Origin of the sequence: Aeromonas sp. MR16, from assembly GCF_022549315.1 — a bacterium.
Lineage (GTDB): Bacteria > Pseudomonadota > Gammaproteobacteria > Enterobacterales > Aeromonadaceae > Aeromonas > Aeromonas aquatica.
Genome location: NZ_JAKZFK010000026.1, coordinates 1 through 55792, shown reverse-complemented (window position 1 = coordinate 55792; position 55792 = coordinate 1). Strand labels below are relative to the sequence as shown.

The 55792-nt window shown below is 60.9% G+C and carries 59 protein-coding genes, 7 tRNA genes and 1 pseudogene (1 of these 67 cut by a window edge); 46 read left to right on the top strand and 21 right to left on the bottom strand.

From position 1 onward, the window contains the following. The 10 genes from MM194_RS16935 to MM194_RS16890 form a co-directional block, all read left to right on the top strand. Nucleotides 1-30, top strand: the 3' end of a protein-coding gene (locus tag MM194_RS16935; RefSeq protein WP_200886030.1) for a hypothetical protein. 144 nt of this gene lie to the left of the window's left edge; only the last 30 of its 174 coding nucleotides appear in the window; its start codon lies off the left edge, out of view; it ends in the stop codon at nucleotides 28-30. Beyond that, a complete protein-coding gene (locus MM194_RS16930) occupies nucleotides 27-218 on the top strand; it encodes a hypothetical protein (RefSeq protein WP_241344210.1) in 192 nt (63 codons plus the stop codon). The genes MM194_RS16935 and MM194_RS16930 overlap by 4 nt, the downstream gene beginning before the upstream one ends. Continuing rightward, nucleotides 215-424, top strand: coding sequence for a hypothetical protein (locus tag MM194_RS16925; RefSeq protein ID WP_161647997.1), 210 nt, complete (start codon nucleotides 215-217; stop codon nucleotides 422-424). The genes MM194_RS16930 and MM194_RS16925 overlap by 4 nt, the downstream gene beginning before the upstream one ends. Continuing rightward, the gene (locus MM194_RS16920; RefSeq protein ID WP_241344209.1) at nucleotides 421-951 is read left to right on the top strand and encodes a hypothetical protein; all 531 of its coding nucleotides are present in this window, start codon (nucleotides 421-423) and stop codon (nucleotides 949-951) included. The genes MM194_RS16925 and MM194_RS16920 overlap by 4 nt, the downstream gene beginning before the upstream one ends. Continuing rightward, nucleotides 948-1262, top strand: a complete 315-nt coding sequence (locus tag MM194_RS16915) for a hypothetical protein (protein ID WP_241344208.1) — start codon at nucleotides 948-950, stop codon at nucleotides 1260-1262. The genes MM194_RS16920 and MM194_RS16915 overlap by 4 nt, the downstream gene beginning before the upstream one ends. Next, on the top strand, nucleotides 1259-1516 hold the full coding sequence (locus tag MM194_RS16910) for a hypothetical protein (RefSeq protein WP_241344207.1): 258 nt from the start codon (nucleotides 1259-1261) through the stop codon (nucleotides 1514-1516). Before MM194_RS16915 ends, MM194_RS16910 begins: the two co-directional genes overlap by 4 nt. 140 nt (nucleotides 1517-1656) lie before the next feature. Next, nucleotides 1657-3855 (top strand): replication endonuclease, encoded by a 2199-nt coding sequence (locus MM194_RS16905; protein WP_241344220.1) that lies wholly within the window; start codon nucleotides 1657-1659, stop codon nucleotides 3853-3855. A 2-nt stretch (nucleotides 3856-3857) separates the two neighbouring features. After that, a complete protein-coding gene (locus MM194_RS16900) occupies nucleotides 3858-4355 on the top strand; it encodes a hypothetical protein (RefSeq protein WP_241344219.1) in 498 nt (165 codons plus the stop codon). Then, nucleotides 4352-4570, top strand: coding sequence for a hypothetical protein (locus MM194_RS16895; RefSeq protein WP_241344206.1), 219 nt, complete (start codon nucleotides 4352-4354; stop codon nucleotides 4568-4570). Before MM194_RS16900 ends, MM194_RS16895 begins: the two co-directional genes overlap by 4 nt. 271 nt (nucleotides 4571-4841) lie before the next feature. Further along, nucleotides 4842-5096 (top strand): hypothetical protein, encoded by a 255-nt coding sequence (locus tag MM194_RS16890; protein ID WP_241344205.1) that lies wholly within the window; start codon nucleotides 4842-4844, stop codon nucleotides 5094-5096. Nucleotides 5097-5699: 603 nt separating this feature from the next. Here MM194_RS16890 and MM194_RS16885 read toward each other — a convergent pair. Then, a complete protein-coding gene (locus MM194_RS16885) occupies nucleotides 5700-6065 on the bottom strand; it encodes a helix-turn-helix transcriptional regulator (RefSeq protein ID WP_102949126.1) in 366 nt (121 codons plus the stop codon). A 397-nt stretch (nucleotides 6066-6462) separates the two neighbouring features. Between MM194_RS16885 and MM194_RS16880 the strand changes: the two genes are divergently transcribed. Continuing rightward, complete coding sequence (locus MM194_RS16880; RefSeq protein WP_102949125.1) at nucleotides 6463-6897, top strand: hypothetical protein; 435 nt, start codon at nucleotides 6463-6465, stop codon at nucleotides 6895-6897. 20 nt (nucleotides 6898-6917) lie between these two features. Here the strand turns inward: MM194_RS16880 and MM194_RS16875 are convergent, their stop codons facing one another. The 3 genes from MM194_RS16875 to MM194_RS16865 all read right to left on the bottom strand — a co-directional run bounded on the left by MM194_RS16875 (nucleotide 6918) and on the right by MM194_RS16865 (nucleotide 10062). Further along, complete coding sequence (locus MM194_RS16875; protein WP_161648005.1) at nucleotides 6918-7169, bottom strand: ogr/Delta-like zinc finger family protein; 252 nt, start codon at nucleotides 7167-7169, stop codon at nucleotides 6918-6920. 65 nt (nucleotides 7170-7234) lie between these two features. Then, nucleotides 7235-8251: a phage portal protein gene (locus tag MM194_RS16870; protein WP_241344204.1), complete on the bottom strand. Its 1017-nt coding sequence runs from the start codon at nucleotides 8249-8251 to the stop codon at nucleotides 7235-7237. Then, nucleotides 8248-10062, bottom strand: a complete 1815-nt coding sequence (locus MM194_RS16865) for a terminase family protein (RefSeq protein WP_241344203.1) — start codon at nucleotides 10060-10062, stop codon at nucleotides 8248-8250. Before MM194_RS16865 ends, MM194_RS16870 begins: the two co-directional genes overlap by 4 nt. A gap of 175 nt (nucleotides 10063-10237) precedes the next feature. On the opposite strand from MM194_RS16865, the gene MM194_RS16860 reads away from it, so the two are divergent. The 24 genes from MM194_RS16860 to MM194_RS16745 all read left to right on the top strand — a co-directional run bounded on the left by MM194_RS16860 (nucleotide 10238) and on the right by MM194_RS16745 (nucleotide 28473). Continuing rightward, nucleotides 10238-11101, top strand: coding sequence for a GPO family capsid scaffolding protein (locus tag MM194_RS16860; protein WP_241344202.1), 864 nt, complete (start codon nucleotides 10238-10240; stop codon nucleotides 11099-11101). Between the two features lie 10 nt (nucleotides 11102-11111). Next, a complete protein-coding gene (locus MM194_RS16855; protein WP_241344201.1) occupies nucleotides 11112-12188 on the top strand; it encodes a phage major capsid protein, P2 family in 1077 nt (358 codons plus the stop codon). Nucleotides 12189-12191: 3 nt separating this feature from the next. Beyond that, nucleotides 12192-12917: a terminase endonuclease subunit gene (locus MM194_RS16850; RefSeq protein ID WP_241344200.1), complete on the top strand. Its 726-nt coding sequence runs from the start codon at nucleotides 12192-12194 to the stop codon at nucleotides 12915-12917. 172 nt (nucleotides 12918-13089) lie between these two features. Beyond that, nucleotides 13090-13551 carry a head completion/stabilization protein gene (locus tag MM194_RS16845; protein ID WP_241344199.1) on the top strand — a complete coding sequence of 154 codons (462 nt, stop codon included), beginning with the start codon at nucleotides 13090-13092 and terminating at the stop codon, nucleotides 13549-13551. Further along, nucleotides 13548-14072, top strand: coding sequence for a phage tail protein (locus MM194_RS16840; protein WP_241344198.1), 525 nt, complete (start codon nucleotides 13548-13550; stop codon nucleotides 14070-14072). The genes MM194_RS16845 and MM194_RS16840 overlap by 4 nt, the downstream gene beginning before the upstream one ends. Beyond that, nucleotides 14069-14755, top strand: coding sequence for a phage virion morphogenesis protein (locus MM194_RS16835; protein WP_241344197.1), 687 nt, complete (start codon nucleotides 14069-14071; stop codon nucleotides 14753-14755). The genes MM194_RS16840 and MM194_RS16835 overlap by 4 nt, the downstream gene beginning before the upstream one ends. A gap of 4 nt (nucleotides 14756-14759) precedes the next feature. After that, entirely contained in the window at nucleotides 14760-15884 is a 1125-nt protein-coding gene (locus MM194_RS16830) for a DUF2586 domain-containing protein (protein WP_241344196.1), read from the top strand. Between the two features lie 3 nt (nucleotides 15885-15887). Further along, complete coding sequence (locus MM194_RS16825) at nucleotides 15888-16343, top strand: phage protein (protein WP_039040909.1); 456 nt, start codon at nucleotides 15888-15890, stop codon at nucleotides 16341-16343. Between the two features lie 9 nt (nucleotides 16344-16352). After that, nucleotides 16353-16562 carry a TraR/DksA family transcriptional regulator gene (locus MM194_RS16820; RefSeq protein WP_102949114.1) on the top strand — a complete coding sequence of 70 codons (210 nt, stop codon included), beginning with the start codon at nucleotides 16353-16355 and terminating at the stop codon, nucleotides 16560-16562. A 23-nt stretch (nucleotides 16563-16585) separates the two neighbouring features. Next, nucleotides 16586-16897: a phage holin, lambda family gene (locus tag MM194_RS16815; RefSeq protein WP_095593433.1), complete on the top strand. Its 312-nt coding sequence runs from the start codon at nucleotides 16586-16588 to the stop codon at nucleotides 16895-16897. A gap of 1 nt (nucleotide 16898) precedes the next feature. Beyond that, a complete protein-coding gene (locus tag MM194_RS16810; RefSeq protein ID WP_241344195.1) occupies nucleotides 16899-17378 on the top strand; it encodes a TIGR02594 family protein in 480 nt (159 codons plus the stop codon). Further along, on the top strand, nucleotides 17375-17806 hold the full coding sequence (locus tag MM194_RS16805) for a hypothetical protein (RefSeq protein WP_241344194.1): 432 nt from the start codon (nucleotides 17375-17377) through the stop codon (nucleotides 17804-17806). Before MM194_RS16810 ends, MM194_RS16805 begins: the two co-directional genes overlap by 4 nt. Continuing rightward, entirely contained in the window at nucleotides 17703-17933 is a 231-nt protein-coding gene (locus tag MM194_RS16800; RefSeq protein ID WP_232098106.1) for a hypothetical protein, read from the top strand. The genes MM194_RS16805 and MM194_RS16800 overlap by 104 nt, the downstream gene beginning before the upstream one ends. Beyond that, entirely contained in the window at nucleotides 17930-18193 is a 264-nt protein-coding gene (locus MM194_RS16795) for a putative phage tail assembly chaperone (RefSeq protein WP_163147975.1), read from the top strand. The genes MM194_RS16800 and MM194_RS16795 overlap by 4 nt, the downstream gene beginning before the upstream one ends. A gap of 41 nt (nucleotides 18194-18234) precedes the next feature. Then, nucleotides 18235-18378, top strand: coding sequence for a hypothetical protein (locus MM194_RS16790; protein WP_241344193.1), 144 nt, complete (start codon nucleotides 18235-18237; stop codon nucleotides 18376-18378). Nucleotides 18379-18384: 6 nt separating this feature from the next. Further along, on the top strand, nucleotides 18385-20157 hold the full coding sequence (locus MM194_RS16785; RefSeq protein WP_241344192.1) for a phage tail tape measure protein: 1773 nt from the start codon (nucleotides 18385-18387) through the stop codon (nucleotides 20155-20157). Then, nucleotides 20154-20477 carry a DUF2590 family protein gene (locus tag MM194_RS16780; RefSeq protein WP_241344218.1) on the top strand — a complete coding sequence of 108 codons (324 nt, stop codon included), beginning with the start codon at nucleotides 20154-20156 and terminating at the stop codon, nucleotides 20475-20477. The genes MM194_RS16785 and MM194_RS16780 overlap by 4 nt, the downstream gene beginning before the upstream one ends. Then, on the top strand, nucleotides 20474-21661 hold the full coding sequence (locus MM194_RS16775) for a baseplate J/gp47 family protein (protein WP_241344191.1): 1188 nt from the start codon (nucleotides 20474-20476) through the stop codon (nucleotides 21659-21661). Before MM194_RS16780 ends, MM194_RS16775 begins: the two co-directional genes overlap by 4 nt. Further along, nucleotides 21654-22334, top strand: coding sequence for a phage tail protein (locus MM194_RS16770; RefSeq protein ID WP_241344190.1), 681 nt, complete (start codon nucleotides 21654-21656; stop codon nucleotides 22332-22334). Before MM194_RS16775 ends, MM194_RS16770 begins: the two co-directional genes overlap by 8 nt. Continuing rightward, nucleotides 22334-25300 (top strand): phage tail protein, encoded by a 2967-nt coding sequence (locus MM194_RS16765; protein ID WP_241344189.1) that lies wholly within the window; start codon nucleotides 22334-22336, stop codon nucleotides 25298-25300. Before MM194_RS16770 ends, MM194_RS16765 begins: the two co-directional genes overlap by 1 nt. A gap of 41 nt (nucleotides 25301-25341) precedes the next feature. Beyond that, complete coding sequence (locus MM194_RS16760) at nucleotides 25342-25608, top strand: hypothetical protein (protein WP_241344188.1); 267 nt, start codon at nucleotides 25342-25344, stop codon at nucleotides 25606-25608. 29 nt (nucleotides 25609-25637) lie between these two features. Then, the gene (locus tag MM194_RS16755) at nucleotides 25638-26309 is read left to right on the top strand and encodes a hypothetical protein (protein WP_241344187.1); all 672 of its coding nucleotides are present in this window, start codon (nucleotides 25638-25640) and stop codon (nucleotides 26307-26309) included. Continuing rightward, nucleotides 26306-26866, top strand: a complete 561-nt coding sequence (locus MM194_RS16750; protein WP_241344186.1) for a hypothetical protein — start codon at nucleotides 26306-26308, stop codon at nucleotides 26864-26866. The genes MM194_RS16755 and MM194_RS16750 overlap by 4 nt, the downstream gene beginning before the upstream one ends. After that, a complete protein-coding gene (locus MM194_RS16745) occupies nucleotides 26863-28473 on the top strand; it encodes a hypothetical protein (RefSeq protein ID WP_241344185.1) in 1611 nt (536 codons plus the stop codon). The genes MM194_RS16750 and MM194_RS16745 overlap by 4 nt, the downstream gene beginning before the upstream one ends. 755 nt (nucleotides 28474-29228) lie before the next feature. Here MM194_RS16745 and MM194_RS16740 read toward each other — a convergent pair. Beyond that, a tRNA-Leu gene (locus MM194_RS16740) sits at nucleotides 29229-29313 on the bottom strand. Between the two features lie 143 nt (nucleotides 29314-29456). Here MM194_RS16740 and MM194_RS16735 point away from each other — a divergent pair. Further along, the gene (locus MM194_RS16735) at nucleotides 29457-29978 is read left to right on the top strand and encodes an RDD family protein (protein ID WP_033131694.1); all 522 of its coding nucleotides are present in this window, start codon (nucleotides 29457-29459) and stop codon (nucleotides 29976-29978) included. Between the two features lie 382 nt (nucleotides 29979-30360). On the opposite strand, the gene lptG is transcribed toward MM194_RS16735, so the two are convergent. Further along, entirely contained in the window at nucleotides 30361-31431 is a 1071-nt protein-coding gene (gene lptG, locus MM194_RS16730) for an LPS export ABC transporter permease LptG (protein WP_033131695.1), read from the bottom strand. A gap of 25 nt (nucleotides 31432-31456) precedes the next feature. Next, nucleotides 31457-32572: an LPS export ABC transporter permease LptF gene (gene lptF / locus MM194_RS16725; RefSeq protein WP_033131696.1), complete on the bottom strand. Its 1116-nt coding sequence runs from the start codon at nucleotides 32570-32572 to the stop codon at nucleotides 31457-31459. Between the two features lie 172 nt (nucleotides 32573-32744). On the opposite strand from lptF, the gene pepA reads away from it, so the two are divergent. From pepA to pbpG, 6 genes are all read left to right on the top strand, one after another. Further along, the gene (gene pepA / locus MM194_RS16720) at nucleotides 32745-34256 is read left to right on the top strand and encodes a leucyl aminopeptidase (protein ID WP_033131697.1); all 1512 of its coding nucleotides are present in this window, start codon (nucleotides 32745-32747) and stop codon (nucleotides 34254-34256) included. Between the two features lie 155 nt (nucleotides 34257-34411). After that, nucleotides 34412-34867: a DNA polymerase III subunit chi gene (locus MM194_RS16715; RefSeq protein ID WP_241344184.1), complete on the top strand. Its 456-nt coding sequence runs from the start codon at nucleotides 34412-34414 to the stop codon at nucleotides 34865-34867. A gap of 60 nt (nucleotides 34868-34927) precedes the next feature. Continuing rightward, complete coding sequence (locus MM194_RS16710) at nucleotides 34928-37780, top strand: valine--tRNA ligase (protein WP_241344183.1); 2853 nt, start codon at nucleotides 34928-34930, stop codon at nucleotides 37778-37780. Between the two features lie 251 nt (nucleotides 37781-38031). Then, nucleotides 38032-39327 carry a hemolysin family protein gene (locus MM194_RS16705; protein ID WP_033131700.1) on the top strand — a complete coding sequence of 432 codons (1296 nt, stop codon included), beginning with the start codon at nucleotides 38032-38034 and terminating at the stop codon, nucleotides 39325-39327. 18 nt (nucleotides 39328-39345) lie between these two features. Next, entirely contained in the window at nucleotides 39346-40011 is a 666-nt protein-coding gene (locus MM194_RS16700) for a DedA family protein (protein WP_033131701.1), read from the top strand. Between the two features lie 136 nt (nucleotides 40012-40147). After that, the gene (gene pbpG, locus MM194_RS16695; RefSeq protein ID WP_033131702.1) at nucleotides 40148-40975 is read left to right on the top strand and encodes a D-alanyl-D-alanine endopeptidase; all 828 of its coding nucleotides are present in this window, start codon (nucleotides 40148-40150) and stop codon (nucleotides 40973-40975) included. A 493-nt stretch (nucleotides 40976-41468) separates the two neighbouring features. Here pbpG and MM194_RS16690 read toward each other — a convergent pair. The 12 genes from MM194_RS16690 to pncC form a co-directional block, all read right to left on the bottom strand. Next, nucleotides 41469-41545: transfer RNA gene (locus tag MM194_RS16690), tRNA-Arg, on the bottom strand. A 29-nt stretch (nucleotides 41546-41574) separates the two neighbouring features. Beyond that, nucleotides 41575-41651: transfer RNA gene (locus MM194_RS16685), tRNA-Arg, on the bottom strand. 28 nt (nucleotides 41652-41679) lie between these two features. Next, nucleotides 41680-41756: transfer RNA gene (locus tag MM194_RS16680), tRNA-Arg, on the bottom strand. Nucleotides 41757-41782: 26 nt separating this feature from the next. After that, a tRNA-Arg gene (locus MM194_RS16675) sits at nucleotides 41783-41859 on the bottom strand. Between the two features lie 100 nt (nucleotides 41860-41959). After that, nucleotides 41960-42036, bottom strand: a tRNA-Arg gene (locus MM194_RS16670). A 3-nt stretch (nucleotides 42037-42039) separates the two neighbouring features. Continuing rightward, nucleotides 42040-42132 (bottom strand) — tRNA-Ser (locus MM194_RS16665). A gap of 213 nt (nucleotides 42133-42345) precedes the next feature. Beyond that, the gene (gene csrA, locus MM194_RS16660) at nucleotides 42346-42534 is read right to left on the bottom strand and encodes a carbon storage regulator CsrA (protein ID WP_033131703.1); all 189 of its coding nucleotides are present in this window, start codon (nucleotides 42532-42534) and stop codon (nucleotides 42346-42348) included. A gap of 93 nt (nucleotides 42535-42627) precedes the next feature. Continuing rightward, on the bottom strand, nucleotides 42628-43875 hold the full coding sequence (locus MM194_RS16655; protein ID WP_033131704.1) for an aspartate kinase: 1248 nt from the start codon (nucleotides 43873-43875) through the stop codon (nucleotides 42628-42630). A gap of 16 nt (nucleotides 43876-43891) precedes the next feature. Further along, a complete protein-coding gene (gene alaS / locus MM194_RS16650) occupies nucleotides 43892-46516 on the bottom strand; it encodes an alanine--tRNA ligase (protein WP_241344182.1) in 2625 nt (874 codons plus the stop codon). 279 nt (nucleotides 46517-46795) lie between these two features. After that, on the bottom strand, nucleotides 46796-47317 hold the full coding sequence (locus MM194_RS16645; protein WP_033131706.1) for a regulatory protein RecX: 522 nt from the start codon (nucleotides 47315-47317) through the stop codon (nucleotides 46796-46798). A gap of 35 nt (nucleotides 47318-47352) precedes the next feature. Then, nucleotides 47353-48414, bottom strand: a complete 1062-nt coding sequence (gene recA, locus MM194_RS16640; protein WP_033131707.1) for a recombinase RecA — start codon at nucleotides 48412-48414, stop codon at nucleotides 47353-47355. Nucleotides 48415-48494: 80 nt separating this feature from the next. Continuing rightward, nucleotides 48495-48986 carry a nicotinamide-nucleotide amidase gene (gene pncC, locus MM194_RS16635; protein ID WP_033131708.1) on the bottom strand — a complete coding sequence of 164 codons (492 nt, stop codon included), beginning with the start codon at nucleotides 48984-48986 and terminating at the stop codon, nucleotides 48495-48497. 255 nt (nucleotides 48987-49241) lie between these two features. On the opposite strand from pncC, the gene MM194_RS16630 reads away from it, so the two are divergent. Beyond that, the gene (locus tag MM194_RS16630) at nucleotides 49242-49649 is read left to right on the top strand and encodes a Spy/CpxP family protein refolding chaperone (protein WP_241344181.1); all 408 of its coding nucleotides are present in this window, start codon (nucleotides 49242-49244) and stop codon (nucleotides 49647-49649) included. Nucleotides 49650-49924: 275 nt separating this feature from the next. Next, entirely contained in the window at nucleotides 49925-52498 is a 2574-nt protein-coding gene (gene mutS / locus MM194_RS16625; protein ID WP_241344180.1) for a DNA mismatch repair protein MutS, read from the top strand. 74 nt (nucleotides 52499-52572) lie between these two features. On the opposite strand, the gene MM194_RS16620 is transcribed toward mutS, so the two are convergent. Together MM194_RS16620 and MM194_RS16615 are read right to left on the bottom strand one after the other, a co-directional pair. Next, nucleotides 52573-54171: a BCCT family transporter gene (locus MM194_RS16620; RefSeq protein WP_042643124.1), complete on the bottom strand. Its 1599-nt coding sequence runs from the start codon at nucleotides 54169-54171 to the stop codon at nucleotides 52573-52575. A gap of 9 nt (nucleotides 54172-54180) precedes the next feature. Then, nucleotides 54181-54708 (bottom strand): hypothetical protein, encoded by a 528-nt coding sequence (locus tag MM194_RS16615; protein WP_241344179.1) that lies wholly within the window; start codon nucleotides 54706-54708, stop codon nucleotides 54181-54183. 162 nt (nucleotides 54709-54870) lie between these two features. Here MM194_RS16615 and MM194_RS16610 point away from each other — a divergent pair, with 162 nt between their 5' ends. Next, nucleotides 54871-55350 carry a MarR family transcriptional regulator gene (locus tag MM194_RS16610; protein ID WP_241344178.1) on the top strand — a complete coding sequence of 160 codons (480 nt, stop codon included), beginning with the start codon at nucleotides 54871-54873 and terminating at the stop codon, nucleotides 55348-55350. 105 nt (nucleotides 55351-55455) lie between these two features. Continuing rightward, nucleotides 55456-55792 (top strand): annotated as a pseudogene (locus tag MM194_RS16605) (IS3 family transposase); the annotation flags it as partial.

The window sequence follows — 55792 nt, the reverse complement described above, 5'->3', positions numbered from 1 at the left end:
GCCATCCGCATCATCGAGGGGGTGGCATGAAAAAGCTGTTCCACCCCATCACCCGGCAGGCAGCCATGGCCGATTTGGCCGATCTGCCGCACCGCATCAGGGCGAAGACCTACACCACCAAGCGCGGCCCCGAGGGCCGCAATCTGCGCGAGCAGGCCCGCCTGCAACTGCGCTGGCACCAGCTATTCCACACCATGAACCGGAGGGCCCAGGCATGAGCATCGACGCCATTCACATCGCCAAGCGGGCAGAGCGGGCCGTGCTGCCGCTGCTGACCGAGCTGCTGGCCAGCACTGAGCAGACAAACCGCATCGCCCTGGGCGAGCTCTACTCCGGGGATGAGTACATCCAGGTGCAACTGGTCGTGACCAGCTGCCCTGCGGATCTGCTCGATGACGACTCCGTGATGGGGGATGAGGCATGAGCCAAGACCTGATGTTCCTTCGCTTGTTCAACGAGTTCGCCGCAGCCAACCCACAGGCTGCGGATGAATGGCTGTTCGCCGAGGGAAGAAGCGGTTTTACGTGGGATCTCGAAGAAGAGCGGATGGTATTCCAGCCGCAAGACGATGCCGCTCAGGTGCCGGTTGATGACCTGCTGCCGTTTATGGATAACCCGTTCTTCATTGGCGTTGATATGGCCTCTGGCCCCGATGCCTCCGTGATGCAAACCGTCAAGGTGCCGATCCGACCTAATCGCCTGAGCGTTATCCGCATCAGCTTCTTTGTGATGTGTCAGGACTGCCTGCGCCTCTCGCTCTACTCCAGGGAGAAACACGGCGAGCAAGAGTTCTGCCAGTGCGGAGGCCAGTGGTGTGGCTGCGAAAGCTGCAACGAACAAGCACTCATGCTGCTGAGCGGCGAGCGTGATCAAAACAAGCTGGGCCTGCAAGTGCCCATCTCAAGCTGGTCACCGGTGAACGGATGCGTGGTTGTAGGGGGTGCAGCATGACAGACCTGTTTGAACTGGAGGCACCGCTGGATGACCAAGGCACCATAGAGGCGGGCCCCGCCCACATGCAGCCGCCGGCGCCGGTCAGCCCGCTGACCAAGCACTGGGAGGCGGCACAGGAGGAATTCAACACCTCGGGCTGCGACGCCAAGCGCAACCGCAATATCACCCAGGAGCTGCTGGCCCTTGGCGCCATCCGCGCCGTGTACTGGTTGGCGCTGGGTGGCGGTGAGGTGGCGCTGGCCAGAGAGATCGCCGAGTGGTGGGCAGACTGCGAACCGCTCCACGGACTGGGGGAGACCATCAAATGAGCCACCGCCTGATCGCAGACCTGCAAACCCGTTTGGATAGATGGTTCGTCACAATGATGAGCGACGAGGCCCGCCTGCGCAGCTACCAGCGCGACCTGCTGGAAATGCGTCAGCTATCCCCTCGCCCGCGCTGCACGGTCTCCCTGACCCTACGCCAGTGTGTCGCAGCCAGAAAGATGGCGAGGCATGCCCGCCATGCGCTGGCCTCCTGCCGGAACAACATCAAAGAGCTGTCGGGTAGCAATCACCAATGACCAACCAACAAAAAACAGGGCCAGCCGCCGAGGCTGGCCATCTTGGTTTTGCCATCAGCCGCCTGCCGACGCCAAAACGCAACCAGCTGCCGCTATCCAAGAAGACCCTCAAGGCCCGTATCGATGCCCTCGCCAATGCCATGCCGGGCACCAAGCTGGAGGCCGCCTTTGTCGGTGCCCCTGGTGAATCCGATCTGGTCTGGGCGGTGCAGCTGCTCGATGGCCTCTCCATGCAGTTCACCCAGGTGCTGTTCAAGCAGTACGTGCGCCGCCGCAAAGATGGCACCACCCGCAACTGCCGCAGCGCAAACATCTGGCTGCGGGAACGGGTGAAGTGGGTCCGCTCCCTGGTGATGGCCCTGCCGGTCGATGCCCAGCAGCTACGCGATGATGACGGGCGCAAGCGGGTGGCCCACCAGTTCGCCAACCAGACTGCCGCCATCTGGAAGAACATCGAGCAGAACGCCGCCGCCGGTGAGCTGGATCTGATGGAGACATGGGAGGCCATCAAACAGCCGGCAGACCAGTGGGGATTCGTCGGCAGGATGCCGGACTTCAAAACCAGAGAGGCGCGGGATAACTGGATCCTGGGCGTGATGGTGCGCCTGCTATCTGCCAAGTGGTGGGAAAGGCGTATCAACCGCTGCTGGGACAGGCTGCAAGAGCACATCGCCATTCTGCTGGGCAAGGTGCGCAAGGGGGTCTCAGCCTACGTCTCGAACGCCACCATGAAGGTGGTGCGCGAGCGCAAGCGGGCCATGATGCGCTGGCTGGCCGAGTCGGAGGTGATGAACGAGCAGCACGACTTGGTTGTCTCGATGAAGGACTGCTGGGAAGCGAGCAATGCCAACCCGGTCAACCGCCGCGCCGAGATGATGACCCGCATGCGCGGCTTTGAAGACTACGCCGAGGAGCAGGGCCATGTGGGGGTGTTCTTCACCTGGACAGCCCCGAGCCGCTTCCATGCCTGGAAGACGGGCCGCAACGGCAAGACCATCGAAAATGACAAGTACCAGGGCGCCACCCCGCGCGACACCTGCGCCTATCTGGGCCAGCTCTGGAGCCGGGCCCGTTCATACCTGAAGCGCTGGGGCATGCCTATCTATGGCTTCCGGGTTTGTGAGCCGCACCACGATGGCACGCCGCACTGGCACATGCTGCTGTTTATGCGCAAATGCGACCGGAATGGGGTGATCGACACTCTGCAGCGTTATGCCCTGACAGATGATCGGCAGGAGCTGGAGCGCAACAACCTGGGCATTCCCTTCACCGACTTTACCCCGCGCTTCGACTGGAAGGAGATCGACCCGTCCAAAGGGGACGCCACCGGCTACATCGCCGCCTATATCGCCAAGAACATCGACGGCGAGCATGTGGATGGTGATGAAGAAGCGGGCACCAAGGCAGACCTGGGTGCCCAGCATGCCTGCGCCTGGGCCAGTTGGTGGGGGATCCGCACCTTCCAGCAGATCGGCGGCGCCCCTGTCGGGGTATGGCGCGAGCTGCGCCGCATCAGCAACGCCAAGAAGCACGGCGATCTGGTGGGGCCACCCAAGCCGGTCTTGCAAGACCCGCGCTTTGAGGCCGCCCGCTATGCCGCCGATAACGGCATCTTCCGCTGCTACCTCGAAGCCATGGGCGGGGCCCTCTCTACCCGCGCCGAGCACCCTATCAAGCTGGCCCACCTCATCGAGGAGCAGGCCAACGCTTACGGCGAAGACATCAAGCGCCTGATGGGGCTGCACACCGCTCGCCTGGGTATCAAGACCCGCCTGCAAGGGTGGGAAGTGGTGCCAGCAGGCACCTATGAGGCCGCCAAGGCCGCCGGGGCTACCGGTGTGGGTGTGGGTGTGGGTGTTGCAGTTAAGTCGGGCGACAGCCCGGCACCTTGGAGCTCTGACAATAACTGTACGCAGCCGGATCCTGAGGCGTTCGCGGATCAGTTGATGGCAGAGCAATGGGGTTTATCTCCCTTCTCTATCGGGCGTTTGCGGGCAGGTGCCAGCGTGACTGCGGACGGCTACACCCTCCGGCTTGAGAACGGCCAGGTGCAGTCGGGCCGAGCGCTCCCGAGCGAGCCGGACTGGGTGCCAGAGGGCCCGTCGCCAGCCGAGTCGAACCAGCCGGATGAGTACGCGGTACCGGAAGGCGATGAGGACTGGCCGATGCTGGTTGAGCTCTGCGGCAAGGTCTACCAGGCGCAGGGCCATACCGGTACCCGCAACTGGATAGAGATGCTGCCGGAGCCTTACCGCAGTGAGATGTGGCGGGTGCTGGAACGGCTGGACGTGCCGGAGTGGATGCAGGAACAGGACGACTACAGCGAGGAGTGGGCATGAACATGAACAGCAAGCAGACAGCCAGCAACGAAGAGTACCGCCGCCTGGATAACCGGGTGACCTGCATCCTCCAGCAGCGCTGGCCTGCCAACGAGATCAGCCAGTGGGTGGGGATGCTCAAGGGCAAGCAGCAGAACGTGGCCTGCGCCATCCTGCGCCGTCGCCATCCACGCCCATCGCTGCTGGCCCTGCCGGCCATCGCCGCCGAGGTGCCGAACCCGTTTCAGGCCAAGTCCAGCCGCCCCACCGTGCCAGTGCTGACAGCTGATGGCCGCTCGGTTGGCCGCCGCCATATCGTGGACGGACTGACCCCCGTGGCCATCGACCAGAGCGGAACTATCCGGTGCGCCGTGACCGGCCGCACCCTCTTTATCGCCCCGGGCAGCGCCATCGACCGCGCCAACCCGGGTGCTGCCGCACAGCTCAACCCAACATACCGGCCGGCACTGCACCAGGTAGTGGCTGACCACCGTCAAATCGAAACAGGAGCTCAATCATGAGAGACCCCCGCAAACATCCGGTACAGGGAGATGTGCTCACCCGCTTCGGTACCACCAGGGAAGTTAGGGCCACCAAGCAGAACGACCGCGGCACGGTTACCCATGTGGTGTATGGCCACCCAACCACCGACACTCCTCCGACTGAGGCGACCATCTCCAGCTGGCGGGCGTGGGCCAAGCAGGATGCCATGGTGGTCAGGAAGGGGGCGGCATGATCCAGCTAACAGATACCAGGGGCCGTCAACATGCGGTTAACCCTGATGCCATCGCCAGAGTGAGTGAGCCATCCACATCAGGCCACTGGCATGGAATCCACTCATACGTGCATCTGTTCGGCGGTGAGGTGATAGAGGTGCGCCAGCATGTGAGCGAGATACTGCGGCTGATAGCCGAAGAGAAGGACACTGCATGAACCCAGCCACTAAACGCAAGCGGGAACAACGCGAACGGAATGCAGCCCTAGGAATAACTCGCGTGGAGGTTAGGATGTCAGAACGGGAGCGCCAGCAACTCAACCACCTGCGCATTGCTCGGGCTGGCAGCGGTGAGCCATATTCCGCAGACGAGTATATCAGCACTCTGATCCGGCGGGACTGGGAACGCTGGTTGGAGCAGGAAGCTGAGCTGAAACAGCAGACCTGCCAGAACTGCGACTGCGCATTGCCAGAAGGATGCGGCGGGACCTTCAAGGGAGAGGCTCAGTGCTGGCACACCCAGGGCGACAAGGCGCTGGCGCTGTGACGTGATGAACGGTGCGACACCGACACCAAGAAAAGCATCAAGCCCCTCACCGAGGGGCTTTTTAATATTAATTGCATATGCTTTTTATATTTCTGGCAACCGAACCAACCTTAAAATAACAGTCCCCACTATTGAATAACTGCACCACTATTAAAATTACTGCACCACTTTCAAAATATTCATGGTCGGCGTTAAAAAATTTCAAAGTATTGAATATTTGAATGGTGTTTAAAGGTGGTTTAAATGCCGTTTAAAGATCTAATGAGCGTAAAACGTACAAAGCCAGTTGTAGCGGGGCTTGTGCTCAATCGTCTAGCGCCTAGTGATCAATTCACTAGCTTGTAGAGCGCTGGGGGTGGGCGGCCTAGACATATATGTCTAGTGAGCGGTGCACTTTCGCTTGCTTATATTTTCAAAAAAATAACAGATAAGTGTTATCAGCTTTAAAGATGTTTGACTTGCAATATTCAACATGGCTATGATGCGACCACTTAAACCAATTGTGAAATTATCCAGCCATGCCGGAGGGTATTATATTACCTGGAATTAATGGTCGGCATGAGTCCCCCTTGGTGCGTCAGATCCAAGGCCTTATGATGGGCATCAGCGATAACAGGCCATAGCACCGGCGCGAACCGCCAGCAGCCAATCGATCTCATCCTCGCTCAGGGCCATCAGTTGATCCCTGCGCTGGTGATGGTGGGTTTTGTAGAGGTTCCCGACCAGCCAGTCACTGGGTGGCAGCAGATGAGACAGAGGGATCCCGAGATGGATACAGATGGCGGCGGCGTGTTCCAGGTCAAAAAAGGTGGGAGTCTGGTCATCAAGCCAGCGGCCAATCGTCGCGGGAGCAACATGGATGACCTTGCCTGTGGCAGCGTTGGTCATGCCATGGCGTTTCAGCACGGCGCGAGTTATGCCTTTGGCACGAACCACATAGGCCCGGGCGAGGTTGATTTTCTTTTTCATGGGGCGCCTCCATCAGGTGCCCGTGCTCGGGGCCGTGATGACTGTCAGATCTGACAGGTCAAAATTCACAGATATGAAAAATCTAGTCGGCGAACGTCGAGATATGCAATCAGGTCACAGATAAAATTGTCAGGTCTAACCAGCAGTAGGAGGCAATGTGCAGGCGGGGATTCAAACAGAGATTTACAGTTCAATCAGGGAGATAGCGAAAGTCACCCCGGACCTGAAACTGGAAGACAGGGAGGGCATGTGCCGGGCTATCGCCACGCTATGCGAATTGGGCATGATGCTGGAGGAACAAGAAAAGAGGCCAGTTAACTGAAAAGTGACCGGTCACGAGCCAAGGGGGCGGAGGTTTTGATAGCATGCAGATTCACGCCCAAATGAGAACAACAAGATGAATCGAGTTATCGCGGCCAGCCTGCTGTTGCTGGCCACCTCCGTCATGGCCATCAGTGATACCGAAAAAACAGCGGTCATCGAGCGCTGCAAAGACCAGATGAACCAGTACGGCGCCGCCATGGTCAAGGCCTGTGTGGACCAGGATCTTGAGGCCTTTGAACAGCTGCTGGCCAACTACCGGCCCCACGAGAAGATCGTCAAGTTCTGTGTCAGAACCACCAAGGAATATGGCTGGAGCATGGTCAAAGCCTGCTCAGACCAGAACATAGAAGCGCGGCAGGCCATCTTGAACAATCAAGACAAGTACGCAAAGCACATGAAGAAAGTGGAATCCTGTGCCGACAGGATGGGGAAGATAGGTGGGTGGGTCATGATCAAGGCCTGCGCCGACCAGGACATCGAGGCGGAGCAAGCCCTCTCGCAATACTGAGTTGAAAAAAGCGAGGGGCGCTATTGCGCCCCCAGTCCTTTCAGTACCAACTGCCGCCCCTCTGGCGTCAGTGATCCAAGCAGCCCCAGCACCAACTGGTTCGTCGTCCTGGCCGACGGACTCAGCGTGTGAGTGAACGACAGTGTGGCTACCCAGCTATGACCACACTCAGCATCGGTGCACTGACAATAGAGATCAGAGACCTCATTGCTAAGCCGATTGGTCTTGGTAATACGGCCTCTCTGGCCACACTCTTTGCAAAAAACCCGCATCACCCCTCCCGACAAATCGAAATCTCAATCACCAGATTGCATCTTACATCAATAAGACTGTGTTTTTATACAGCAGCCCCTATCGTTTCTCGAAACGTGACCCACAGCGCCCGGGGCAGGCCAGCGCTGTTGATGGCGTCCTGCACCAATTCACACAGCGGCAGCACCTCGTTTCGGGCATAGGTGGCGTCGTACTTCTCGGGATCCCCGAGCCCGCCCCCGCCATTGGTTGGGATGATGCCGGCCAGCGCTGGCGGGTACCGATGCGCCGTCAGCACATCCTGGGCAGTGATCCCCTTGATGGCCGCGAACTCGTCCTTGGTGGCGATATCCCCCACCGGGATCAGCTTGATGCCATCGGGCTTGCCATCGGGGATGTTCACGAACATCGAGCGGAAGTTCCCCACCCCCTTGGAGTTCGCGATCATCTCCTTCATCTCCTCCTCGGTGTCGTCGTCCATGTTGGGGTCGGTCGCGTAGAAGATGAACCCCATGTGGGCGCCGTTGAGGAAGTAGCGGCGTCGGAACAGGGTGGCGTCCTGGTTGAGCAGTGCCGACTGCAGGCCGCCCAGGTAATCGGGCATGCCATAGACCTGCTGCTCGGGGTCATACTGGGCCAGCCAAATCACATCATCCGGGCGGTAAATCAGGTTCTGCTTGCCCTGCTGCAGGTAGACAAAGCACCCATCCTCGCGCCGGCGCAGATAGACGCTCGAGAGCGGGTGCAGCCCCACCACCTGGCCGAAACTGTTGCGCAGCTTGAGCAACCCCCCATCACCAAACTGCAGGTAGTTGTGTACGAACGCCGTGATGGTGGCACGTTGGTTGGTGAAGCGACCGGCGACCATGTTTCGCCTCGCCATCAGGATGGCCCCGTGGTGGGCATTGGCCCGGGCCACCTTGGCCAGCCCCTTGCGGTCGATAGGTGGCTGGTAGTATTCCCCATAGGGGTTGTAAAACACCCCGGTGTAATCGGTCATCCAGGCCGTGGGGTCGATGGCCTCGGGCATGCTGAACACCACCGAGGGCCGAGGGGTTGATGCGGCCGCCTGGGCCGGTTGTTGTGTCTGTCGCTTGGTCATGCTGCCTTCTTCTCTTGGCTGGTTGCCCAGGTGGATTTGCGTTTGCGGTGGGTATCAAGGGGTTCGTTGGCCACGGCGTGGGCAATGGCAAAAAATACGTCGGCGTGCCCGGTCACGTTGTCACGGGCCGCGCGGAAGGTCATCTGGCCACCGCCGGTGGTGCTGCGCTTGATGGCTAGGAACGCCAGCGGGATGTCCCGATCCGAGCTGTCCCACTCGATGCGGTTCGCCTCCACCACATCGATCATCTTGAGCACCAGCCGCGACTTGCTCTCGATGCTGTAGTTGATGGGGTGGCACACCCCTTTGAACACCGGCTTCAAGAGGTCAAACACCCCGGCGCCGATGCCGGAGACATCGACCCCGAGATAGGTGACCCGGAATTTCTTGGCAATGCGCTCGATCTCCTGCGCCTGGAACTGGAAGTTGAGCCCGCGCCAGTAGTGCTTTTCCAGCACCCGGAAGCGCTCACCGGAGACAGTGGGCGGGGCGACCACCACCAGGGTGGCGTTGTCGCGGGTGCGGCTCGGGTCATAGCCCATCCACACCTCGCGACGTCCGAACGGGTCAGGCCGCCCGGGCTTGTAGTCCTCCCATCGGGTGGGGTCCACCCCTGCCCGCTCCATGTCCTGAAACTTGAACACCGACAGGGCATCGTCGATGAAGCGGCACATGTAGAGGCGGTCGAACACCTCCTCCGGGTACTCGTCCTTGAGCTCCTCGATGTCGATGAGGTGGCAACCAAGGCGAATGGCGTCCTCGATGGTGATGACGTAGCGCCATTGCCTGTCAGGACAGACGCGGCCGCCATCGCGTAGGTCATCTTCGCCTGGGAAGTCGATGGCCACCCGGCTCGGGCGCTGCCCTTTCCAGCGATCCCCGGTCCAGAACCGGTAAGCCTCGTGCACCTTGCTCGACGGGGTCGAGAAGTAGGTCTTGCGCCAGTGGCTCTGGGTCGCCATGGCACTGGCCACATCAGACAGTTTCTCGAAGTTGGGGATCCAGAAGTATTCGTCGATGTAGACGTTGCCGGATCGGGACTGGGCACTGTTGGAGTTGGTGGAGCAGAAGTGCAGCTCGGCCCCATTCGACAGCACGATGGGGTTGCCGGTCAGGGTGACGCCCAGGAAGGTCTGGGCAATCTTGCAGATGTAGGAGCGGAACACCTCGGCCTGGGCCCGGGTGGCAGACAGGAAAATCTGGTTGCCGCCGGTCAGCACCGCATCTTCCAGCGCCTCGCCGGCGAAGTAGTAGGTCATGCCGATCTGACGGGACTTGAGGATGTTGCGGGTGCGCGGCAGCGCCGGGTCGTTCTTGGCCTCCCGCACACGCAACTGATAGCCGAACAGGGTGCCCAGCCACTCGGTAAAGTCATCGGCCGTCAGGTGCCCGATCTCGTTCTTGGCCTTCTTGCCGCCCTTGCGGCCGCCCCCTCCCTGGCTGTTGTGCTCACGCTTGCCACGGCTGGGCCCGGGTTCACTCCCTTCCGCCCGCTGAGTCTTGAGGGCCTGCTCACGCTCGGCCCACTTGAGCGCCTTCTCTTTGAGGCTGACATGGTGGCCGATGAGCCGGTCCAGCTCCTCCTGCTCGCCGGGGGTTTTCTTCTCGCGATCCAGCAACACATTGACGCGGCGGGCAATGGCATCCTCCACCGCCTCTTCGGTCAGCAGGTCACGCCAGCCGAGCTTTTCGGCCCAGTAGTAGATGATGCGACAGGAGTTGAGCCCCAGTTCGTCCTTGATCTCCTGGGGTGTCCATCGTTTAAGGTAGAGTCCCTTCGCCGCATTGCGGATCTCTTCGGGGTACGCCACGGCGCCTCCATCCGGTGAATGATGGCGCCATCATAGCCAGCCCCTTCCCCCCACTTATCCCACTGATGTTCGGAGCAATTCGGATTTCCTGATGGATCCGAATCCAGCAGAACGCCATAGCGTGAAACCCCCTTGCCGACCCGATAGCCTGAGCCCGCATCACTTGGGAGTAGGCATGAACACATCAACCTTGAGAACTGGCTGGGTCTGTATCGCCACCGAAGGTACCACCGTCGATGGCAGGGAGATCACCGCTGCTTGGCTGACTGATATGGCCGAGACCTACGACCCGGAATACTACACAGCACTGATATGGCCCGAGCACGACCGCTGGGCAAACTTCGGCTATGTGCAGGAGCTCAAGACCGACGTCGTAGATGGCAAGCTCAAACTGTTCGCCATCCTGAGTCCGACCCGGGATCTGGTTTATTACAACCAAGTTGGCCAGTACCAGTTCTGTTCCATCGAACCACAAGAGCAGTTTGCCGATCTGGGCCGCACCTATCTGCGCGGCCTGGGCGTCACCGACCAGCCAGCCAGCACCGGCACCACCCACCTCAAGTTCAAGAAGAAGGGCGAGTCTCGCCTGATCGGTACCAGCGAACCGCTGGATCTCTCCACCTTCAAACTGCCCAAGCACGAGAAGGCAGACGGCCTGATATCCAAGTTTTTCAGCTTCCTGGCCAGCCACGGCGAGCCAGCCCTCCAACCTACCCCCAGCCAACCCGAGGATGAGGAAATGACCAAAGAACAGTTCGATCAGATGCTGGGGGCCCTCAATGGCCTTGGCACCAAGATCGATGGCTTCAGCACCAAGCTGGAAGCCAAACCGGAAACCACCGCCCAGGTGACCGACCCGGCGAAAGAAGAGAAGACCGGCATCAGCGCCGAGCAGTTCAGCAAGCTGGAAGAGACCCTGAACGGCCTGGCCAGCACCGTCGGCGAGCTGAAAGGCCAGGTCGACAAGTTCTCCGCCGAAGTGCCGGGCCAGCGCCCGGGCGCCATCGGCGGTGACGACACCACCTACCAAGTTTGCTAAGGAGCATTCAGTGAGCCAAACCCTGACCGTTCAGGCCGAACAGCGCCTGAACAAATACTGCGATGCCCTGGCCAAAGCCTACGGCATCGACATCAGCAAACTGGACAAGCAGTTCAGTGTCACTGGCCCGGTGGAAACCACCCTGCGCTCTGCCCTGCTCGCCTCCGTCGAGTTCCTTGGCCTCATCACCTGCCTGGACGTGGATCAGATCAAGGGCCAGGTCGTGCAGGTTGGCGTGGGTCAGCTCTACACCGGTCGTAAAAAAGGCGGTCGCTTCAAGGGCAAAGTCGGTGTGGATGGCAACACCTACGAACTGACCGAGACCGACTCCTGCGCCTCGCTGGATTGGGCAACCCTCTGCACCTGGGCCAACGCCGGTAGCGAGGGCGAGTTCATCAAGCTGGTCGGCGAGTTCGTCAACACGGCGTTTGCTCTCGACATGCTGCGGGTCGGCTGGAATGGCGTGTCTGCAGCCGATGACACCGATCCGACGGCGAACCCGCTGGGTCAAGACGTCAACAAGGGCTGGCACCAGCTCGCCCGCGAGTGGAAAGGTGGTAGCCAGATCATCAAGGCCGCGGCTGGCGAGAAGATCTACTTCGACCCGGACGGCAAGGGCGAGTACAAGACCCTGGACGAGATGGCCTCCGACCTCATCAACACCACCATCGACCCCCTGTTCCAGCAAGACCCCCGTCTGGTGGTGCTGGTCGGCACCGATCTGGTCGCAGCCGCTCAGGCCAAGCTCTACAGCGAAGCCACCAAGCCGAGCGAGCAGATCGCCGCTCAGCAGTTGGCCAAATCCATCGCCGGTCGCAAGGCCTATATCCCGCCCTTCTTCCCGGGTAAGCGGATGGTGGTCACCACCCTGGACAACCTGCACTGCTACACCCAGCGCGGTACCCGCAAGCGCAAGGCTGACGACAACCAGGACAGCAAGAGCTTCGATAACCAGTACTGGCGCATGGAGGGCTATGCCCTCGGCGAGCACAAGGCCTACGGCGGATTCGAAGAGGCCGACATCGAGATCGGCGCTGATCCGGCTGTTCTCGCCGCCGAAGCAGCCGCTCAAGCGGCCCAGGGCTAACCCATGAGCTCACCCGGTCAACGCCACAAACAGCGCGTACTCGCCATGCAGGGGGCCGAGCAGGCCGCCTGCTCAGGCGTCGCCACCGGCGCGGTGGCCGACAGCCTGCACCTGCAACTGATTGCCCTGGAACAGGACATTGCCCGCTTGCGCAAGCTGGCCCGCATCGGCGACCGGGTGAACATGAAACGCGATGAGCTGATGCCCAAGTACCGCCCCTATGTGGAGCGCTATCTGGCCGCCGTCAGCGAGTCGGGCCAGCCCTATCAGAACGAGCTGTTTCAGCGCCTCATCATCTGGGCTTTCGATGTGGGCGACTTCGACGCCGGCATCGCCTGGGCGGATCTCGCTATCGCCCAGGGCCAACGCACCCCGAATAACATCAAGCGCGACTGGGCCCACTTCGTGGCAGACACCGTGCTCGAGTGGGCCGAGAAGCAGGCGGCCGAGGGGCACGCCGTCGAGCCCTGGTTCTCCCGGGTGTTCGACAAGGTGCGCAACGAGTGGCGCCTCAACGAACGGCTGACCGCCAAGTGGTTCAAGGCTGCGGGTTGCCTGCTGCTGCGCGACCACGACGGCCAGCCACGCCCCAGCGCAGTGGGGGATAGCGCCACCCTGGAGCAGGCCGACCACTGGCTGGCCCAGGCCGACAAACTGCACGGCAAGGTGGGCGTCGGCACCTTGCGCCAGAAGATTGCCATGCGCCTCCGGGCGCTGAATCCGGAGTAACCGACTCTCCGCGCCGTCGCACCCCGGCGGGGAGGATAGGCCAGCCGCAAGGCTCGCGCCGAATCCTGCGATCCGTGGCTACAGGGGTGCACCTTTTCTCGCCGCGCCATCGGCGACCTGAGCAACCGGGGCAGTGGTGTTCACATTGGCAAGTATCAACAGGGGTCCAGACATGTTTGCAGGCAAGGACATCGACTATAGCGCCGCCACCATCCGCAATGACGGGTTCTGGCCTGATGTTGCCGTCGCCGACTTCGAACGCCGCCGCGCCCTGCCTGCCGATCTGGACCAGCAGACCACCGGCGCCGCCCTGCTCGCCGCCGTATCTGAAATCAACCTGCAGCTCGCCAGCCATCAGACCGCGCTGCAGGGCAAGGGCTACACCACCGCCGCCGAGGTACCAGGGCCCAGCCTGGAAGGTGGCAACAATGCCCTGACCGAGCAGTACCTGGCCGCCGTATTCGCCCGCGCCAAGTCCGCGCTGCTACCCGAGTTCGCCAGCGTCACCGAGCGGGCCACCGCCAACAACCAGGTGGAGCGATCCCAGGACCAGCGCGCCCAGTTACTGGCCGAGAGCCAGCAACTGGTGCGCAGCATCAAGGGCAAGCACCGGGCGGGGGTATCGCTGATATGAGCGCAGTCATGAACGAGCAGCAGGCTCAGGGCTACTTCCTGCATGCGCTCCACGCCGAGCTGCTGCGGGTGCTGCCGGGAAAATGCCATAAGCGCCTGGATAGCTGGATGGAGAACGGCACCATCAAGCTCGAACCAAAGAACATGGGGCCCACCGGGGTGGATGTGGCCTGGCTCACCTACCAGGCGGTGTTCACCATCGAGCAACTGCCGTTTCGAGAGCTGGATCCGGCCATTCTGCTGGCGGCCGTCGCCGCCTGGGTGCAGGAACACGACGACTTTCGCGAGCAGTTCGAGCTGTCTGATCCAGAGTACGCCGTCACCCCGAACGACGAGCAGACTGCGGACCTCGAGATCCAGCTCCCCTTCGCTGAACCGCTGCGTCTTATCGAGCACCCGCAAGGGCTAATCAACTGGCTCGGCAAGCGCTGGAACGTGGCCCCATATGACATCTGGGTAGCCGAGCACATCGACCTGAACGTGGGTGATACAGGACAGCATCAGATTGGGGGCCCAGCATGATCACCATCACGCTCGACGCGCACCGAGGCAAAGACCAGCTCAACCTGCTGGCCCTGCCCCCCAAGAAGCGCAAGCGGCTGGTGTGGCGTGCCGCCAACGAGATGAAAAAGCTGGCCACCCGTAACGTGCGCCAGCAGCAAGACCCCAATGGCAATGCCTGGGCACCGCGCAAGCGGGGCAAACGCAAGATGTTGCGTGGCCTGCCCAAGCTGCTGCAGATCCGCGAGCCTCGCCAGGACATGGCAGAGCTGGGGTTCACCAAGGGCACCATGAGCGCCCACGCAGGGGTCATCGCTAACACCCACCAGAAGGGGCACACCTACAAGGTGACGGCCGCCAGCCGGCGCCGCATTGCCCCCAGTGATGTGGGCAAGAACAAGCAGGCCAGCAAGGCACAGGCCCGCAAGCTGCGCGAGCTTGGGTTCAAGCGTCCTGGAAAGCGCAAGCGGGCATACCGCTCGGCATCGCTGGGTTGGATCACCGCCAATCTCAACTACGCCCAGGCGGGGTTGCTTATCAAGAAGCTCAAGGACGAACCAGTGAAAGAGAGCTGGGAGATCCAGCTACCAGCCCGCCCGTTCCTGGGCGCCAACACCAAGCAACGCGAACAGGCCTTTGCCCGAGCGCTGCAAAGCATCAACTACGGCTGGGACGTCAACAAGCAAGGCATGAAGGGGAAATAACGCCATGTGGCCTTATGTACAGATCAACAACTTGAACCAGATGCAGGGGCCAGTGACCGAGGTCGAGCGCCACCTGTTGTTCATCGGCAGTGCCGCCAGCAACACCGGCAAGCTGCTCTCACTCAACACCCAATCGGACTTTGACACCCTGCTGGGTGAGGGTGACAGCGAGCTCAAGACCAACCTGCTGGCCAGCCGTGACAACGCTGGCCAGAACTGGACGGCGGCCGCCTACGTGCTACCGGAAGATGGCGACTGGCTGGCCGCCGTGCGAACCGCCCAGCAGACCCAGTCGTTTGAAGGTGTCGTGGTGCTGGGTCAGGAGTGGGACCAGGCAGGCATCAATGCCGCCCATGCGCTCAACCAGGAGCTGATCGCCAAATGGGGGCGCTGGCAGTTCATGCTGCTGGCGGTACCGGGCATCGTCTCCGCTGGTGAGGGTGGCCAGGACTGGAGCGAATACGAAACCACGCTGGCCGCCCTGCAAGACGGTATCGCCGCGAGCTCGGTTTCTCTGGTGCCGCAACTGTGGCCCAACCTCGCTGGCGTCTATGCAGGTCGCCTGTGCAACCGGGCGGTGAGCATCGCCGACAGCCCCTGCCGGGTGAAGACCGGTGCCCTGGTGGGCCTTGGCAACAAGCCGGTGGACAAGGCCGGGATCACGCTGCCGCTCGCCACCCTGCAAACCCTGGAACAAAACCGCTACTCGGTACCGATGTGGTATCCGGACTATGACGGCACCTATTGGGCCGATGGCCGCACCCTGGATGCCGAGGGCGGCGACTACCAGGTGATCGAAAACCTGCGTGTGGCCTACAAGACTGCTCGCCGGATGCGCCTGCGAGCCATCGCCCGCATCGGGGATCGCTCGTTCAACTCCACTCCGGGCAGTACCGCGGCCGCCATCATGTATTTCGGCAAAGACCTACGCGAGATGGCCAAGGCCACCACCATCAACGGCCAGCCGTTCCCGGGCGACATCGCCTCCCCCAAGGATGGCGACATCAGCATCCAGTGGACCGCCAAGAACCTGGTCTCCGTCTATGTGGTAGTGCGCACCGTGGACTGCCCCAAGGGGATCACCGTCAACATCATGCTCGATTTGAGCCTCAACAACGGGGAGGGCTAACCCATGACCAGACGCATTTCAGGCCAGAGCTTCGACACCACCCTGATGGGCACCATGGTCCATGTCGAGAAAGCCAGTCTCTCCATCACCGACAACAGCGCCGTGGCCCAGACCCGGGGGATACCGGATGGCTTCGTCGATGGGGATGTCGCTGCCGAGGTGGAGTTCGAGCTCGATGCCAAGAACTTCACCCTCCTGAGCGATGCAGCCAAACGGGCCGGTAGCTGGCGCGGCATGGCGCCGGACGACGTGTTGTTCTACGCCGACACCGGCGACGAAACCATGAAGGTGGAGGCCTTCGGCGTGAAGCTGCAGATCTCTGACCTGCTCGACGTCGATCCCAAGGGGGGCAGCAAGGGGGTTCACAAAATCAAGGGGTTCGTCACCTCCCCCGACTTCGTTCACATCAACGGCGTGCCTTACCTCTCCCAGGAAGACACCCGCCACCTGCTGGGTTAAGGGGGGAGATTGGACGACATCGACCGCGCCACCCGTCACGCCGCCAGGATGCTGGCGGCCCAACTGGCCAGCCAGGTGGGCAAAGGCAGTTATCAGGGGGAGAGCCGGCACCTGTGCGAAGAGTGCGACGACCCCATCCCGGAAGAACGCCGCCGCCATGTACCAGGGGTGCGCCTGTGCGTCCCCTGCAAGACCCGCCTTGAGAGGCTGGGCCGCTAATCAGAGCCACGGACATGAACAACATGCCTCATAAAGACCCGACCCTAGCCACCGCCTTGCTGGCCTGGCTGATGGACAACTGGCCCGCCGTCTATGGGGCCCTGCTGGCACTCGCCATCGCCTTCCTGCGCATTACCTACGCCGGCGGACGGGGTCGCCGCCGGCTGATCGAATCCCTGCTGTGCGGCCTTATCACCCTGGCGGCCGCCACCGGGACCCACCTGCTCGGGATCCCCCAGGAGGCCACCCCCTTCCTGGGCGGAGTGGTGGGGCTGCTCGGGATCGACATCATCCGCGACCGGGCTGCCCTGATTTTCAACAAGAAGGAGGGCTGATATGGCTCTGCGCTGGCTTGACGAGGCTCGAAAGCACTTGGGCCTGAAAGAGATTAAGGGGCCAAAACATGCCCAGGCCATTCTCGACATGTGGAAGGCGATCAAGCGGGGAGGCATCCGTGATGATGAAACCCCATGGTGTGCCGCTTTTGTCGGCGCTTGCCTGGAGCGGGTCGGCATCCAGTCTACCCGCTTCGAGAGTGCCAAAAGCTATCTGAGCTGGGGTGAGAAGCTGGACCGCCCCGTACAGGGCTGTGTGGTGGTGTTCACCCGCGACGGTGGCGGTCATGTGGGGTTCGTGGTCGGCAAGTCCACATCCGGCAACCTGCTGGTGCTGGGAGGCAACCAGGGAGATGAAGTGAATATCCGCGAATTCCCGCTGACCCGTGTCACCGGGTACCGCTGGCCCCTCAATGAGCCGCTGCCGGTGGGTGATCTGCTTGTTGGTACTCCGGCCCAGCTGTCGATGGGTGAAGCATGAGCACGCTCAGCAAGGTGCTGGGGATCGTGGGCCTGCTCCTGGTGCTGGCGCTTTATGTCACCCATCGCCGCACGGTGGACATGCAGCGCACCCTGACAGAGCAGCAAACCACGATCACCAATCTGCAGACGGCCAACGACCAGCAGGCCACCGAGCTCCAGGAACAGGAGTTGATCACGAAGGGCCTGCGCCTGCTGCTCAACAACCAGAACGCCGCCTTGGCCAAGCTCGACAACCAGAACAGGAAAACAGCCGATGAACTGCAACAAGCCCTGGCCACTCCGCCGGCGGGCCGCCCGGATTGCGCTCGCGAGCCTTTGCCTGGTGGCGCTCTGCGCCTGCTCCAGCCAACCCACGACAGTGGTGCAGACCCGGGTGGTGAAGCGGCTGCCACCGCCGGGGCTGGTGCCCAACTGTCCGGAGCCTGAATTCACGGGGAGCACCTACGGCGACGCCGTGCAGTTTATCCCCACCTTGCAGACGGCGCTGCGCCGCTGCCAAACCCAGATCACCACCCTGACCAACTGGATTGAACAAGAGGAAACAACCCCATGAGCACACCGATCATCACCCTGGAAGTCGCAGGCAAAGAGCTGAAGTTTGCCCCGACCATGGTGGCCTACAACAGCTTCATCAACGACATGATGCCCAACGACAAGGTGGCACCTGCCCACAACTACCTCAAGAAGATCGTCTGCCAGGAGAGCAAAGAGGCGCTCGATGACCTGCTCAAGCGTCCCAGCGCAGCCCTGCAACTGGCTGGTGCCGTCAACAAGGAATTCGCACCCGATCTGGACATCACCGTAAAAAACTGACGGCGCGTGCCGAGGCCATCGAGCGGAACCAACTGGAGCAGGTGCTGGCGCTGCGCCGTTACTACCTGCCCCATGAGGATGACGACCTCGACAGCCTGGCCCGCGCCATCTGGTTAGACAAAAAGCACCAAGAGTCCAACGCCGCCGCCGTGGCCGAGGGCATTGCCAAAGCATTGAACGGATAACGGCCTATGAACTGGATGGAAAAATTGATGATGCAGGTGACTTTGGTGGATCAGGTCACCAAGCCCCTTGCAGGCATCAATGCCCAGATGGACAAGGTCAGCAAGGCGGGCCGTCAGGGCTGGAGCAACATGGCCATGGGGGCCACCACCGTGGCTGGCGGTGTCATGGCGATCCAAGGCGCCCTTGGCCCGGCCATCGAGATGGACAGGGCCCTCGCTGAGGTGGCCTCCCTCGATGTGCAAAAGGATGTGCTCGGGGCGCTCGGCCGCGAAGCGCTCAAGTTGTCTGTGCAGTATGGCAACTCGGCCACCGAGATCGTGCGCTCCTCCTACGACATCCAGTCCGCGATCGCAGGGCTGGAGGGGAACGAGCTGCCAGCCTTCACTCGCGCCTCCACTACCTTGGCCAAGGCCACCAAAGCCGACACCGCCACCATCACCAACTACATGGGCACCATGTACGGCATCTTCGAGCAGCAGGCCAAGCAGATGGGCAAGGCCAACTGGGTGGAAGATGTCGCCGGCAAAACGGCGCTGGCGGTCCAACTGTTCAAGACCACCGGCCAGGGCATGGCCGATGCGTTCGGCGCGATCGGTGCCAACGCCACGGCGGCCGGGGTGTCGATGGATGAGCAGTTCGCCGTGCTGGGCCAGTTGCAGGCCACCATGAGCGGCGGCGAGGCCGGTACCAAGTTCAAGTCCTTCCTGGCTGGTGTCGGTGGCGCTCAGAAGGCGCTCGGCATGCAGTTCACCGACTCGGCAGGCAACATGCTGCCGGTGCTCACCATCCTGGACAAGCTCAAGATGCGTTACGGCGAGACCATGAGCGTGGCCGAGGGGGATGAGCTCAAGAAGGCGTTCGGCTCGGATGAGGCGGTCGCCATGATCAAGCTGCTCATGACCAACACCAAGGGCCTGGCCACCAACATCAACGCGCTGGCCAACACCCACGGCATGGGCAAGGCCGAACAGATGGCCGCGTCAATGACCGATCAGTGGGAACGGGTGACGCAAGGATGGTTCGCCATCCGTGCCGCCGCCTTTGGCGTGGTGCTACCAGCCATCAATGCGGTGGTCGGTCTCTTTGCCGATGGCGCCAATGATGTGCTGCGGTGGACTCACCTTTTCCCGAACCTGACCAAGGTGATCAGCTATGCCATGCTCGCCATCGTAGGCCTGAGCATGGTCACCGGCGCCTGGATGCTGGTCGCGGGGCTGGCCAAGCTGGCGACCCTGGGGATGGGCATCGCCTGGACCGTCATCATGGCGCCGCTCAACCTGCTCAAAGCGGGGCTGGTTGCCTTTCGTGCCATCCTGCTGGCCGTCAACATCGCCATGTATGCCAACCCCATCGGGCTGATCGTGGCTGGCATCGTGCTGCTGATAGGGGCTGTTGCAGCGGTCATCTACTACTGGGATGACCTGAAAAAAACCTTCTCAGACTGGGGCGTGTTCCAACTACTCGGCAAGTCTATCGACTGGCTCATCGACAAGCTCAACATGATCCCGGGCGTCAACATTGAGGCGGGCGCCATGCCTGACCTCAACTTGCCGAACCCCGAGAACATCAACGCACCGCTGGCCCGCTATCGCCAGGGCGGTCAAAGCAACATCCCCTCCGGTGGCATTGGCCAGCAGCTGATCCAAGCCAACGCGGCAGCGACCACGGCGAACCAGAAGCCGACCAAGGCCATGCATATCGGCGAGGTGCACAACCACTTCCAGAACCAGGTGTCACCGGGGGAGATGGAGCAAGAACTGTGGATGACCACCCCATGACCGATCCCAAGTACATCGACATCCTGGTGGTGGATGGCGCCTGGCAACTCGACGCCGGCGGCCAGCCACGCCTGACCCAGGACCGACACAGCATCGGCCAGGACATCAAGCACCGGATCATGGAGTCGGGGCTGGCCCGCAAGCTCATCGGCGAACGCAGCCCCACCCTGCGGGCGGATGTGATGACCGAGATCGAACTGCTGGTCGAGAACGATGTGCGCCTGATCCCGGGCACCATCCTGATCAGCGAAGAATCGCCGGAACGCATCATGGTCACGGCCCGTACCTATGAATTCGGCGATCTGGAGGTAACCCTATGAACCTGCGCCCCACTGTGGATTTTATGGCCCTGTTGGCAAAAAGCGGGGTGCCGACAACCGAGGCGGCCATGGAGGCCGAGCTCAAGAAAGAGGTGGAGGCCGCCGGCTCACTCATCACCAACGACAGCGATGTGTCCCCGTTCTGGCGCCTGGTGCGCGGCGTGGTCATCACCCCGGCGCTCTGGCTGATCCGCACCCTGCTGGCAGGCCATGTGCTGCCAGCCAGCTTTGCCGCAACCGCCAACGATACCTATCTCGACCTCAAGGCCTGGGATGTGGATCTCACCCGCAAGGCCGCCCAGAAAACCCGGGGCCTGGTCAACTTCACCAAGGTCAATCCGGCAGAGGCCGTCACTATCCCGGCCGATGTCTGGATCACCACTGAGCGCATCAACGGCACCATCTATCGCCTGCGCCCCCTGCAGGAGATGGTGAGCCCTGCCGGTGAGGCCGTAGCCAAGGTGGTCTGTGAGGCTGAGTTCGCCGGCAGCGCCTGGAATCTGGCCCCCGGTTATTACAACCTGCTGAGTAAACCGGTGACCGGCATCCTGTCAGCGCGTAACGCCGACCGCGATTGGGTCACCACACAGGGGGCCGATGCCGAGAGCAACGATGCTCTGGGGCTGCGCATTCAGAACCAGTTCTCAGCGGTAGGGCGCTACCACATCGACGCGATTTACCGCTCCATGCTCGCCAGCGTGGCGGGGATCCGTGCCGATCACATCTTCTTCGAGCATGACGCACCGCGGGGCCCGGGTACCGCCAATGCCTTCATCCTGCTGGAGGTGGGCACCACGCCGGCCAGCTTGATCGACAAGCTCAACGACTACGTGAGCACCCAGGGGAACCATGGCCATGGCGATGACCTGCAGGTGATGGCCATGCCAGAAACCGAGCACTCACTGCACCTGGAGCTGTGGCCGGCCGAGAACATGACCGCCGAACAGCGGCTGACACTCAAACGTGAGGTAGAGCTGATGGTGAAGGCGGCCTTTCGCCAGTCAGCTGACTATCCGTCAGTGACCCGGGCGTGGCCGCAGTCCCGCTTTTCACTGAGCCAGCTTGGCCGCGAGCTTCATCAGGCATTCACAGAAATAAAGAGCCTGCACTTCACTGAGCTGGATATCGTCTCTGGCCTCGCCATCCCGCGCCTGAGTGAGCTGGAGGTGTTCCTCCATGACTAAGACCACCGAGCTCAACCACCAGGACAAGGCCCCGCAGCTGCCAGACAGCACGGCCCCCTGGTGGGAAGACGGCAAGACCATTGCCGAGGGAGTGCAAGAGCCAGCCTTCCTGGCCAAGGGGATCATGGCGTTCTGGCGCCGCCTGCGCGGCTGGCTGTTGCAACCGCTGACCCAGCAAGACCCGATGACCTGCTCGGAGGCCATGCTGGCGCTGATCGCCTGGGAGCGGGACATCACCCGCTTCAAGGGGGAGCCGCTCACCCTGTTCCGCAAGCGGGTGAAGTTCGCCTTCATCAACGCCCAGGATTCGGGCGAGGTGGCGGGGTTCAAGCGCATCTTTGAGCGCCTGGGAATCGGCTGGTGTGAGCTTCATGAACGACAAGAAGGCACACCTTGGGACGTCATCACCATCGAGGTGGCCGACAGCGACTTGGCCGCCAATCAGCAATTGATGGAGACCTTGATCCAGCACTACGGCCGCACCTGTCGGCGATACCGCTTCCAGGTGCTCTATCCCGCCGTGGGCTACCTGCATGCTGGCCGTATCGACATGGGCCACCAGGTATTTGTCGCAACCATCAATAAACCAGCCTGCAAGGGGTACTTGCGCGCCGGTCAAATCCATTTCATTCAACACGTTTACGGGGCGTCTCTCCCCCGCAAGGAGTCCTGATGAGCCAGGTCATTACCAACGCATTCGAACAATATTGGCAGTCAAGCCTGGCCGCAGAGCAACCGGTCGTGCTGGATGAATTCGTGCTGGCGGATATCCCCAATCTGGATATCACAGCCCCCATCGACCCGGACACCGGCCTGCCGCCGGAGAGTCAGATCATGCATCGCCAGAACGTGGACCAGCGCGGCCGCATCAACAACAACGCGGTGGCCTACACCATTGTGATGGATACCACGGTCGGCGACTTCTCGTTCAACGCCATGTACTTGCGCAACAAGGCGAACGGCGTGATCGGGATGATTGTCTACAAGGGGCGCGAGACCAAGCTAAAGACCGACCAGACCACCGGCCAGACCGGTAACTCCCTGGTCAAGTCCATGCTGATGGGTTACGACCAGGCAGCCGAGGCGACCCTCACCAACGTGGATGCCGGCACTTGGCAGATTGACTATGCCGCCCGCCTGCGCGGGCAGGATGAAGATCTGCGCCAGCTGGCCAGCCAGCTCTATGGCCATCACACCTTCATTGGTGATGGTTTCAAGGTCGTGCAGCAGGATGGCGGCCATCAGGTTACCCAGGGCGTGGCCATCGTCGGCGGCCTGCGCATCGAGCTGAAACAGCCACAGGTCATTTACCCGGGCACCAAGCCGATCGGCGTCTGGGTAGATGTGCACCGGTCTGGTTCACTGCTCTCTGAGCATCAGAACCACGTCACCATCATCACCAGCGTGGCAGATCTGACCGACCACGTGGATGGCAACGGCTATCAGCACTACGTGGCCAAGCTGGGTACCGTGCAAGCTGACAGCACTGTCATTGATGGCCGTGGGCAAGGTGGCAGCGGCGGTTCGGGAGCCATCCCCGACACCTTCGTCCTCTGGAAGCGATCGATGGCTGAAGCCGGTTACGATCTCATTGGCGAGTTTGGAACTTCGGTAACTATCACAACAGAAAAGCAGGTGATGTTAGACCGTGATACATCACAGGTTTTTTCATGGGCCGGGTACTTGCCAAGGAATGTAGGTTCAAACGAAAAACCGGCACAAAGCGCCAGCTGGGTCATGGAAACAGAGAAAGGATTACGGCGTGACCTGAGTAGTCCTGGCGGTTCTAACTTAATGAGTTTTAGCCTGCCGGGTTACGAGGAGCATGCTGTATCAGTCGGCAGCTTGCTTGGCACCAATGTCACTGCAGAGATGTTCGGTGCCAAAGGCGGAGGTAGTCAATTCAACACTTTACCTATCCAGCTGGCGATAGATTTTGTTTATGCATCTGGTGGTGGTGTTGTCTATCTTGGCCCAAAGGTATACAAGATAGCTGCCAGTAGTCTGAATGAGACTTTCGACAATTTTGGCGTGGCGATCCCAGCATCAACCTGCGGCATAGTCTTAAGAAAAGGGGTGTCGCTGATTTGCGTGAAAGGACACACCAAACTAATTTGCGATGATGCCACCATCAGTATCATTGCCTTGATTGCGCCTAATAATAACCACTTGTCTGGTTTCGAGTTGCAAGGGGGCTTTACTGGCAACCAAGGGGCTGGACACGGGATTGTGCAGTTCGGTACTCAGGGTGGCGTTGATACAGCCTGCACTAACACAACTATATCCGATGTTTATGTGCACAACGTGGGTTCCTACGGTGTCAGCTTCGGTAATGGAAACCCAACTAATGTGCATCTGGAACGCATACGCACCGACTTCACTGGTGCCGATGGCCTTGATTTGAAAGCCCGTGGTGATGCATCACTTCCCCCTGACAGTAACTCTGCCACAAACATTGTTACATCACGCCAAGGGATGCGCGTGGAGGGGTCGGCGGGAATAGATGTGCGTGGGGTATGGCATCTCAAGAATATTACTGCCAAGGATTTTGGAGGGAACCCCGAAAGATCTTATACAGGCATTCGGTTTCGTACAAAACCACCGGTCACAGACCCTTATATAAAAGCGGCAGCAAAATCGACGTTAGACGGTTTCACTATTTACACCAAGCCAGGCATCGCAGCTGCTTCTCTCGTTGGGATTGAGTGCGGCTCTGACGACGTCCACATTGCAAAAGGTACAGTGGACGATGTGCATCAAGGAGTCGCGCACAATGGCAATGCTGTTGGCGCTGCAAATCGCAGTACAGTGACCGGCGTGACAACGACTAATTGCACGATTTACGGCTTCCGTAACTTAGTGGGTAACGACGGCATTACTTACATAGGTTGTACCGATGTCGGGTCTGCCACTCCATTTAGGATGGAAGGCACTAACATGCGGATGATCGGGTGTACAGGCGCATCAATTTCAGTCGCCTCCTCAGCATCGCCATCATTTTCCCAAGTCGGTTGCTCTTTCGGACAAAGTACAGTCTCAGTCGAAGGCATTAATGCCTCGAATACGTCAGTTTCTGCAAAAGGCACTGCAGCGGATATTGCTCTTCGTCTAGTCCCCAAAGGTACTGGCCATATTGGTGCTTTCGGAGATGTGCGTCCTGACGTGGCCAATACCAGATATCTTGGCTCAAACTCGCTCCCGTTCGCAGGGGGCTTTATCCAGACTGCATTCTCAGTCACCTCTGATGAGCGGTGCAAAACAGTTCCAAAGCCAATTACAGACGAGATGTTGGATGCCTGGGCTGAGGTGGAATATGTCGAATACCAGTATCTCGATCGAGTTGCGAAAAAAGGTGAGAGCGTTGCACGCTGGCATGTGGGAGCCATTGCTCAGCGGGTTATCGAAGCATTTGAACGTCACGATTTAGACGCCTTTAAGTATGGGATCGTCTGTTACAACGTTTGGGATGAAATACCTGCTGTTATCGATAGGGAGACCGGAGAAATAATTGAAATGGGTCGAGAGGCTGGAGACAGATTTAGCTTGGTCTACGAAGAGGCGTTGGTGCTGGAGGCAAAGCTACAGCGCAGGAACTATCTGCGCCTACTGGCCCGCATCGAAGCGCTGGAGGCTAGCTGATGGGGATAGGTATCGATTGCTCGCCACTTTGGCACGCAGTGATGGCAGTTGCACTACAAGTCATGCTGGGTATCAACCAGAGCATATGGGGCCTCGGTGGCGCCCTGGGCTGCCTCTGGTTCATCGCCCGTGAACATACACAGGCAGAGTATCGCTGGATCGCCATGTTCGGCCATGACAAGCGCGCCAACATGCCATGGTGGGGTGGCTTTGACTGGCGAGTTTGGGATCTGGCAAGCCTGTTGGATTGGCTGGTGCCAGTGCTCGCTTGCATCGCTGTCTATTGGGTCGCCAAGTACAAATGCTGAATCCTGATGCATGGAGTGGAGGCTTGTTGATGGGCCGTTGCCTCACGGTTGCGCCATATCAGCATGGTATAGGGCAGGAGCAGGGTGGCAAATACACCCTTGCCGCCCCCAACGCCATCAAAGCAATGGCGGCCAAGCTGCAGGATGGCGCAGATCCCCTGCTGCCTGCTGGGCAGCTCCATGCGGTGACTTGGTTGGTCACAGGCAGCAGCGAGACCGAACTGGCCGCTGCTCTGGCCCCAGTCTGCGCAATCCTGCCGCTACCGGAGTGGTGCGCGACCCTACGCCGCCTCACCGCCAACAACGACATCATGGCTCAGCCCACTGCGGCCATGGTGCCGCGCTGGAAGGCAGAAGAGCCGTTGATATGGGATCCGCTGCGCCGCCAACTGATGCTGACTGCTGCCAGAGATGCTCTGCAGGGCAGTGGGAACAACTCGCCGGCACCGACGACCACCAAAGCCAAACTGGCCGCGCTGGCCACCAAGCGCGCTGCCCGGGTTGCCGAACTGGATGAGGCACTGGCCAACAAGCCAAGCCTTGCCGGAATGCTGTGGAGCTGGCACGGGTATGGCGAACCCGCCAGCCTGGCCGCCCAACTGCTCGAGAGTGCCCATCCTGACCATAGCCACAGCATGACCGTCGGCGCCCTTCTGCTCTCCCCTTCCCCGCTCACCTTCTGGCAGGAGTTAACCCAATGAGCCGAACCGCCATGCTCACACTGGACGGTGAGCCCATCGTGATGAAGTCGATGCGGATCTCCGCCTCGATGCAGTTTCAGGACAAGGACCAGAGCGGCCAGACCAGCTCAACCAGCAGCGCCGAGCAGGGCGAGAAGGCCAAGGAACTCGATGTCTCCGGCCTGGTGCCGTTCAACGATGAGCAGACCCTGAGCCGCCTGTTCGAGCTGGCAGATGCCAAGGGTGACGGCGGGAAGCGCCATATCTACCGGGTCGGGTCGCTGCTAGCCAAGTCGGTGAAAGTGCGCCAGGCAAAGTTCGCAGGGCGTATCACCGCCAGCGAACAGGAGGGGCTCCTGGCGTGGCAGGTGCAATTCACCCTGCGCGAGCACAACTCGGTACCGGAGAAACGCGAGCAGCGCCTCCCCAAGGCTGCTGCCACAGTGGGGCAAGGCACCGCCAATGCCACGCCGGCGAAAACAGACAGCAGCGCGGCAGCGTCTGAGCAGGAGCAGCTCAGTTCCTGGGAGAAGGTGATGAAGGGGCTGGATGACAAGCTGGGAGACGTAATGGCGTGAAACTATCGACCAATCTGACTTTGGGGGGTAAACCAGCCCACCTGGTTGACCATGATATCGTGCTCGACATCTCTGCCGGTGGCCGTGCCTCCCTGACCATCGAAGGGACGGCAACCAAAGGGCAGACCCTGACTCTGGATACCGGCTACAACGGGGAACTGCGCCGCTGGTTCACCGGTTATGTCTATGACGTACAACCCGCCGCCAACGGTGCCAGCAAGCTGCTATGCCGTGAGCTGGCCGGGATCCTGGGCAGCAAGTTCCCGGTCAGTATCCAGCATGCCACCCTGCGCAGCCTGCTGGCCTGGCTGACCGACCAGACCCAACTCACCTTCTTGCTGCCGGACGGGGCAGACTACACCGACACCCCGATCCCCAACTTCACCAGCGCCGGCACCGGCTATCAGCTGCTCGATAATGCGGGCCGCGCCTTCTCGGTACCTGACTTCATCTGGCATCAACAACCAGATGGCGCCATCTTTGTGGGCAGTCATGCCCATAGCCGATGGGCAGATAAGGCGGTGGAGGTGGATCCGGCCTTCTCGGCACGCCAAGCGGGCAACACCATCACCCTGGCCCCGATCCCGGCCATGCGCCCGGGGGCCATCGTCAACGGCAAGCGGGTGGAACGGGTACGGCTCAAGGGTGACGAAATGACCCTGACCACGGCCACACCAGGTAAACCGGTGAAATCGCCAGAGCGGCGCAAGATGGAGGGGGAATTCCCCGAGCTGGCCGACAAGATGCACCTGCCCAAATTCGGGCGGGTCGAGGCCATCAGCGACCAGGCCAGCGCCGGCCAGCTCAATGACCCGTTCCGCCCGCGCTATGCGGTGGATGTGCAGTTGCTCGGCGAGGATGGCCAGCCTGACCAGGGCACCCCGCTCTATCGGGCGGTACCGCTGCCGGTGATGTTCGGCGGGCCAGAGCAGGGGCTGCTGCAGTTCCCCATCGAGGGAACCATCGTCGAGCTGGGGTTTGCCTTTGGTCGGGCAGACCGGCCGTTCATTCGCACCATCCTGGGCACTGGCTGGCCTCTGCCGGACATCGCCCCGGGCGAGCAGCTACAGCAGCAACGGGCCGAGGTGTTCAGCCGTACCGATACCGTGGGCAACCAGTCACGCCATACTGACCGCCGCCAGCACGACAAGGCCATGCAGATGATCCGCGAGGCGGACGAGTACCTGGGCGAGTTCGGTCAGCACCGGATGAGCGTCTTGGCCAGTAGCGTGGAAGAGATCGGGGGCATGAAGTGCATCGAGGCACTCGGGGATATCGAGCTGCTGACCGCCGAAGACATGATCCTGGGCAGCGCCGGTAACATGAGCCAGACAGCAGGCGGCAACCTGGATGAAGATATCGCCCTGGTTCGTCGGGCACTTGCCGGCGAGCTGCAGCACTTCGAGTCACCCAAGTCTTGGATGGGTAGCGATGGGGTGAACATCTTCCGCCTGCTCAACCAGCTGATGGACGTGGTGCAGCAACTGGCCGCCACCGCCGCCAGCCATAACCACGGCGGCCCACCGCCAACCAGTGCCGATACATTCATCGGCCAGAGCGAGCAGGCCGGGCAACTGGCCAGTACCCTCTCCCCCATCATCGAGTAACCCACCAAACGAAGAAGGCCCCACACAGTGGGGCCTTCTTCTATCTGCCTGACAGCGCCTGAGCATGGCCAGGGAAAGGTGCCGCATGAATGGGCGCCGTCGGGCAGCGCTGCATCATACGTGAAGCCTACGCCCGCTCACAGCCTCCTGGAGCACCACGGAAACGCCCACGGCGGCGTCTGCGCCACGGAATCCGCGCTCATCCGCTCCCGCCTGCGGGGTTCATCAAGAAAATTTTTTGCAAAAGTGGATTACCGCAAAACCATAGGGCCAGAACGCGCCACATCAAGGATCTGTGGCTTGGCTAGGATCTGAAAGGATCGAAAGAAATTGCGGGGTTTTACAGTTCGGCCCGGCTTTGGATAACGAGGTTGAAAGCGCAACTCATTGAATGTACTGGGGTGGGCGTACTTTCCGTGGGAATTTTAATGATCGGGGGAGGATCGCGAAGGGCTTGAGGTGAGACGGGAAGGCTTTATATTTCAGCCCGTTAAGCTCAAACGGGCATGAATCGAGAACTGAAATTTTGAAAAGGGGTCTGCGGCCTGGGTGCACAGGCCAGCCTGCGCCACGGAAAACAGGTTTTCTATGAAATGTGTCCGGTCACGATGACCAACTTGTAAGGGGGAATGGCGACACTGCCGCCCCGATCATCCAAACCACTGTCGCCACTTCATCGCCACTTGGTGATTACTGAGGGACAGAAAAACTTAAGGCCACCCTCACGGATGGCCTTAAGTCATTGAATTAGTTGATGGTGCCCGGGGTCGGACTCGAACCGACACGTCTTTCAACGGCGGATTTTGAATCCGCTGCGTCTACCGATTTCGCCACCCGGGCAACTGCGAGGGATTATACGAATGGCGTTTGGGCATGCAAGGTGTTTTTCTTGCGCCGGCTCCCGTTTGCTCATTTATTCAACGCCTTGCCGATATTAAGCCAGTTACATAGAATGCCCGCATCATATTAATGGAATAAGTACCATGGCCAAGCGCAAGACTGTCTCCTCCCCCCAGACCCCTCCCCCGCAGCACCAGTATCCGTCAGCCGGTTTGCTGCGCCGCCTGGGCGCCCTGCTCTATGACTACCTGGTGGTCACCTCCTTGCTGATCATCGCGGGCTTCATCGGCATGGGTGTGGCTTACCTGCTACTGGCGACCGGCGTGGCGACCGTGCCCGAGGGCAAGGATGCCTCCTGGCTGCTGACCAGCCCGCTCTACAGCGCCTGGCTCGCCGTCATCATCTGCGGTTTCTACACCTGGTTCTGGACCCGCGCCGGCCAGACTATCGGCATGCGCGCCTGGCGCCTGCGCATTCAGAATGCGGACGGCAGCAACATTCGCATCACCCAGGCCCTGATCCGGCTCGCCACCGCCGCCTTCGGCCTCGGCAACCTGCTGTGCGTGTTCAACCGCGAGCGGCCCCGCGCCTTTCAGGACATCTGGGCCGAATGCGAGGTCGTGGTGCTCGGCAAGCAGGAAAATCTGGAGCAGTTGAGCAAATAATCCAAGCCGCCGGAAAAACAGAAGGGCACCTCAGGGTGCCCTTTTTTTGTTTCGATATCCGGCTACTGTTTCGGCTCAGAATATAGAAGGAGATGCCGCCAAACAGCAGGCTGGGCGCGATGGCCGCCAGCATAAGATGGCGCCACCGCATTCCCGGGCATCAAACAACGACTGCTTACGGCTCAGGATATAGAAGGAAATACCGCCAAACAGCAGGCTGGGCGCGATGGCCGCCAGCATAAGATGGCGCCACCGCATTCCCGGGCATCAAATCACTACTGCTTGCGGCTCAGGATATAGAAGGAAATACCGCCAAACAGCAGGCTGGGCGCGATGGCCGCCAACATAAGATGGCGCCACCGCATTCCCGGGCATCAAATCACTACTGCTTGCGGCTCAGGATATAGAAGGAAATACCGCCAAACAGCAGGCTGGGCGCGATGGCCGCCAGAATCGGTGGCACCGCATACACCAGGCTGACCGGGCCGAACACCCGATCGCTCACATAGACCGCAAAGCCGGTCATGATCCCCATCAGCATGCGGGCCCCCATGCTCACCGAGCGCAGCGGACCGAAGATGAAGGAGGAGGCCAGCAGTATCATGGCCACCACAGAGAGCGGCGACAGCAGCTTGCGCCACATCTCCAGCTTGTAGCGACCGGCATCCTGCTTGTTGGCATCCAGATAGCCGATGTAGTCCCGCAGGCCCGAGATGGGCAGGTTCTCGGGATCGATGCTGACCACCCCAAGCTGCTTGGGCGTCAGCTCAGATTGCCACTCCAGCTGGGCATGCTGTTCATCCAGGATCTGCTTGGGATCGTCGAAACGGGTGATGTGCACCTGTTTGAGCAACCAGTGATGCTGCTCGAACACCCCTTCCTGCGCCTGGACCACATCGATCAAGGCTCGGGACGGTGTGAACCGGTAGAGGGTGATCCCGGTGAGGGCGCCGTCGTTGCGCACCCCGTTGATGTTGACGAAGTTATTGCCATCCCGGGCCCAGACACCGTAGGCCGAGACGGTCAGCCGTCCTTCCGACATGGCGCCCGCCTTGATGTCATCGGCCATGCGCTTGGCAATGGGCGCCACGTACTCCCCCATCAGTCCCACCAGCAACATCAGCGGGATCGCCGTCTTCAGCGCCGCCATGACGATGCTGATCTTGGAGCGGCCCGCCGCCTGCATCACCACCAGCTCGGAGCTGGTCGCCAACTGGCCGAGACCGATGAGTCCACCGAGCAACGCGGCGAGCGGGAAGAACAGCACCGCCTCTTTGGGCATGGAGAGCAGCACGAAATAGAGGGCGTTGAGCATGTCGTAATTGCCTTCCCCCACCGCCTTGAGCTGCTCCACATACTTGATGAGCGCCGCCAGCCCGACCAGGGTCAGTTCACACAGCAGGATCGACATGAAGATGACCCGGCCTATATATCTATCGAGAATGCCAAACATCAGCGGAGGCTCCTATGTTGCAACATCATGATGCTGATTTTCTCTGGAAGAAGTAGCCCTTCACCCCGTTCCACCAGCTGGTTCCCTGCAGGTTGAGCGGCAGGCCGATCAGCAGCAGATAGGTGAACGGCACCAGGAACATGCCGGGCCAGTGGGGCAGGCGCCCGCTGTCGATGGCCGAACGGGAGGCACTGAGCAACAGGAAATAGGAGAGGTAGAGCAAGATCGCTGGCAGCAGCTTGGCGTAACGCCCCTGGCGGGGGTTGACCCGGGCCAATGGCACCACCAGGAAGGTGAGCACCAGAATGGAGAGCGGGAGCGACAGACGCCACTGCAACTCGGCCATCAGCTGGTTGTCCTGAGTACCCAGCAGCGCCACCGTCGGCTTGGCAGCCGCCTTGCGATTGGATCGCTCCATCTCCTGCTGGCGGATCACCAGGCTGTACTCGCTAAACTCCGAGACCTGGAACTGCTTGCCGGTGAACTGCCCCTCGTAGCGGGAGCCATCCTTCAGGGTCAGCCACTGCAGGCCATTGCTGTCGGCGGTTACCCGCCCCTCGTTGGCAACCACCACCGAGGGGGGCGAAGTGCCTTCGGCCCGCTGCAGCACGAAGATCTTCTGCAGCTCCGAGCCCTTGTCATTCAGATCCTGGATGTAGGCGACCAATCGGCCCTTGTCGAGCTCCATGAAACGGCCCGCCTGCAGGAAGGAGATGCCCGGATCGGCCTTGAACTCGTCGATGACCTGATACTCGCGCTCCTTGGCCTGGGGGGCGACCCAACCGGTGTTGAAAGCGGCCACCGCCGCGGTCAACAGGGCCAGCAGCATGGCGCTGCGCATCACGAAGCGGTGGCTGAAACCCACCGCGTGCATCACCGTCATCTCGCTTTCGGCGTACAGACGACCATGAGCAAACAGAATGGCTAAAAACAGACTGATAGGCAGCATCAACAGCGCCATATTGGGCAGGTTGAGCAACAGCAGGGTGGAAACCAGGCGCGTCGGCACCTCGCCATCGGCGGCGTCGCCGATGATCTGGATAAATTGCTGGCTGACGAAGATGAGCAGCAGCACGAATAGCACCGCCAGCTGGGTTTTCAGGGTCTCCCTGAACAAATATCGGAAAACGATCACAGTCATTCCCAAGTAAACTTGTGTTTTTAGTCGAATGCCTGAAAAATAGGGCCCTATATTGGATTTTTACCAGTTTGAACTGCGGAGCCTGTGGCTGTTCGCTCCGCCTCTGATACCCCAACAAGCACCGCATTATTCAATAAAAGGTGCCTTTTGTCTTTAGGATGTAGGAGATTCCATGGAGTTCAGTGTAAAGAGTGGCAGTCCTGAGAAGCAACGCAGCGCCTGCGTCGTCGTCGGCGTATTTGAGCCCCGTCGCCTCTCTCCGGTTGCCGAACAGCTGGACAAGATCAGCGACGGCTACCTCAGCTCGCTGCTGCGCCGCGGCGATCTGGAAGGCAAACCAGGCCAGATGCTGTTGCTGCATCAAGTACCGGGCGTGCTCAGCGAGCGCGTGCTGCTGGTCGGTTGCGGCAAGGAGCGGGAACTCGACGAACGCCAGTACAAGCAGATCATCAACAAGACCATCACCACCCTCAACGAGACCGGGTCCATGGAAGCCGTCTGCTTCCTGACCGAGCTGCACGTCAAGGGACGGGATACCTACTGGAAGGTGCGCCAAGCGGTGGAAACCACCAAGGCGGGCCTCTACAGCTTCGATCAGTTCAAGACCAACAAGGCCGAACCGCGCCGTCCGCTGCGCAAGCTGGTGTTCAACGTGCCGACCCGTCGGGAACTGGCCATTGGCGAACGCGCCATCACCCACGGTCTGGCCGTGGCGAAAGGGGTGCGTATCTGCCGCGACGTGGCAAACATGCCGCCCAACGTCTGCAATCCGGCCTATCTCGCCTCCCAGGCCCGTCGTCTGGCGGATGCCTATGACAACATCACCACCAAGGTGATCGGCGAGCAGGAGATGGCCGAGCTCGGCATGAATTCCTACCTGGCGGTGGCCCGCGGCTCCGACAACGAAGCCATGATGGCCATCATCGAGTACAAGGGCAACGGCGATGCCAAGCCCATAGTGCTGGTCGGCAAGGGGCTGACCTTCGACTCCGGCGGCATCTCCATCAAGCCAGCCGAAGGCATGGACGAGATGAAGTACGACATGGGCGGCGCGGCCTCCGTGCTCGGCACCATGCACGCCCTGGCCCAGTTGCAGCTGCCCATCAACGTCATCGGCGTGCTGGCCGGTTGCGAGAACATGCCGGGTGGCAACGCCTACCGCCCCGGTGACATCCTCACCACCATGTCCGGTCAGACCGTCGAGGTGCTGAACACCGACGCGGAAGGCCGCCTGGTATTGTGCGATGCCCTCACCTACGTGGATCGCTACGATCCCGAGACCGTCATCGACGTGGCGACCCTGACTGGCGCCTGCATCATCGCCCTCGGTCACCACACCTCGGGTCTGCTGGCGAACCACAACCCGCTGGCCCACGAGCTGCTGAATGCCTCAGAGCAGGCCGGCGATCGCGCCTGGCGCCTGCCGCTGTTCGACGAGTACCAGGAACAGCTGGAGAGCCCGTTCGCCGACATGGCCAACATCGGCGGTCGTCCGGCCGGTACCATCACCGCCGCCGCCTTCCTGTCGCGCTTCACCAAGAAGTACAACTGGGCCCACCTGGACATCGCCGGGACCGCCTGGAAGAGCGGCAAGGATAAGGGCTCCACCGGTCGCCCTGTGCCCCTGCTGACCCAGTTCCTGCTCAACCGGGCCGGCGTGGCGGACGTCGAAGACAAGGAATAAGCCTCCTCTTCGGATGCCCCGTCAGGAGAGTGGTATCACAAGGAAGAGGCCCGCCTCTTCCTTGTTTCATTGAGAGAATCCGGGAAGACCGTGCCAGGCACGGCTCCCCGCAGACGGCCAATCGCTGTCCGTCACAGCCAAACGGGACCAACCTGATGAGCCAAGTGACCTTTTACCTGATGAGCGAGCAGGACGATCCGCAGGCCTCTGCGGTCGAGCGGCTCGCCTGCCAGTTGGCAGCCGACAGCTGGAGCGCGGGCCATATTTACCTGTACTGCGCCGACGAGGCCCAGGCGCTGCGCCTCGACGAACTGCTGTGGCAACTGCCAACCGATCGTTTCGTGCCGCACCAGCTGCAGGGCGAGACTGGCCAGGCGCCGGTGGAGATTGGCCATCAGCCGCCGAAGCGGCGCTATGCCCGCCTCATCAATCTGACCGAGCAGACACCTTTGTTTGCAGGACACTTCGCTCAAGTGGTAGATTTTGTCCCCACTGACGAAACGCAAAAGCAGCAAGCCCGCGAGCGCTACAAGCACTATCGCCAGGCAGGCCACACCCTCGACATGAGGGATCAGCCCGTCGTTGCCGCACCGGATCCGGCGCAGCCCTGACTGCGTCCAGCACGATCCAGACCCATTCACACCAGAATCCATCCAGAATACGGCGAGACCATGGAAAAGACCTTTAATCACAACGCCATCGAACAGGCGCTCTATCAGCACTGGGAATCCCAGGGTTACTTCAAGCCCCACGGCGATACCAGCAAAGACTCCTTCTGCATCATGATCCCGCCGCCGAACGTCACCGGCAGCCTGCACATGGGTCACGCCTTCCAGCAGACCCTGATGGACACCCTGATCCGCTACAACCGCATGCAGGGCAAGAACACCCTGTGGCAGGCAGGCTGTGACCACGCCGGCATCGCCACCCAGATGGTGGTGGAGCGCAAGATCGCCGCCGAAGAGGGCAAGACCCGTCACGACTACGGCCGTGATGCCTTCATCGACAAGATCTGGCAGTGGAAGGAAGAGTCCGGCGGCACCATCACCCGCCAGATGCGCCGCCTCGGCGACTCCGTGGACTGGGAGCGCGAGCGCTTCACCATGGATGAGGGTCTGTCTGAAGCCGTGCAGGAAGTGTTCGTGCGCCTGTACGAAGATGGCCTGATGTACCGTGGCAAGCGGCTGGTGAACTGGGATCCCAAGCTCAATACCGCCATCTCCGATCTGGAAGTGGAAAACCGCGAGATCAAGGGCCACATGTGGCACCTTCGCTACCCGCTGGCCAACGGCGCCAAGACCGCTGAAGGCCAGGATCACCTGATCGTCGCCACCACTCGTCCCGAGACCATGCTGGGTGACACCGCCGTCGCCGTAAACCCGGAAGATCCACGCTATAAAGCGCTGATCGGCCAGCACATCCTGCTACCGCTGGTGAACCGCCTGATCCCCATCGTCGCCGACGAACACGCCGACATGGAGAAGGGCACCGGCTGCGTGAAGATCACCCCGGCCCACGACTTCAACGATAACGAAGTGGGCAAGCGTCACAATCTGCCGATGATCAACATCTTCACCCTGGACGCCCACGTGCGTGCCGAGGCCGAGGTGGTCGATACCAACGGCAACCCCAGCACCGCCTACGACGCCGCCCTGCCGAGCGAGTTCGCCGGGCTGGAGCGCTTCGCCGCCCGCAAGGCCATCCTGGCCAAGCTGGACGAGCTGGGCCTCCTGGCCGAAACCAAGGATCACGTGCTGCAACAGCCCTATGGCGATCGCGGCGGCGTGCCCATCGAGCCCATGCTGACCGACCAGTGGTATGTGCGCGTGGCCCCCATGGCCAAGACCGCCATCGAGGCGGTGGAAGATGGCCGCATCCAGTTCGTGCCCAAGCAGTACGAGAACATGTACTTCTCCTGGATGCGCGACATTCAGGACTGGTGCGTCTCCCGTCAGCTGTGGTGGGGTCACCGCATCCCGGCCTGGTATGACGAAGCCGGCAAGGTCTACGTCGGTCGCGACGAGGCCGAGGTGCGCGCCAAGCACAACATTCCGTCCGTGACCGTACTGCGTCAGGACGAAGACGTGCTGGACACCTGGTTCAGCTCCGCCCTCTGGACCTTCTCCACCCTGGGCTGGCCGAACAACACCGAGGCGCTCAAGACCTTCCACCCGACCGACGTGCTGATGAGCGGCTTCGACATCATCTTCTTCTGGATTGCCCGGATGATCATGATGACCATGCACTTCATCAAGGACGAGGACGGCCAGCCGCAGGTACCGTTCAAGACCGTCTACATCACCGGCCTCATCCGGGATGAAGAGGGCCAGAAGATGTCCAAGTCCAAGGGCAACGTGCTGGACCCGCTCGACATGATCGACGGCATCTCCCTGCCGGATCTGCTGGAGAAGCGCACCGGCAACATGATGCAGCCGCAGATGGCCGAGAAGATCGGCAAGCGCACCGCCAAGCAGTTCCCGGAAGGGATCGAGGCCCACGGCACCGACGCCCTGCGCTTCACCCTGGCGGCGCTGGCTTCGACCGGTCGTGACATCAACTGGGACATGAAGCGCCTGGATGGCTACAACAACTTCTGCAACAAGCTGTGGAACGCCTCCCGCTACGTGCTGATGAACACCGAAGAGCAGGATTGTGGCCTCAATGGCGGCGAGATGCAGTTCAGCCTGGCGGATCGCTGGATCCAGTCCCAGCTGCAGGTCGCCATCCGTGACTTCCGCACCGCCCTCGACACCTACCGCTTCGACATGGCGGCCGGCATCCTGTATGAATTTATCTGGAACCAGTTCTGCGACTGGTATCTGGAGCTGACCAAGCCAGTACTGGGTAAAGGCTCCGAGGCCGAGCAGCGCGCCACTCGTCACACCCTCGTGACTGTGCTGGAAACCCTGCTGCGCCTGGCGCACCCCATCATCCCCTTCATCACCGAGACCATCTGGAAGTCGGTGGCGCCGCTGACTGGCGTGCATGCCGATACCATCATGCTGCAGCCCTTCCCCGAGTTCGATGCAGCCAGGCTGGACGAGACTGCCATGGCGGATCAGGAGTGGGTGAAGGAGTTCATCGTCGGCATCCGCAACATCCGCGCCGAGATGAACGTCTCCCCGAGCGTCGGCCTGAACGTGCTGCTCAAATGCGACGCCAAGGACGCCCAGCGCGCCCAGGATAACGAGGCCTTCCTCAAGTCCCTCGCTCGCCTGGAATCCATTCACGTGCTGGCGGACGGTGAAACCGCCCCCCTGTCGGTGAAGAAGCTGATCGGTGCCACCGAGCTGATGATCCCCATGGCGGGCCTCATCGACAAGGAGGCCGAGCTGGCCCGTCTGGCCAAGGAAGTGGCGAAGCTGGCCGGTGAGTGCGCCCGCATCGAAGGCAAGCTCGGCAACGAGGCCTTCGTAGCCAAGGCGCCGGATGCCGTCATCGCCAAGGAGCGCGAGAAGCTGGAAGAGTACCGCCTCCAGCTGGCCAAGCTGGAAGCCCAGCAGGTCGAGATCGCCGCCCTGTAAGCGAACCCTGATGGCAAAAAGCCCCCGTTTATCGGGGGCTTTTTATTTTCTGGCCCCAGAGGATCTGGCATCAGGGGCCGTGGCACCGGTTGCCGGGATCGGGACCCGCCAGCGGCCGATGCCGTTTTTCTGCGCTTTTCTCCCCATCTAATTGAAAAATTCACGAACCAAATCACCCGCTTTCACAAGCGCATCGCGTGCAAATTCATTACACTGCCAGCGATCTTTTCTATTCGGAGTGCTGCCCCAGTATGGAAGTATTGATCCTGCTTGGATTGATTTTGCTCAATGGCATGTTCGCCATGTCGGAAATTGCCATCGTCACCGCGCGCAAGGCTCGCCTCGCCAAACTGGCCAGCGAGGGCAATCGCTCCGCCGCCATCGCGCTCAAACTCGGTGAAAACCCGACCCATTTCCTCTCCGCCGTGCAGATCGGCATCACCAGTATCGGCCTGCTCAACGGTATCTACGGCGAGTCCCTGCTGGCTCAACCCTTCGCCCTCTGGTTGCAGGAGTGGGGCCTGTCCGCCAACAGCAGCAGCCTGCTCGCCACCGTCATCGTCGTGGTGCTGGTGACCTATCTCTCCATCGTCGTGGGGGAGCTGGTGCCCAAACGCCTCGGCCAGCTCAATGCCGAGCGCATCGCCTGCCTGGTGGCTCGCCCCATGCTCTGGCTGGCCACCCTGACCCGTCCCTTCGTCTGGTTGCTGTCGACCTCGACCAATGCCAGCCTGCGCCTGCTGCGGGTCGATCAGAGCAGCAGCAACAACGTCACCCAGGAGGAGATCCACGCCATTCTGGTGGAGGGCTCCGAAGCCGGGATCATCGAAGACCACGAACACACCATGTTACGGAATGTGTTCCGTCTCGACGAGCGCAGCCTCTCCTCCCTCATGGTGCCCCGCAGCGACATCCGTTATCTGGATCTCTCCCTGCCGCTGGAGGTCAACCTGCAGCGACTGGTGGAATATCGCCACAGCTTCTTCCCGGTCTGTGACGGCAGCCTGTCGGATCTGGTGGGCATCCTCAACGTCAGCAAGGTGCTGCACGCCTACATCAAGGGTGACCCCATCGATCTGGCGGCCCTGACCCAGGATGGCAGCCTGCTGCCGGAGACCCTCAACGGCCTCGAGCTGCTCAACCATTTCCGCACCCACTCCGAACACATGGTGCTGGTGGTGGACGAGTACGGCGAGCTGCAAGGGCTGGTCACCCAGCAGGATTTGCTGGAGACCCTGGCCGGCGACTTCCAGCAGGAAGGAGGAGAAGAAGACAACTGGGCCTTCCAGCGCGCCGATGGCAGCTGGCTGCTCGATGGCCTCATCCCCCTGCCCGAATTGAAGGACTGTCTGGAGCTGGTACGGCTGCCGGAAGAAGAAAAACATCACTATCACACCCTCGGAGGGCTTATCATGCTGCTCCTTGGCCGCCTTCCCCAGACGGGAGACATCGTCACCCTGGAACAGTGGCAACTGGAAATAGTGGATATGGACGGCCTGCGCATCGACAAGGTGCTTGCCATGCCTTTGACCGACCAACCCAGCTAACCTGCGGAGTTTGCACGTATGGAGCAGTTTTACCACCTGGCTCACGCCTTCATGAATCAGGATCTGGCGGCACTGTCCGATCCCAAGATGGTCTTCATGGTCTATATCGTCCTGCTGACCTTCCTGGTGCTGGAGAATGGCTTCATCCCGACCGCCTTCCTGCCCGGCGACACCCTGCTGATCCTGACCGGCGTGCTCATCTATCAGGGCGTGCTGCCGCTGGCGATAGTCCCGCTGCTGATCGTGGCCACCTTCGTCGGCACCTGGTTTGGCTATATGCAGGGGCGCTTTCTCGGCCACACCCAGATGTACCACAGGCTGATGTCCCACCTGGATGACAAGCACAAGGAGAAGGTCTACTACCTGCTCAACAAGTACGGCATCGTCACCCTGATCACCGCTCGTTACATCGCCTTCGTGCGCACCGCCTATCCCTACATCGTCGGCGCCAGCGAGATCCCCCAGGGGCGCTTCCTGGTGGTCAACCTGATCAGCTCCATCATGTGGATCTGTCCGCTGGTGGGTCTGGGTTACTACCTGAGCCACACCAAGCTGGCCGCGCAGTACGAGTCCCAGTTCCTCAGCGTCATCCTCTGCCTGCCGCTGGTGTTGCTGGTCGGCGGACTGATCGCACTGGTCTGGCGCTGGCTGAGCAAACGCAAGGCCACCGTCTCCAAGGATTGAGACGAGCAACGAGGGTCGCCGGCAGGCGGCCCTTTTTTATGGAAATAATGTCGAAATCCCCGCTGGTGCTCTTGTAAAGCGAGGGCAAAAATGAGTGAATCTAGCGCCTTTTTTCGCTGTAGATGGAGTCGGTTGTATGGGGTGTCGGATTCGCGCAATCGCGCTGCTGTGTGGGTTGATGGGACTGCTTGGATTGCCTGTGGCCCTGGCGGCACCCAACCCAGCCAATCTGAAGTTGCAGTCGGGCAGCGCCCTGGTGATGGACGTCAACACGGGCAAGACGCTCTATCAGAAGAACCCTGCTCAGGTGCGCCCCATCGCCTCCCTCACCAAGCTGATGACCGCCCTGGTGGTACTGGATGCCAAGCAGAGCCTGAGCCAGACCCTGACCGTCGACCAGAACGACAGGGACAACATCAAACACACCTACTCCCGGGTGCGCTTTGGCACCAAGGTGACCCGCCGCGATGCCCTGCATCTGGCGCTGATGTCCTCCGAGAACCGCATGGCCTCCGCCCTGTCCCGCCACTACCCCGGTGGCCGCTCGGCCTTCATTCGCGCCATGAACAACAAGGCCAAGCAGCTCGGCATGCGCAATACCCGCTACTATGACTCCACCGGCCTGTCGACCCGCAACGTCTCCACCGCCCAGGATCTGGCCAGGCTCATCTCGGCAGCCTATCGCCAGCCGCTGATCCGCCAGTTCACCCAGAACGACAGCATGGAGATGCGCTTCTCCAACCCCTCCTATAGCCTGATGTTCAACAACACCAACCCCCTGGTGAAGAACCCGGACTGGGACGTGCGCCTCTCCAAGACCGGCTACACCGACGAGGCGGGCCGCTGCCTGCTGATGCGCGCCAAGCCGGATCGCCAAGAGCTCGCCATAGTGCTGCTCAACTCGGTGGGTAAACGTACCCCCATCGGCGATGCCAACCGCATTCGCAAGTGGCTGAAAAGCTGAGCGGATAGCTGAAACGAAGAAGGATGCCTCGGCATCCTTTTTTATTGTCCGGCGTTCGCCATCCCCACCACTCACAGGCTCGCCATGCCTGCCTGAGCAGATGCCTAAGAAATGGCTGGCGGCCTGGATAAAGGAATGGCATGCGCTCACAGGCTAGCTGTGGCTGTCTGAGCCGCTCCCCAAGGGATGGCGGGCGGACCTTGATGGTATGGGAATAACACGCGCCCACAGACCCGCGGTGGCTGTCTGAGCAGATTTCCAGGGGAGGGCGGGCGGGCCGTGATGGTACTGAAGTAGAAAGCGCTCAGAACGGCCAGGGCGGGTGCTTGACGCGGCACAGGGGAATCCGCCGGGACTTGTCGAGCGGGCGACGAAGCACCCCAGAAGACAGAGAAAAATAGGCTTGAATGTGTAAATAGCAGCATATTTTCATGCTGAAAGAGGAAATCAGCACATAAAAAAACAGCCTCGACTTGAGTCGAGGCTGTCTGTATGGTGCGCCCGGGAGGATTCGAACCTCCGACCACCTGGTTCGTAGCCAGGTACTCTATCCAGCTGAGCTACGGGCGCTCATCAACTTTTAGCATTGCCTTCAAAAATGGTGCGCCCGAGAGGATTCGAACCTCTGACCACCTGGTTCGTAGCCAGGTACTCTATCCAGCTGAGCTACGGGCGCTCATCAACTTTTAGCATTGCTTTCAACATGGTGCGCCCGGGAGGATTCGAACCTCCGACCACCTGGTTCGTAGCCAGGTACTCTATCCAGCTGAGCTACGGGCGCTCATAAATCATTGATTTCATTTTAAATGGTGCGCCCGGGAGGATTCGAACCTCCGACCACCTGGTTCGTAGCCAGGTACTCTATCCAGCTGAGCTACGGGCGCCCTGATTTAAAACGATAAAAAAAGCCTACTTATCAGTAAGCCTTTTTCAAAGTGTCGACTTGCTGATGGTCAACACATGACTCTTGCTTGAGTCGTAATATGGTGCGCCCGGGAGGATTCGAACCTCCGACCACCTGGTTCGTAGCCAGGTACTCTATCCAGCTGAGCTACGGGCGCAAATGGCGGAGAAGGGGGGATTCGAACCCCCGATGCGGGTATAAGCCGCATACTCCCTTAGCAGGGGAGCGCCTTCAGCCTCTCGGCCACCTCTCCGTTTGCGGGGCTGATAATACTTCACAGGGATTTTTAGTCAAACACTTTTTTGGAGAAAACAGAGCGTTCGCTCAGCATTTGGCCAAAGAGTGGAATATTCAAGCAATATCGACACTTACCCCGTCATTTCGCACCCTGCGAAGCCATTTGCAGGGCCCTGAAAAACAAAAGGCGACACCGCAAGTGTCGCCTGATAGCTGCTATTGATGCGGCTTAGAAGGTCGGTTGACCCGGTACTTTCTCGGCCTGTATCCGCATGTAGATCTCTTCGCGGTGCACGGAGACCTCTTTCGGTGCGTTGACACCGATACGAACCTGGTTGCCTTTCACGCCCAGCACGGTGACAGTCACTTCGTCACCAATCATCAGGGTTTCCCCTACACGACGAGTCAAAATAAGCATTCGCTTGCTCCTGTATCCTGTTTTGTAATTATATCGATATGCGCCATTATCTTACAAAGATACCGATATGGTAAATGGTTGAAACTAAATCAATCAGGGATTGTTCCCCAAGGGCTGCTCATGAGGCTCATTATCCAGCCCGAACGCGGAGTGCAACGAACGCACTGCCAGCTCCAGGTACTTCTCGTCAATCACTACAGATATCTTGATTTCAGAGGTGGAGATCAGCTGCATGTTGATCCCCTCCTCGCCCAATACCTTGAACATGGTGCGCGCGACGCCCGGGTGATTCCACATACCGACCCCGACGATGGAGACCTTGGCGATCTCCCCGTTGCCCTGCACGCAGGCGGCCCCCAGTTCGGTGGCGGTCTCCTCCAGCAGGGCGCGAGCCCGGCGGTAGTCATCGCGATTCACCGTGAAGGTAAAATCGGCGGTGCCATCCCCCAGGGTGTTCTGCACTATCATGTCGACATCGATGTTGGCATCGCTGATCGGATTCAGGATCTGCGCCGCCACCGTCGGCCTGTCCGGCACACCCAGAATGGTCAGGCTGGCCTCGTTGCGATTGAACGCAATGCCGGATACCAGGGGTGCTTCCATCCTCTCACCTCCGTATGTGATCAAGGTTCCCTCTCCGTCGATAAAGCTCGACAGCACCCGTAGCGGCACGCGGTACTTGCCCGCGAATTCCACCGAACGGATCTGCAGCACCTTGGCCCCCAGGCTCGCCATCTCCAGCATCTCCTCGAAGGTGATGGTGGAAAGGCGGCGGGCCTTGGGTTCGATGCGCGGATCCGTGGTATAGACCCCATCCACATCGGTAAAGATCTGGCATTCATCAGCCTTGAGGGTCGCCGCCACCGCCACCGCCGTGGTGTCCGAGCCACCGCGACCCAGGGTCGTGATGGCGTTGTGTTCATCACGACCCTGGAAGCCGGCGATCACCACCACCTTGCCCGCGCTCAGTGCAGACTGTACCTGCTCGGTATCTATGTGGCTGATCCTGGCCTTGCCATAGGCGGAATCGGTATGGATACGTACCTGATCACCGGTCATTGAGACCGCAGCACAACCCCGTTTGTTCAACGCAATCGCCAGCAGCGCTATGGTGACCTGCTCGCCGGTGGAGACCAGCACATCCATCTCGCGCCGATTGGCGTCAGGATCCAGCTGCTGGGCCATGCCCAGCAGCCGGTTGGTCTCGCCCGACATGGCGGACACCACCACCACCACATCGTGTCCTTGAGCGCGGGTCTGCTGAACCCGCTCGGCCACCGCCGCGATCCGCTCCAGCGTACCGACCGAGGTGCCGCCGTACTTCTGTACATAAAGTGCCACAGATCACCTCGCCCTCTTACAGGCGCTCTTCCAGCCAGGAGTGAACGGATTGCAGCGCCGCCGGCACGGCTTCAGGCTGAGTACCACCCGCCTGCGCCATGTCGGGACGACCACCGCCCTTGCCGCCCACCTGCTGGGCCACCAGGTTGACCAGCTCGCCGGCCTTCACCTTGGCGGTCAGATCGTTGGTCACACCGGCGATCAGGTTGACCTTGTCATCGCTGCTGGTCGCCAGCAGCACGACACCGGACTTCATCCGGTTCTTCAGCTCGTCCAGCATGCCGCGCAGGGACTTGGGATCGGCCCCGTCCAGTGCGGCGATCAGCACCTTCTGACCCTTGATCTCGACCACCTGGCTCAGCAGGTCGCTGCCGGCCTGAGCGGCCAGCTTGGCCTTGAGCTGCTCCAGCTCGCGTTCCATCATCCTGGACTTGTCCAGCAACTGGCGCACCTTGCTGCCGATGGAGAACTGATCCCCTTTCACCAGGGCAGCGGCTTCTTCAAACTGCTCTGCCAGCTGGTGCATGAAATCGATGGCGCCCTTGCCGGTCACCGCTTCGATGCGGCGCACCCCGGCGGCGACACCGCTCTCGGCGATGATCTTGAAGAAGCCGATGTCACCGGTACGCTTGGCGTGAGTACCGCCACACAGCTCGGTGGAGTAGTCACCCATGCGCACGACCCGCACATCGTCTTCATATTTCTCACCAAACAGCGCCATGGCGCCGGCGGACTTGGCCGCTTCCAGATCCATCACCTGAGTGACGACATCGTGGTTGGCACGGATCTGGGCGTTGACCAGCTCCTCAACCCGGCGAATGGTCGCCATGGTCAGGCCTTCGAAATGGGAGAAGTCGAAGCGCATGCGATCGGCCCCGACCAACGAGCCCTTCTGAGTCACGTGATCGCCCAGCGCCTGGCGCAGGGCTGCGTGCAGCAGGTGGGTGACCGAGTGGTTCAGGGCCACGGCCTGGCGGCGCTCCCCATCGACCACGGCTTCCACCACGGCCCCCTTCTCCAGGGTACCCAGCTCCAGATAGCCCTTGTGAATGATGGCCTTGCCCGCCTTCTGGGTGTCGGTCACGGCGAAGATGCCGTCATCCACCTTGAGGATGCCACTGTCGCCCACCTGACCACCGGATTCGGCGTAGAAGGGGGTCTCGGCCAGCACGATCACCGCTTCTTCACCGGCGATCAGGCCGCTCACTTCGATAGCATCCTTGTAGATGCCGACCACCTGAGTCGTTTGGCTCAGCTGCTTGTAACCGGTAAATGGGGTCTCGAAATCGAGTTTCAACACCTCGTTGTAGTTCACGCCGAAGCTGGAGGCCTCTTTGGCACGGGCGCGCTGCTTCTCCATCTCGACACGGAAACCTTCTTCGTCGATGCCGATCTCGCGCTCGCGCACCACGTCGGCGGTCAAGTCCGCCGGGAAGCCGTAGGTGTCATACAGCTTGAACACCACCTCACCCGGGATCACCTTGGCATCCCCCAGGTTGGCCAGCACGTCTTCCAGCAGCAGCAGGCCTCTGTCCAGAGTGCGGACGAACTGTTCCTCTTCGATGCGCAGCACGCGCTCGACCAGCGGCAGCTGGGCGATGAGCTCAGCGCCTACGTCCTTCATCTGTACCGCGAGTTCGGCGGCCAGCTTGTAGAAGAACACATCGGTGGCACCCAGCTTGCGACCGTGACGCACGGCGCGGCGGATGATGCGACGCAGCACATAGCCACGACCCTCGTTGGAGGGCATGACACCGTCTGCCACCAGGAAGGCGCAGGAGCGGATGTGGTCGGCGATGACGCGCAGGGACTGGTTGCTCAGATCCTCGGTGCCGACGATCTCGGCCGCCTTCTTGATCAACGCCTGGAAGATGTCGATCTCGTAGTTGGAGTGCACGCCCTGCATGATGGCGGAGATGCGCTCCAAGCCCATACCGGTGTCCACGGAGGGACGGGGCAGCGGTTCCATGGTGCCGTCAGCCTGACGGTTGAACTGCATGAAGACCACGTTCCAGATCTCGATGAAGCGGTCACCGTCTTCTTCCGGTGAGCCGGGAGGGCCACCCCAGAGGTGGTCGCCGTGGTCATAGAAAATCTCGGTGCAGGGGCCGCAGGGGCCGGTATCGCCCATCTGCCAGAAGTTATCGGAAGCGAAGGCGGCGCCCTTGTTGTCGCCAATGCGCACGATGCGCTCGACCGGCACGCCGATTTCATTGGCCCAGATGTTGAAAGCTTCGTCGTCCGTTTCATAGACGGTCACCAGCAGGCGCTCTTTGGGCAGCTTGAGGGTACCGGTCAGGAATTCCCAGGCAAAACGGATGGCGTCCTGCTTGAAGTAGTCACCGAAGCTGAAGTTACCCAGCATTTCGAAGAAGGTGTGGTGACGAGCGGTATAGCCGACGTTTTCCAGGTCATTGTGCTTGCCGCCAGCCCGCACACAGCGCTGGGAAGTGGTGGCTCTGTTGTAGGCACGCTTGTCTGCGCCAAGGAACACATCCTTGAACTGGTTCATCCCTGCGTTGGTGAACAACAGGGTCGGATCGTTGTGCGGCACCAGCGAGCTGGAGGAGACAACCTGGTGCCCCTGGGAGCGGAAATACTCGAGGAACGCGGAACGTAACTCTGACGTGGACATATACATGGAAAATCCTGCTTGATTCGGATACGGACTTTTAATCGCAATAATGTAAGTTTTCTGCGGGGTAAAGTAAAACGTACCGGCTCGTGCCGGGTGAAAAAGCACGCATCGTCCGCAACGCGGGAGGAAGGCATGGCCATGCCGCCAGAGGCGGCGGCCATAGGAAGTGGGTACTTGCAACTGAAGGTCTGACCAGAACGGGGGTTCTGGGGCAGGACCTCGGTATGAGATGGCTGGCGGGAGACGGCCATCCGCCAGTCAGATCACACGATGACGGGACTGCTAGTCGCCCCGTTCCTGCATGGCGGAAAGGGCATGACGGGCCTGCTCCTGATTGAAGCCTCGCCCGAGCAGGTACTTTAGCCACTTCATCCGCACCTTGAAGTCACCCAGATCGCTCGCCCTGGCCCGACGTTGCAGCAGTTCGGCTGCCAGTTCGAACCAGTCCAGTTCAGGCTGCTCGAATGCGGTCTCTATCTGGGTATCGCTGAGCCCCTTGCGGCGCAGCTCGAAGCGGATCTTGATGGGGCCCTGCCCCTTGGTGGCACCGGCCCGCACCGCCATGGCGCCATAGCGCTCGTCATCGACCCAGTGATAACCGCGGCAATAATCGAGCACCGAGCCGATCACCTCGTCGTTGAAACCCTGTTTGCGCAAGCGGTTCGCCAGCTCGGATTCGGCGCTCTCCCGGCGTGCCAGGCTGCGCATGGCAAAGGCGCGGGCCGCGGCAAACATCTCCTCGAATGAGGGTTCTTCTGGGGGGACTGGGGTATCGGCGGGTTCTGACATGGATTCATCGACCATAAATGACAAGGCCGGGGGTTAGCCCGGCCTTTCTGTTACTCGAGTTCTTCGCCCTCGGGCTCGAACTCGTCGGCCTCGATAGCGGCAGGTTTGTCACCCACCGGCGCGGCGCCGGAGAGCAGCAGTTCGCGCAGCCTGGCTTCCACTTCGGCCGCCATGGCCTTGTTCTCGGCGAACAGCTTCATCACGTTGGCCTTGCCCTGACCAATCTTCTCGCCGTTGTAGCTGTACCAGGCACCCGCCTTGTCGATCAGCTTGTGCTTGACGCCCAGGTCCACCAGCTCGCCCTCCTTGGAGATGCCGGCACCGTAGAAGATCTGGAACTCGGCCTGCTTGAAGGGCGGGGCCACCTTGTTCTTGACGACCTTGACGCGGGTCTCGTTACCGACCACTTCATCGCCATCCTTGATGGCGCCGATGCGACGGATGTCCAGGCGCACGGAGGCGTAGAACTTGAGCGCGTTACCACCAGTGGTGGTTTCCGGGCTGCCGAACATGACGCCGATCTTCATCCGGATCTGGTTGATGAAGATACAGAGGCAGTTTGCGTTCTTGATGTTGGCAGTCAGCTTGCGCAGCGCCTGGGACATCAAACGAGCCTGCAGGCCGACGTGGGAATCCCCCATCTCGCCTTCAATTTCCGCTTTCGGTGTCAGGGCGGCCACGGAGTCGACGATGATGACGTCGACGGCGTTGGAGCGCACCAGCATGTCGCAAATTTCCAGCGCCTGCTCACCGGTATCCGGCTGGGAGATCAGCAGCTCATCGACGTTGACCCCCAGCTTGGCGGCATAGATAGGATCGAGTGCATGTTCCGCATCGACGAAGGCACAGGTCTTGCCTTTCTTCTGGGCTTCTGCGATCACCTGCAGGGTCAGGGTCGTCTTGCCCGAGGATTCCGGACCGTAGATCTCGACGATACGACCGCACGGCAGACCGCCGATACCCAGCGCCACGTCCAGGGAGAGAGAACCGGTGGAGATGGCTTCGATGTCCATGGTCTTGCTGTCGCCAAGACGCATAATGGAACCCTTGCCGAACTGCTTTTCAATCTGGCCCAGCGCAGCCGCCAGTGCCTTCTGTTTGTTCTGATCCATGCCAATCTCCGCTGGGAATCGTGATGAAGAAGTGAAGTTGGGCTAAGTATACTGTTTATGCATACAGTATCAAGCCCAATTTATCTGAGCAGAGCCAACAAGCCGGACAACGCCTGCCTGACGGCCTGCCGCCGCACCTGCTGCCGGTCGCCATCGAAGCGGGCCAGCAGGGAGTGATGACGACCGCTCTTGTCTACCCAGGCAAACCAGACGGTGCCGACCGGCTTGTCATCGCTGCCCCCACCCGGCCCGGCGATGCCGCTGATGGCGACGCTGATGGCCGCATCCGAGCGGGCCAGGGCGCCCCTGGCCATCTCCAGCACCACGACCTCGCTGACGGCACCGTGGCGCAGCAGGTTGTCGATGCTGACCCCCAGCATCTGCTGCTTGGCCTCATTGGTGTAGGTGACGAAACCTCTGTCGAACCAGCCGGAGCTGCCCGCCACCTCGGTGATGGCCGTGGCGACGCCGCCGCCGGTGCAGGATTCAGCCGTGGCGGCCATCCAGCCCCTCCCCGCCAGCGCCTCCCCCAGCTCCTGGGATAAGCGGATAATTTCAGCTTCAAGCCCCATGGTCGTACCCTCTTTGGCCCTTTTCAGGCGAAATATGGGGCCCATTATGCAGTTGTCCCCAAGCCCGGGCAACCGGCCGGGAACCCGCTGCGTCCCGTCTTGGCCCAGGACAGCAACTGTCGCAGGCTTTGCGGGCAAGCTCTGCCATATCAGCTAGTTACCCCCGCTTAAGCTCCAGTACATGGGGGCTCCCTATAATCAGCAAGCACCGCCGCGTATGCGGTTTTATCCTATGACAAGCAGGAGTAAAGACAGATGAAGCATCAGTTCAAAGTCGCCGTTGCCGCCCTGGCGATGTGCTTTGCAAGCAATACCTTTGCCACCGAGAGTACCACTGACCTGCAGAGCGAGACCACCTTGGCCCAGGAGCTGAACCTGTCCAGCGCCCAGACGGAGCAAATCAAAGGATTGCGTGAGCAGACCGTGAATAGCCTGAGCTCACTCAAGCTCGACGCCATCGGCCAGGACGTGATCGTCAACATGATCAAGTCGGGCAAGTGGGATGAGGCCGCCGCCAAGAAACAGCTGCAGACCATCAGCGACATCCAGGCCCAGGCCCGTTACTATCGCGCCTTCTACCTGTTCGAAGTCAGCAAGGTGCTGACCGCCGAGCAGAAAGCCAAGCTGCACGAGATGATGAGTGGCGACGAAGCCATGTACTAAGCTCAGCCCCTGAGTCGGCTCCCCGCCATTGACGGCGGGGGACCATCAACATCTTCCCCTACTGCCTTTATTCTCACCCCGCCAGACTTTCTCTTAGCTTCACACCCGATACTGACACCTGACAGCCCTCTCCCCCTTTTACCGCCACCCCATTCGCAATACCCCAAAGACAGAGATTCCCCCTCACCATCCGGCCTCGAGCATGTAGAATAGCGGCCAGATTCAGACCCATTACGGCAGACGCTTGCCCGCAAGAGCACCCTCTGGAACAGCACATGACAGCACAATACCAAGCCCCCAGCGCCGCCCTCGGCGCCCACACCCCCATGATGCAGCAGTATCTTGGTCTCAAGGCCGAGAATCCGGAGATCCTGCTGTTCTACCGGATGGGCGACTTCTACGAACTCTTCTATGACGATGCCCGCAAGGCCTCCCAGCTGCTCGATATCTCCCTGACCAAGCGTGGTCAATCCGCTGGCAGCCCCATTCCCATGGCGGGGGTGCCCTATCACGCCATCGAGGGCTATCTCGCCAAACTGGTGCAGCTCGGCGAATCCGCCGCCATCTGCGAACAGGTGGGGGATCCCGCCACCAGCAAGGGGCCGGTGGAGCGCAAGGTCATCCGCATCATCACCCCAGGCACCGTCTCCGACGAGGCGCTGCTCTCCGAGCGCCAGGACAACCTGATCGCCGCCGTCTATCACGATGGCCGCCGCTTCGGCTACAGCACCATGGACGTCAGCTCCGGCCGCTTCTTCATCAACCAGTTCGACAAGGAAGAGACGCTGCTGGCCGAGCTGCAACGCACCAACCCGGCCGAGCTGCTCTACCCGGAATCCTTCGAGTTCCTGCATCACGTCGAGGGTCGTCGCGGTCTGCGCCGTCGCCCCGAGTGGGAATTTGAGCTGGGCACCGCCCGCAAGCTGTTGTGCCAGCAGTTCGGCACCCAGGATCTGGTGGGCTTTGGCGTCGAGCAGAGCGAGACAGCCCTGTGCGCTGCCGGCTGCCTGATGCAGTACGTGAAAGACACCCAGCGTACCGCCCTGCCCCACATTCGCGGCGTGCGCCTTGAGCAGCCGGATCACGCCGTCATCATGGATGCCGCCACCCGCCGCAACCTGGAGCTGACCCAGAATCTGGCGGGAGGCTATGAAAACACCCTGGCCGAGGTACTGGACAGGACCGCCACCCCCATGGGCAGCCGCTTGCTCAAGCGCTGGATCCACCAGCCGATCCGGGATCGGGTGATCCTCAAGGGACGGCAGAGCACCATCAAGGAGCTCATCGAGCAGAACCTGTACGACGATCTCGGCGCCCTGCTGCGCCAGGTCGGCGACGTGGAGCGGGTGCTGGCGCGCCTAGCCCTGCGCAGTGCCCGCCCGCGCGACCTGACCCGCCTGCGGCAGGCGTTCGCACAACTCCCCGAGCTGCAAAGATTGTTGGCCGACAGCGAGCACGAGGCGGTACAACAGCTCGGCGAGCGGGCCAGCACCTTCCCCGAGCTGCTGGACTTGCTGGAGCGCGCCATGATGGAGGTGCCGCCTGTGCTGATCCGCGACGGCGGCGTCATCCGTGACGGCTTCAATCAGGAGCTGGACGAGCTGCGGGACTTGGCGAACGGCGCCACCGCCAGCCTGGCGCGTATCGAGGAGCGGGAAAAGACCCTGACCGGCATCAACACCCTCAAGGTGGGCTACAACAGGGTGCACGGCTTCTATATCGAGGTGAGCCGGGCCAACAGCCATCTGGTGCCAGCCCACTACATCCGCCGCCAGACGCTCAAGAACAACGAACGCTACATCATCGACGAGCTGAAAAAGTACGAGGACAAGGTACTCACCGCCCAGGCCCAGGCGCTGGCACTGGAGAAGCGGCTCTACGAGGAGCTGCTCGATGCCCTGCTGCCCCACCTCGGGGATCTGCAGGAGTCGGCGGCCGCGCTGGCAGAGCTGGACGTGCTGGCTAACCTCGCCGAGCGGGCCGAGACCCTGGACTACCGCTGCCCGCAGCTCATCGACGAGGAGCAGATCCTGATCGAAGGGGGCCGCCACCCGGTGGTGGAGCAGGTGATGAGCGATCCCTTTATCGCCAACCCGATCCGGCTGGCCCGGGAGCGGCGCATGCTGATCATCACAGGCCCCAACATGGGCGGTAAGTCCACCTACATGCGCCAGACCGCGCTCATCGTGCTGCTGGCCCACATCGGCGCCTTCGTCCCCGCCGACAGCGCCCGCATCGGCCCCATCGATCGCATCTTCACCCGCATCGGGGCGTCCGATGATCTGGCCTCGGGCCGCTCCACCTTTATGGTGGAGATGACCGAGACCGCCAACATCCTCAACAACGCCACCGCTCGCAGCCTGGTGCTGATGGACGAGATCGGCCGCGGCACCAGCACCTATGACGGCCTGTCTCTGGCCTGGGCCTGCGCCGAGCAACTGGCGAGCAAGATAGGTGCCTACACCCTGTTCGCCACCCACTACTTCGAGCTGACCCGGCTGCCGGAGCTGATGGAGGGGCTGGCCAACGTTCACCTCGATGCTGTGGAGCATGGGGACACCATCGCCTTCATGCACGCGGTGCAGGAGGGGGCGGCGAGCCGCTCCTACGGCCTACAGGTCGCGGCGCTGGCGGGAGTGCCGAAAGCGGTGATAAGCCAGGCCCGCCACAAGCTGGCGGAGCTGGAGAGTGCCGCGCCGGCCCCCACCAGCGGGAAGACACGCAAGGCCCCGCCAGTGCCGATAGCCCAGCCCCACCCCGTGGTGGAGGAGCTGGCCGCGGTGCGCCCGGACGAGCTGAGCCCGCGCCAAGCGCTGGATCTGCTCTACCGCCTCAAGCAGTTGCTGTAACCGGCTCTGCCAGCACAGGATGCAAAAAGGGGAACCTCGCGGTTCCCCTTTTCATTTCACGCCGTGCCAGCGGCCTAGGCCGGACCAATCCTGTCCATCAGGCTCATGTGGGAGGAGCCGTCGTGGCGCTTGAGCTTCTGCCGGTATTCAAACTGGTGCTGGCTCTCCTGCTTGAGCCCCAGCATCAGCGAATAGCACATGGCCAGCATGATCAGCGAGAACGGCAGCGCGGCTATGATGCTGGCCGCCTGCAGGGCCGCCAGCCCGCCGGATACCAGCAGGATACCCGCCACCAGCCCCTGCCCCAGGCCCCAGATGGCGCGGTGCAGCACCGGGGGATCCTGATCGCCGATGGAGAGCAAGGTAGTAATGACGAGCGTGCCCGAGTCACTGGAGGTGATGAAGTAGGTGCAGATCAGCAGGGTCAGCACCCCCTTGGCGATCCAGCCGAAGGTCTCCCAGTGCAGCAGCTCCACCGTCTTGTAGAGCGCCAGGGTCACGTCCTGATTGACCGCCGCCACCACACCACCGCCCCCGAACAGCTCCAGGTTCATGGCGGTGCCGCCGAATACGGTGAGCCAGAACATGCCGAGCAGGGAGGGCACCAGCAGCACGCCGAGCACGAACTCACGGATGGTGCGGCCCTTGGAGATGCGGGCGATGAACATGCCGACGAAGGGCGCCCAGGCTATCCACCAGCCCCAGTAGAAGGCGGTCCAGCTCGACTGCCAGGCCGAGGTGCCGTTGGCCTCGGTGTTGGTCCAGAAGCTCAGCTTGATGATGTTCTGCAGGTAGTCGCCGATGTTCTGCACATAGGCGTTGAGGATGTAGGTGGTCGGGCCCAACACCAGGAAGAGGCCGAGCACGAACACGCTGAGCCAGATGTTGAGTTCGGACAGCAGCTTGACCCCGCGCCCCACCCCGGACACAGCCGACAGGGTCGCGATCAGGCTGATGCCGCCGATGAGCCACAGCTGATTGCCTTGGGACACCGTCATGCCGAACATCTGGTTCAGGCCGGTGTTCATCTGGGAGACGCCGAGGCCGAGGGAGGTCGCCACCCCGAACACGGTACCAAAGACCGCCAGCACGTCGGCGGCATGGCCCCAGAAGCCGTAGATGCGCTCGCCGAGAATGGGATAGAGCACGGAGCGGATCGCCAGCGGCAACTTGCGGCGATAGCTGAAGAAGGCCAGGGAGAGGCCGACGATCACATAGATGGCCCAGGGGTGCAGGCCCCAGTGGAAGAAGGTGAGGCGCATGGCGATCTGGGCCGCCTCCGGGGTCATCCCTTCGGTGATGAAGGGGTTGCCCTGCAGGTGGTTCATGGGCTCGGCGATGCTCCAGAACACCAGACCTATGCCCATGCCAGCGCTGAACAGCATGGAGAACCAGGCGAAGTAGCCAAACTCCGGTACCTGGTCGTCGTCGCCCAGCCGGATGCTGCCAAAGCGGCTGAACATCAGGTAGACGGCGAAGAACAGGAACAGGGCGACCACCAGAATGTAGTACCACTTGAAGCCTGCAATGATGTTGTCCTTGGCGCCGACGAACCAGGCCGCGGCTGTCTCCGGCACGAAGACCCCGAACAGCAGGAACAGGGTGATGACGGTCAGGGCCGTCATGGCCATGGTGGGATTGAGGCCTTTCAGTGGCCCTTTGGTTGCTCGCATCTGGCCTCCTTAGTCGTTGTTGAAAAAGTCTTCACCCACGTGATCTCCCGCCCCGCCGATGGCGCGATAGACCAGGCGGCCTGCCACCTGCTCACGGTGATCCACCAGGCTGACCGAAGGTTGGCCGTTCACCGCGTGGCGCTTGCCGAGGAAGATGGCCATGGGCATGCCCAGATTGGAGATGCCGCTGGTGATCCAGAGCCGGTTGAAGTCGTAAGAGCCGCCGATGAACTCGAGCTGGGCCAGGCCGGTATCGAGGCCGGTCAGGTAGAAGTTCATGGCGCTCTCGTCGGGGAAGAGGTGAACCAACACATAGGCATAGCGCAATTCATTCACCAACTCCTTTAGGCTGAAAGCACCTGTCTCGCTGCAGGAGAGCGGCAACTCGCCATCGTAGTGGTGCACCTTGAGGTTGTTGGGGTCCTCGTCATAGACGGGTTGATAGCGCACGAAGGCCGAGGTATCAGGCAGCTCATAGCGCACCCTGACGACCCTTAGTCCGGCCACCAGCGACTTGATATCCAGTGCATCATTCATGTATTACTCCTCGAATATCGGGTTAAAATTCGGAAATTGTCCGACAACCTAACACATTATTCATTAGAGCAGAAATGATTACACCAAAAACTATATTGACCTTGTGACGAATTAGGCGGACAATTTTGCGCCTCTCAACTGCCCTGCCACGACCCAGATCCCATGGAAAAACATGATGAAGTGCTGGTTGCCCTGCGCCAGATCATCCGTGCCATCGACATGCACTCCAAACGCTTGATCAAGGAAGCCGGACTGACCTCGCCGCAGCTCCTGCTGCTCAAGGGGATCAACGAGCTGGGGCAGATCTCCATGCGCCAGCTGGCGGATCACACCAACATGAGTCAGGCCACCGCGACCACCATCATGGACCGCCTGGAGAGCCGTCAGCTGGTGCAGCGCATTCGCAGTGAAACAGACAAACGCAAGGTGCACGCGACCCTGACTGACGCAGGCCGTGCCCTGCTGGCACAGGCACCCACCCCGCTGCAAGAGAGCTTTATCCAGCGCTTCCAGGCGCTGGAAACCTGGGAGCAGGGCCTGTTGCTCTCCTCCCTGCAACGCATCTCGGCCATGATGAATGCCGATGGCATCGATGCCGCCCCCGTGCTGAGCGTCAGGCCACTCACCGAAGAACGGGCCTGAGGCAGCAACGGACATAAAAAAGCTCCCTATCGGGAGCTTTTTTCTTTGGAATGTCCCGTCCTGAATATGGTTTACACCTTTCCCCCCCAATAAATGGAAAACCCGATGGGACAAGGTGTGAAACGGACACAGCGCGATTACTCGCTGACTTTTAAATTAGCCGTGGTCGAGCAGATTGAAAAAGGCGAGCTCACCTACAAACAGGCTCAGGCCCGTTATGGCGTTCAGGGCCGCTCCACCGTTCTGGTATGGTTGCGTCAACATGGTCGGCAAGATTGGAGCCTGGGGGCTTCTGCGCGCGCCGACAGGAGTATCACCATGCCTGACCCCGACAACCAGACGCCCGAACAACGTATCAAGGAGCTCGAACAGCAGCTGGCGCTGATGAGCCAGAAGGCCCAGTTCTTTGAGGCCGTCGTCGATGTCCTGAAGAACGACTACG

Coding starts and splice junctions, on each gene's coding strand:
- MM194_RS16815 (WP_095593433.1), top strand. CDS start 16,586: ATGCCTCATAAAGACCCGACCCTAGCCACCGCCTTGCTGGCCTGGCTG.
- MM194_RS16840 (WP_241344198.1), top strand. CDS start 13,548: ATGAGCGCAGTCATGAACGAGCAGCAGGCTCAGGGCTACTTCCTGCAT.
- MM194_RS16735 (WP_033131694.1), top strand. CDS start 29,457: ATGGCCAAGCGCAAGACTGTCTCCTCCCCCCAGACCCCTCCCCCGCAG.
- MM194_RS16795 (WP_163147975.1), top strand. CDS start 17,930: ATGAGCACACCGATCATCACCCTGGAAGTCGCAGGCAAAGAGCTGAAG.
- MM194_RS16700 (WP_033131701.1), top strand. CDS start 39,346: ATGGAGCAGTTTTACCACCTGGCTCACGCCTTCATGAATCAGGATCTG.
- MM194_RS16920 (WP_241344209.1), top strand. CDS start 421: ATGAGCCAAGACCTGATGTTCCTTCGCTTGTTCAACGAGTTCGCCGCA.
- MM194_RS16925 (WP_161647997.1), top strand. CDS start 215: ATGAGCATCGACGCCATTCACATCGCCAAGCGGGCAGAGCGGGCCGTG.
- MM194_RS16905 (WP_241344220.1), top strand. CDS start 1,657: ATGCCGGGCACCAAGCTGGAGGCCGCCTTTGTCGGTGCCCCTGGTGAA.
- alaS (WP_241344182.1), bottom strand. CDS start 46,516: ATGTATATGTCCACGTCAGAGTTACGTTCCGCGTTCCTCGAGTATTTC.
- MM194_RS16770 (WP_241344190.1), top strand. CDS start 21,654: ATGACTAAGACCACCGAGCTCAACCACCAGGACAAGGCCCCGCAGCTG.
- MM194_RS16830 (WP_241344196.1), top strand. CDS start 14,760: ATGTGGCCTTATGTACAGATCAACAACTTGAACCAGATGCAGGGGCCA.
- MM194_RS16915 (WP_241344208.1), top strand. CDS start 948: ATGACAGACCTGTTTGAACTGGAGGCACCGCTGGATGACCAAGGCACC.
- recA (WP_033131707.1), bottom strand. CDS start 48,414: ATGGATCAGAACAAACAGAAGGCACTGGCGGCTGCGCTGGGCCAGATT.
- MM194_RS16780 (WP_241344218.1), top strand. CDS start 20,154: ATGACCGATCCCAAGTACATCGACATCCTGGTGGTGGATGGCGCCTGG.
- MM194_RS16835 (WP_241344197.1), top strand. CDS start 14,069: ATGATCACCATCACGCTCGACGCGCACCGAGGCAAAGACCAGCTCAAC.
- MM194_RS16895 (WP_241344206.1), top strand. CDS start 4,352: ATGAGAGACCCCCGCAAACATCCGGTACAGGGAGATGTGCTCACCCGC.
- MM194_RS16870 (WP_241344204.1), bottom strand. CDS start 8,251: ATGACCAAGCGACAGACACAACAACCGGCCCAGGCGGCCGCATCAACC.
- csrA (WP_033131703.1), bottom strand. CDS start 42,534: ATGCTTATTTTGACTCGTCGTGTAGGGGAAACCCTGATGATTGGTGAC.
- lptG (WP_033131695.1), bottom strand. CDS start 31,431: ATGTTTGGCATTCTCGATAGATATATAGGCCGGGTCATCTTCATGTCG.
- MM194_RS16710 (WP_241344183.1), top strand. CDS start 34,928: ATGGAAAAGACCTTTAATCACAACGCCATCGAACAGGCGCTCTATCAG.
- MM194_RS16610 (WP_241344178.1), top strand. CDS start 54,871: ATGGAAAAACATGATGAAGTGCTGGTTGCCCTGCGCCAGATCATCCGT.
- MM194_RS16645 (WP_033131706.1), bottom strand. CDS start 47,317: ATGGTCGATGAATCCATGTCAGAACCCGCCGATACCCCAGTCCCCCCA.
- MM194_RS16620 (WP_042643124.1), bottom strand. CDS start 54,171: ATGCGAGCAACCAAAGGGCCACTGAAAGGCCTCAATCCCACCATGGCC.
- MM194_RS16845 (WP_241344199.1), top strand. CDS start 13,090: ATGTTTGCAGGCAAGGACATCGACTATAGCGCCGCCACCATCCGCAAT.
- mutS (WP_241344180.1), top strand. CDS start 49,925: ATGACAGCACAATACCAAGCCCCCAGCGCCGCCCTCGGCGCCCACACC.
- MM194_RS16755 (WP_241344187.1), top strand. CDS start 25,638: ATGGGCCGTTGCCTCACGGTTGCGCCATATCAGCATGGTATAGGGCAG.
- MM194_RS16885 (WP_102949126.1), bottom strand. CDS start 6,065: ATGAAAAAGAAAATCAACCTCGCCCGGGCCTATGTGGTTCGTGCCAAA.
- MM194_RS16910 (WP_241344207.1), top strand. CDS start 1,259: ATGAGCCACCGCCTGATCGCAGACCTGCAAACCCGTTTGGATAGATGG.
- MM194_RS16825 (WP_039040909.1), top strand. CDS start 15,888: ATGACCAGACGCATTTCAGGCCAGAGCTTCGACACCACCCTGATGGGC.
- MM194_RS16810 (WP_241344195.1), top strand. CDS start 16,899: ATGGCTCTGCGCTGGCTTGACGAGGCTCGAAAGCACTTGGGCCTGAAA.
- MM194_RS16765 (WP_241344189.1), top strand. CDS start 22,334: ATGAGCCAGGTCATTACCAACGCATTCGAACAATATTGGCAGTCAAGC.
- MM194_RS16750 (WP_241344186.1), top strand. CDS start 26,306: ATGAGCCGAACCGCCATGCTCACACTGGACGGTGAGCCCATCGTGATG.
- MM194_RS16715 (WP_241344184.1), top strand. CDS start 34,412: ATGAGCCAAGTGACCTTTTACCTGATGAGCGAGCAGGACGATCCGCAG.
- MM194_RS16705 (WP_033131700.1), top strand. CDS start 38,032: ATGGAAGTATTGATCCTGCTTGGATTGATTTTGCTCAATGGCATGTTC.
- MM194_RS16785 (WP_241344192.1), top strand. CDS start 18,385: ATGAACTGGATGGAAAAATTGATGATGCAGGTGACTTTGGTGGATCAG.
- MM194_RS16880 (WP_102949125.1), top strand. CDS start 6,463: ATGAATCGAGTTATCGCGGCCAGCCTGCTGTTGCTGGCCACCTCCGTC.
- MM194_RS16615 (WP_241344179.1), bottom strand. CDS start 54,708: ATGAATGATGCACTGGATATCAAGTCGCTGGTGGCCGGACTAAGGGTC.
- MM194_RS16900 (WP_241344219.1), top strand. CDS start 3,858: ATGAACAGCAAGCAGACAGCCAGCAACGAAGAGTACCGCCGCCTGGAT.
- MM194_RS16805 (WP_241344194.1), top strand. CDS start 17,375: ATGAGCACGCTCAGCAAGGTGCTGGGGATCGTGGGCCTGCTCCTGGTG.
- pbpG (WP_033131702.1), top strand. CDS start 40,148: ATGGGGTGTCGGATTCGCGCAATCGCGCTGCTGTGTGGGTTGATGGGA.
- MM194_RS16850 (WP_241344200.1), top strand. CDS start 12,192: ATGAGCTCACCCGGTCAACGCCACAAACAGCGCGTACTCGCCATGCAG.
- MM194_RS16760 (WP_241344188.1), top strand. CDS start 25,342: ATGGCAGTTGCACTACAAGTCATGCTGGGTATCAACCAGAGCATATGG.
- MM194_RS16930 (WP_241344210.1), top strand. CDS start 27: ATGAAAAAGCTGTTCCACCCCATCACCCGGCAGGCAGCCATGGCCGAT.
- lptF (WP_033131696.1), bottom strand. CDS start 32,572: ATGACTGTGATCGTTTTCCGATATTTGTTCAGGGAGACCCTGAAAACC.
- MM194_RS16875 (WP_161648005.1), bottom strand. CDS start 7,169: ATGCGGGTTTTTTGCAAAGAGTGTGGCCAGAGAGGCCGTATTACCAAG.
- MM194_RS16630 (WP_241344181.1), top strand. CDS start 49,242: ATGAAGCATCAGTTCAAAGTCGCCGTTGCCGCCCTGGCGATGTGCTTT.
- MM194_RS16860 (WP_241344202.1), top strand. CDS start 10,238: ATGAACACATCAACCTTGAGAACTGGCTGGGTCTGTATCGCCACCGAA.
- pncC (WP_033131708.1), bottom strand. CDS start 48,986: ATGGGGCTTGAAGCTGAAATTATCCGCTTATCCCAGGAGCTGGGGGAG.
- MM194_RS16890 (WP_241344205.1), top strand. CDS start 4,842: ATGTCAGAACGGGAGCGCCAGCAACTCAACCACCTGCGCATTGCTCGG.
- pepA (WP_033131697.1), top strand. CDS start 32,745: ATGGAGTTCAGTGTAAAGAGTGGCAGTCCTGAGAAGCAACGCAGCGCC.
- MM194_RS16775 (WP_241344191.1), top strand. CDS start 20,474: ATGAACCTGCGCCCCACTGTGGATTTTATGGCCCTGTTGGCAAAAAGC.